Source organism: Bradyrhizobium sp. AUGA SZCCT0176 (assembly GCF_018130145.1).
GTDB lineage: Bacteria > Pseudomonadota > Alphaproteobacteria > Rhizobiales > Xanthobacteraceae > Bradyrhizobium.
Map to the genome: position 1 here is coordinate 1 of NZ_JAFCMB010000030.1, position 56,395 is coordinate 56,395.

Below are 56,395 nucleotides of genomic sequence, written 5' to 3' on the forward strand. Positions count from 1 at the left end.
TTATCCACGCCGTCGTCGAGGCGTAAACCAGCGTCCACCGCAACCCGTCCAACGTCCGTGACGACGGCCGACGCCCTTCTGAGTAGGACGGGATGGCGATAGATGCGCACTGATTTGGGCCGGTCGACAACAGAAATATTTTGATTTACAGAAATTTTCTTCTTGACACGATTTCTGAAACTCAGAATTGATTTGCCCGTCGGGTTGATTTGTCGCACCTTACCTGCCGTAGCGATATGGCACAGCGCGATGAGCGACATTCGAGTGCGAGTTCTCCGACGTCACGCGCTCATATACCGGCACTGGTGCCGTGCGCTGCGCGTGGTCATGAACTTTCAATGTTCAGCGTAGGCCGGATCATCCGGCATGCGACATCTGATCACAATTTGTGAAGCTCGGTCTCGCCCGAAAGGCGATCGCCCGCAATTCCCGTGGCGAGCGGGCCGTCGGCCCATTTGGCCGCCTCCATCCTCAGCGAATCGAGTTTATCGCAGAACACGCATTTCAGTTCGGCCCTGCCGCTCAAGCCGGAGGTGCGGACCATTCTTTTTCCGCAGCGCAAACACCGCGTCACCCGATCCATCTTCTGACTCCTGTTGCACCCGGTAATTCCGCTGGGGAACTTTCGTTCCAATCGGAGGTTCCCTTCTGAGGGGCGTCAGGAGAGTGCCATGCAAACGGCGATTGACCGTGTGATGAAGACCTACGGGATGATGGTCAATCTCACTTCGGAGCAGGAACGGCAGGCCAGGGACGAAGTCGCCAGATTTTTCGAAAGCAAGCGCTTCGATGAACGCACGCTGGCCGTTGAGGGCCTCAAATATCTGAGAGCCCGTTCCTCAAGGCGACGCGAACGGATCTAGTTCAGGACGGCGTCGAGTAACTCGTCTGGCAGATAGGGTTTCATCAAGAAGCGCGTATCCTGCGGAATGTAAGGTGGGCCGCGTCCGGACACCATCACCACGTTCAAAAGAGGGAACTTACGTTTGGCGTACTGCGCCAGTTCGACGCCGGACATATCGCCCGCGAGATTTATGTCCGTTACCAGGGCTCGCAGTTCAGTGCCGGTCGCAACCAGCACGAGTTCGGCAGCCTCCGCGCTCGCGCACTCGACCACTTCGAGGCCTTGCTCTTTCAGCAGGTCAGCCAAAAACGCCCGCTGCAACGGGTCGTCTTCCACAACAAGAGCAATAAAATTCATCATGGCGGCCTCTAGGATTATCCAATCCCGGAAAGCCGTTATTGTTCAACCGGCCCTCGCCTGGCCACCCGACCGGCCGTGATGGTGCTGGCTTAAGGGTTTCCCGATGTATCGCGGTTTTGTTCGACCGCCCTTATCGCCACGTTGGTAAGCCGCATGCGACTGCGCACACCTGCGCGCCAGGCGTCCGCGATGGCGTTTGCGGCCACGGTCTGCGTCTCCCGGAATTCGACGGCCTGGTCGGTGCGAATGAGATAGTCCATCGCGATATTGAGCGCGTCATCCATCACATTGTCGAATTCGCCAAACCGCCAAGGGTACATGGGACGAACCTGAACCGGAGATACCCTCATTCTTGAAGGTCACCACGCGTCTTGCCGGACGCCGGGCTGTCGATTCTCTCCAGCCTTTCGGCGTCGGCGTCGTACTGTTTGGACAAGTCTTTCAGTTTCACGGAGGCCTCAAGGTCGCTGATCGTGAGCGCGAGGCGGCCTGCTCGTCGGGCCTGTTCTCTGAGATCTTCGCTTTGCTTGCTCATCTGAGCTTACCCCGAGAGTCCGGTAACCGACACACGTGTCATTCGTTCCGGGGCGGTCGCATCTTCTGTTTTTGGGGGAGCGAAAACCGGTACCCAAGGAAACGGCCCCAGTGGGAGGCGGCTAATGGCTGGGGCCGTCATTCCGCATCGGACGCAAATCAGCGGTAATCGCCCGATGGATTGAATCAAGTTGCATCGGAAATGTTGGTTCCACATCACGACGGCCTGTTTTGGTTCCGGGAACACTGCCCGTCCCCCTCCTGTTGATTCGCGGGGCAGCAAGATTGATGCTGCCATGTGGACCTCGCTACTGGCGCTCTCCGCCGCCGCCATTGTCCTCGCGGCAATCGTGGTCGTTGGCCTGTTCCGGCTTGTGGCCTTGAAGCGGCCCGTCGACCTGAAGGCCCCGTCCCAAGCAGACGAATGGGCCTTCTCGCACGAACTGCAGACACCTAAATAGGTCAGCCGCCCTGCTGGATTCCATCGACCTTCGGGTTCCATTTACCGCACGGTTTCCCGCGCGCTGTTGCGCCGATGCGACAATTGATTAATCGATCTCATGCTACCTCTCGGACGGCTCGGGCCGCACGTGACGTGCGATTTCTTGGTTTGTGACTCGCAGGGGAGCACCATGGAATGAACCGTTGCTTGCGTTCACTGTCCTGTCTTCTCGCCGCAACCGCGCTCGCGCTGTTCGCACCCGAGGCGACGGCGCGGACCAATCCCAAACAGCAACCCGCCAAGAAAACGCACGATGCGAAGAAGCCGCACGATGCGAAGAAAACGCTCGATGCGAAAAAGGATGCTGGTTCGCAACGCAACGCCGCGGTCGAAAAGCGCCGCCACGCGAAACTTGCGAAGAACGCGAAACATACCGATGCGCAGAAGAAGTCAAAGCGAGTAAAGGACGCCCCTGCTCCCAAGGAAACTGTCAAGGAAACTGTCAAAGAGGCCGCTCCAGCGCTGACCGGCGATCTTGCACTGGTGAAGGAAGCGATCAATCTCGCGCGCAAGGCGAAGACCGACGAGGCGACCGCGACGCGCAACAGGATCGCCGATCCGGCCGCCCAAAAGCTCGTCGAATGGTTCATCCTGCGCCACTCCGAGACCACGGCGAATTTCAGCCGCTATGTCGCCTTCATCGCCGCCAATCCGGAATGGCCGAGCGCGGCGCAGCTGCGCCGGCGGGCGGAAGCGCGGCTGTGGCAGGAGCGCGCCGATGGGGCCAAGCTGCGCGGCTTCACCGGAGAGGCGCCTATCAGCGCCAGGGGCAAACTGGCGCTCGCGCGCGTCAAGCTCAGTGAAGGCGATCGCGACGGCGCGGGCCGGCTGGCGCGCGACGCGTGGCGATCGGACGAATTGTCGGAACGCGTCGAACCCGACGTGCTGGAGCTGTTCGGCGACCTCCTCACCCGCGACGACCACCGCGCGCGCATGAACAAACGCATCGGCGCCAAGGATCTCGCAGGCGCGAAGCGCGCCGCAAAACTCCTTGGCGACGACGACCTGGCGATCGTAAAGGCCTGTGGCGCGGTCAGGGGCAAATCGAACAAGGCCAAGGATGCGCTCGACGACGTCCCGGCCGAGGCGCGCGCCGATCTTGGCTACACGCTGTGCCGGATCCAGTGGATGCTCACCGAGAAGCGCATTGATGACGCGGCCCGCCTGATGCTGGCGGCGCGGCCCGAGACGATGGCGCTGCAGGACACCGATCAATGGTGGCGCGAGCGGCGTTCGCTCGCCCGCAAGCTGCTCGACGAAGGCAAATTCCTGACCGCCTACCAGGTCATCCAGCCCGCGGCCGCGCCTGCCAACGAGTACTACCGGTCCGATTACCACTTCATGTGCGGCTGGATCGCCCTGCGCTATCTCGATGAACCCATCAGCGCGCGCGAGCATTTCGTCCGCATCGACGAGGGCCAGGCCAATCCTACCGTGCTGTCGCGGGCGAATTACTGGCGCGCGCGCGCCGCCGAAACCCTTGGCAACAACGACATGATGCGCGCAAGCTATGAAGCAGCCGCGCGCTACCCGACGGCCTATTACGGCCAGCTCGCGCACGCAAAACTTGGCCGCGACAAGATCGAATTGCGCCCGCCCTCACCGGCTCTCGCGGCGGCCGACGCTTCGAACATCGACGAACGCGTTCGCGCCGCCGACATGCTGTACGAAATCGGCGAGCGCGACGTCGTGCTCTATTTCGTTACCGATCTCGGCGAACAGAGCTCCGACGTCACCCTGCTCGAAGCGCTCGGCGAACTCACCGGCCGCCGCAACGATGCCCGCGCGATGCTGCAGATCGGAAAACCCTCGCTCGGCCGCGGGCTGGCGCTCGACCATTACGCGTTCCCGACCATCGGAATTCCGCCGCACAAGCAGATCGCGCCCGAGATCGAGCACAGCATGATCTATTCGGTGGCGCGCACCGAGAGCGCGTTCGACCAGCGCGACAAGTCTCACGCCAATGCGGTCGGGTTGATGCAGATCACCCCGGAGGCCGGACGCGATACCGCCAAGCGCTTTGGCGTCAAGTATGATTGGGACCGGATGGTTTCCGATCCCGTCTACAACACGCAAATGGGCGCCGGCGAACTCAGCGCGCTGCTCAGCGAGTACAAGGGTTCCCACATCATGACCTTCGCCGGCTACAACGCCGGCCGCGGCCGGGTGCGGGACTGGCTCAAGGCGTATGGCGATCCGCGCGACCCCAAGGTCGATCCGGTCGACTGGGTCGAGCGCATTCCGTTCTCCGAGACGCGAAACTATGTCCAGCGCGTGATCGAGAATCTGGCGGTCTACCGCGTCCGCTTCGACAGCGGCACGGCGATGGCGGCGAAGACCGGCGAGCGCGTCGTGACGCAGGAGACCAATGCGGCACCGCTTCCGGCGGCAGCGGCAAGCGCGGCGCAATAAATCTCACCGTCGTCCCGGACAAGCGAAGCGCGATCCGGGACCCATACGCCGTGGCCGATGTTGTTAGAAAAGGAAGATAGAAAAGGAAGATACGACCAGCACGCAAAACAATTGCTGCCGCGGCGTATGGGTCCCGGCTCAAGGCCGGGACGACAGTGAGCCTCAATCCACCTTCACATTCGCGGCCTTGATCATCGGCCACCATTTTTCGATTTCCGCCTGCTGCCAGGCGCCGAGCGCTTCGGGCGTCAGCTTGTCCTTCGGCGTCATTTGCAGGCCGAGGTTTTCGAGCTGCTTGCGCACCGCCGGATCGTTCAATGCCTCGACGGCGGCGGCATTCAGCCTGGTGACGATTTCCTTCGGCGTACCCTTCGGTACCCACAAGCCCGACCACAGCGTCATGTGAAATCCGCCCAGGCCCGCCTCTTCGGCGGTCGGGATGTCGGAGGCGGATTCCGAGCGCTTGGTATCGGTGACGGCGTAGCCGCGAATGTTTCCGGCGCGCACCTGGTTGATCGAATTGGAGAGCTGATCGACGATCATATCGATCTGACCGGCGACGAGATCGTTCATGGCAGGCCCGGTGCCGCGATACGGCACATATTGCAGCTTGATGCCGGTGACGTTCTCGAAATAGAGCCCGGCGATGTGACTGCCCGATCCGGCGCCGGCGGTGCCGGTCGCCGCCGGCTCAGGCCTCGCCTTGAGCCACGCCAGCAATTCGCTCAGCGATTTCGCGGGCACCGCATTCTTGCTGACGACGATCATGGTGTTGCTCGGCAGCAGCACGACCGGTTCAAGATCGGTGACGAGGTCGTAGCCTAGCTTGTAGATTGCGCCGTTGGCGACGTGGGTGCCGAGATGGCCGAAGCTGATGGTGTAGCCGTCAGGGGCTGACCGTACCGCGCGGCCGACGCCGATCGAGCCGCCGGCGCCGGTGACGTTCTCGATCTGGACGACCTCGCCCAGCGTCGCCTTCATGCGCTCGGCCAGGATTCTCGCCATCACGTCCGACGGGCCGCCGGCGGAGAACGGCACGATGATGGTGATGGGACGCGAGGGGAAATTTTGCGCGACCGCGGTGCCGCCGAACGCCAACACCGCAAGCGCCGCCAGAAATAATCTTCGCATGACAAGGCTCCATCAAAATGGCGCCGCGCGACAATCAGAATTGCGCGTAGTCGATCGGCTGATGACGATCGAGCGTGCGCGTGACCGGCGGCAACGGATACTTAAGCCCTGTCGCGCAATTGAACAGCATCACACGATCATTTTTCGTGACGCGGCCATCGGCAAGGCTTTGCTTGTACGCAGCATAGGTCGCAGCGCCCTCCGGACACAACAAAAAGCCTTCCTCGCGCGCGACTTCGCCCAGCGCAGCAGAAATCTTCTCGTCATCGACCGCAATGGCGAAACCCTTGCTCTCGCGGACCGCGCGCAGGATCAGAAAATCTCCGACCGCCTGCGGCACGCGAATACCCGATGCAATCGTGTGGGCGTCCTCCCAGCGCGGCGCGTGCTCGGTGCCGTTCTCGAAGGCGCGGACCATCGGCGCGCAGCCCGACGCCTGCACCGCCACCATCCGCGGACGTTTTGAGCCGATGAAGCCGATGGCCTCGAGTTCGGCAAACGCCTTCCACATCCCGATCAGGCCGGTGCCGCCGCCGGTCGGATAGAAGATCACGTCGGGCACTTCCCAGCCGAGCTGTTCGGCGAGCTCCAGCCCCATCGTCTTCTTGCCTTCGATCCGGTACGGCTCCTTCAGGGTCGAAGTGTCGAACCAGCCCGCCTTTGTCTTGCCTTCGCCGACGATCTTGCCGCAGTCGTCAATCAGGCCGTTCACCCGATAGACCGTGGCGCCCTGCAGCTCGATCTCGCTGACATTCACCTCCGGCGTATCGGCCGGGCAGAAGATCGTGGTCTTGATGCCGCAGGAGGTGGCGTAGGCGGCGAGCGCAGCACCCGCATTGCCGTTGGTCGGCATCGCCATGTGCTTGATGCCGAGCGCCTTGCCCATCGACACCGCCATCACAAGGCCACGGGCCTTGAACGAACCAGTGGGAAGACGGCCCTCGTCCTTGACGATGATCTCGCCGCCGCCGAGCTTTTTGCCGAGCTTCGGCAGCCGGATCAGCGGCGTCGTGACCTCGCCGAGGCTGACGATATCGCTGACCTTGCGCACCGGCAGCATCTCGCGGTAGCGCCACATGTCCGCCGGCCGCTGCGCCAGCGCGTCCTTGGTCAGCGCTTTCTTCACGCCGGCGAGGTCGTAGCGCACCAGCAGCGGCTTGTTGGCTTTCGAGAGATTGTGGATCTGGTCGGCGGGATAATGATCGCCTTCCATCGCACATTCGAGATGGGTCACGAACGTCGGACGTTCGATGGTCAGGTTGTCGTTATCTTTCACGGATTGATCTCTCGTTTGTTGTTGGACGCGACCGGAAAGATCGTGCCTTACATGTTCAGCACGCGGCCATAGGCGTCCAGCACCGCTTCCTTCATCATTTCAGACAGCGTCGGATGCGGGAAGATCGTGTGCATCAGCTCTTCTTCCGTCGTCTCCAGGTTCATCGCCACGACGTAGCCCTGGATCAGTTCGGTGACCTCGGCGCCGATCATGTGGGCGCCGAGCAATTGTCCGGTCTTCTTGTCGAAGATCACCTTGACCAGGCCCTGGTCCTCGCCGAGCGCGATCGCCTTGCCGTTGCCGACGAACGGAAAACGCCCGACGCGGATCTCGCGGCCGCTCTCTTTCGCCTTCGCTTCGGTGAGGCCGACGGAGGCGACCTGCGGGTGGCAATAGGTGCAGCCGGGAATGAGGTTCTTGTCCATCGCGTGCGGATGCAGGCCCTTGATCGCCTCGATGCAGACCACGCCCTCATGCTCGGCCTTGTGCGCCAGCATCGGGGGCCCGGCGACGTCGCCGATGGCGTAGATGCCGGGCACGTTGGTCTTGCCATAGCCGTCGATCACCACGCAGCCGCGATCGGTTTTGACGCCGAGTTTTTCCAGACCGAGGTTTTCGATATTGCCGACGACGCCGACGGCTGAGATCACCCGGTCGACCTCGACCGTTTGCGTCTTGCCCTTGCCGTCGTCGATGGTGGCGATGACGCTGTCGCTCTTCTTCTCGAGTTTTGTGACTTTGGTATTGGTGAGGAGCTTGATGCCCTGCTTCTCGAACGCCTTGTGGGCGAATTTCGATATTTCGGCGTCTTCCACCGGCAGGATCTGCGGCAGCACTTCGACGACCGTTACTTCGGAGCCCATGGTGCGGAAGAACGAAGCGAATTCCATTCCGATCGCGCCGGAGCCGACCACCAGCAGCGACTTCGGCATCTTGTCCGGTACCATCGCCTCGAAATAGGTCCACACCAGTTTCTTGTCGGGCTCCAGCCCCGGCAGCACGCGCGGCCGCGCGCCGGTCGCAAGGATGATGTGCTTGGCCTGATAGGCGCCCTCGCCCAAGGTACCCTTCGGCGCCTCGACCGCGGATTTCTTCACCGTGACCTTGCCCGGCGCGTCGATCGAGGCGTCGCCCCAGATGATCGAAACCTTGTTCTTCTTCATCAGGAAACCGACGCCGTCATTGAGGCGCTTTGAAACGCCGCGCGAGCGCTGCACCACAGCCTTGGGGTCGTAGGACACTTTTTCCGCCGACAGGCCGTAATCCTTGGCGTGCTGCATGTAGTGGTAGATTTCCGCCGAGCGTAACAGCGCCTTGGTCGGGATGCAGCCCCAGTTCAGGCAGATGCCGCCGAGATAGGATTTTTCCACGATCGCGGTCTTGAAGCCGAGCTGCGCCGCGCGGATCGCCGTGACGTAACCGCCGGGGCCGGAGCCGATGATGATGACGTCAAAGGAAGTGTCGGCCATGCGCTCATTCTCATCATTCAACCGGACTATTGGCTTCCGTCATTGCGAGGAGCACTTGCGACGAAGCAATCCATGTTTCCGGTGGTGAAATGGATTGCTTCGCTGCGCTCGCAATGACGGGTTCACACCATCATCATGACGGGGTTTTCGATCAGCATCTTGAAGGCGCCGATCAGTTCGGCGCCGAGCGCGCCGTCGACGGCGCGGTGATCGCAGGACAGCGTCACGCTCATGATGTGGGCGGCTTCGATCTTGCCGGCCCGCACCACCGCGCGCTCCTCGCTGGTGCCGACCGCGAGGATGGTCGCGTGCGGCGGGTTGATCACGGCGGTGAAATCCTTGATGCCGAACATGCCGAGGTTGGAGACGGCCGTGGTGCCGCCCTGGTATTCGTCGGGCTTCAGCTTGCGCGAGCGGGCGCGCGCGGCGAAATCCTTCATCTCGGCCGAGATGGTCGAGAGCGATTTGGTTTCGGCCTTGCGGATGATCGGCGTGATCAGGCCGCCCGGCATCGCCACGGCAACGCCGATGTCGGAATGCTTGTGCTTGAGCATGCCGCTTTCGGTCCAGCTGACGTTGCAATTCGGAATCCGCTGCAGCGCGATCGCCATCGCCTTGATGACGAAGTCGTTGACCGAGAGCTTGTAGAGCGGCTTCTTCTCTTTGTCCTTGGGCGCCGCGGCATTGATCTCCTCGCGCGCGGCGAGCAGTTTTCCGATGTCGCAGTCCATCGTCAGGTAGAAATGCGGCACGGTCTGCACCGACGCCGTCAGGCGCTGCGCGATGGTGCGGCGCATGCCGTCATGCGGCACGACTTCGTAGGAGCCCTCCTCGAACAGCGCAAGGATCTGCTTGTCCGACATCGACGGCGCGACCGAGGGTCCGACGGCGGGAGCCGCGGCCGGCGCCTTGAGGCCCTTGCCGGACTTGGCGTCCGCGACGTCGCGCGCCACGATGCGGCCATGCGGGCCCGAACCGTTGATGCGCCCGAGTTCGATGCCGGCTTCCTTGGCCAGACGGCGCGCGAGAGGTGAGGAGAACACGCGGGCGTGGCCGTTGGCTTGAGGAGTTGCGGCTTGCGGGGCGGAAGCCGCCGCCGGCGCGGCAGCCTGCGTCGGTCCGGTTGCTGCGGGCTTTGGCGCGGGCGCGGCGGCAGGCGCCGCTGCGGCTGCGGCAGGTGCCGCAGCGGGTGCAGGTGCAGCTTTTGCAGCCGGCGCAGGCGCAGCTCCGGCCGCCTTCACGTCCTCGCCATCGCCGGCCAGGACCGCGATGACATCGTTGACCGGAACGTCCTGCGTGCCTTCAGGCACCAGGATTTTGGCGATCGTGCCCTCATCGACGGCTTCGACTTCCATCGTCGCCTTGTCGGTCTCGATCTCAGCGATCACGTCGCCGGACTTGACCTTGTCGCCCTCTTTCTTGAGCCACTTGGCAAGGTTGCCCTTTTCCATCGTCGGCGACAGCGCGGGCATCAAAATGTTGATCGGCATTGTCAGTGACCCTGTTGCGACCGCAGCGTGGTGTTACCCACGTCAGTCGGCCGATTTATTTCGGCTTCGAACATTTCGACGATACGCGCCAGCGCCTCGTCCTCGGTGTGGCCGCTTTCGCGCGCATAGGCCCTCGCCGCATGGCGCGCGATATCGACCAGCAGCAGGCCCCACATATCCGGCTCCTCGAACGCCCGCTGGAACGCGATCGAGAGCCCGCCATCGACCACGAAGGCGCGCAGCACCTCGATCGCGTCGTCGCGACCGATGACGTCGGGCGGTAAGGGTTGCTCCTTGGGACCGGCCATCGGAGTTTACCGGTATGAAACGGCTTTGGCGGCGGCGACCACCTCGGCGACATTGGGCAATGCGAGCTTTTCCAAATTCGCCGCATAGGGCATCGGCACGTCCTTGCCCGACACCCGCGCCACCGGCGCATCCAGATAGTCGAAGGCGTGCTCCATGATGCGGGCGGCGATCTCGGCGCCGACACCGCTCTGCTGCCAGCCCTCCTCCACCGTGACCGCGCGGCCGGTCTTCTTGACCGAGGCGATGATCGTGTCGGTGTCCATCGGGCGCAGTGTGCGCAGGTCGATCACCTCGGCCTCGATGCCTTCTTTTGCCAACTCGTCGGCGGCCTTCAGCGCGTAGCTCATGCCGTTCGACCAGGAGATCAGCGTGACGTGGCCGCCGGAGCGGACGATGCGCGCCTTGCCGATCGGGATCACGTAGTCGTCAAGTTTCGGGACTTCGCCGGTGTGGCCGTACAGCATCTCGTTTTCGAGGAAGATCACCGGGTTGGGATCGCGGATCGCGGCTTTCAGCAAGCCCTTGTAGTCAGCGGCCGAGAACGGCGCGACCACTTTCAATCCCGGAATCTGCGAGTACCAGGCCGAGTAATCCTGGCTGTGCTGGGCGGCGACGCGGGACGCGGCGCCGTTGGGGCCGCGGAACACGATCGAGCAGCCCATCTGGCCGCCGGACATGTACAGCGTCTTGGCCGCCGAATTGATGATCTGGTCGATCGCCTGCATCGCGAAATTGAACGTCATGAATTCGACGATCGGCTTCAGGCCGGACATCGCGGCCCCGACGCCGACGCCGGCAAATCCATGCTCGGTGATCGGCGTATCGATCACGCGCTTGGCGCCGAATTCCTGCAGCAGGCCCTGGGTCACCTTGTAGGCGCCCTGATATTCGGCAACCTCCTCGCCCATGATGAACACGTCGGGGTCGCGCCGCATCTCTTCGGCCATGGCGTCGCGCAGCGCTTCGCGGATGGTCTGGGAAATCATCTCGGTGCCCTCAGGCACTTCCGGATCGGGCTCGGCCACGGCAGCGGGTGCAGCGGTCGCCTTCGGCGCCGAGATCATCGGCTTGCCTTCGCCGACCGGCGAACGGGACTCTTCGACTTCCTTGGCGACACTGGGCACGGGAGCTGGTGCCGCGGCCTTGCCGAGATCGGCGGCGCTTTCACCATCCGCCAAAATGGTCGCGATCGGCGTGTTGACCGCGACGTCGTTGGTGCCTTCCGGGATCAATATCCTGCCGAGCGTACCCTCATCGGTCGCCTCGACTTCCATCGTCGCCTTGTCGGTTTCGATCTCGGCGATGACATCGCCCGACTTGATCGTCTCGCCTTCCTTCTTCAGCCATTTGGCAAGGTTGCCCTTCTCCATGGTTGGCGAAAGCGCAGGCATCAATACTTGAATGGGCATATCAGCTCCCGGGATCACTCTTTAGTTTTGTTCTGCGCTACTTTGGCGGACGCGTATCAACGATAGACGTCGGTCCAGAGCTCGGACGCATCGGGCTCGGGATCGTGCTGGGCGAAATCCGCCGACTCATTGACGATCTCGCGCACTTCGGCGTCGATGGCCTTCAATTCCTGCTCGGTGACCTTGGCCGCCAGCAAGCGATTGCGCACCTGCTCGATCGGATCCTGGTCGTGGCGGACCTTTTCGACCTCCTCGCGGGTCCGGTACTTCGCCGGATCCGACATCGAATGGCCGCGGTAGCGATAGGTCTGCATTTCCAGGATGAACGGCCCCTTGCCGGCGCGGCAATGGGCCACCGCCTTGTCGCCGGCGGCCTTCACCGCACGCACGTCCATGCCATCGACCTGTTCGCCGGGGATGTTGAAGGAAATGCCGCGCTTGGAGAAATCGGTCTGGGCGGACGAGCGCGTCACCGACGTGCCCATGGCGTAGCGGTTGTTCTCGATGATGTAGATCACCGGCAGCTTCCACAGCTCCGCCATGTTGAAGCTCTCATAGACCTGCCCCTGGTTGGAGGCGCCATCGCCGAAATAAGCGAGGCTGACGAAATCATTGCCGCGGTAGCGGTTGGCGAAAGCCAAACCCGTCCCGAGCGAAACCTGGGCGCCGACGATGCCGTGGCCGCCGTAGAAATTCTGCTCCTTGCTGAACATGTGCATGGAGCCGCCCTTGCCCTTGGAATAGCCACCCTGGCGTCCGGTCAATTCGGCCATCACGCCCTTGGCTTCCATCCCGCAGGCCAGCATATGCCCGTGGTCGCGGTATCCGGTTATGACCTGATCGCCCTTTTTCAGGGCCATCTGCATGCCGACCACGATGGCTTCCTGGCCGATATAGAGATGGCAGAAACCGCCGATCGCGCCCATGCCGTAGAGCTGGCCGGCCTTTTCCTCGAAACGGCGGATCAGCAGCATATCCCGAAGGGCTGCCAGTTCCTGCGCCTTGGTGAATTCCGGTGGGGCGCCGAAGCCCTTCTGTTGACCCTTCTCTTTCCCATTTTCCTGCCCTGCTTCCTTGGTGACGGTTTTTTTGGGTACGGCCATGGCAATTCCGGATGAGAGAGAAGATCAGCCTCTCTAACCCAACTCAAACCGCCGTGAAAGGATTGCGTGCGCTGGAGAAAATATTGCTATGCCGCAGTGCAACGCGGCGCGACATTTTTGTAATCGATATCGCGAGATTTTGAAATTTGCGGAATCCGGTCGGCCGTCATCCCGGCGTAACAGTCGGGGTGCGCGAGCGGACAAGCAGCCTGAAAGTCAGTTCGGCTTGAGGACCTTGATCAGGTCGCGAGGGTTGGCGTAGTCGAGCTGGAAGCGTGCGCGCTCGTCCAGCATGTCGGGGTCGACCCGGTCTGAGCGGAGCAGCGAAACGCGCCGCTCGCCCTGGGCCCGTTCCCGCTTCAGCCGCGCCAGTTCGGACGTCAGCGCGATGATCTCCTGATCGAGCTCTTGCCGCGCGTTCAGCCCGTATTTGCCGGTATAGGCGTTGACGCCGAAATAGCCGACCATCAGCGCCGCCATTGTGTAGAGGGCGAGCCCGGTCAGTATCGATTTCAGTCGGGTGCGGGAGACCATGACGCAAGATGCGACGGTCAGGTTAATGGAATCCTAAGATGGCGAACACGGGGCACAAATCATGCCCCCGTCATTGCCTGCGACAAACGCGCAGCGTTTGCGCAAGGGAGCGACAGCGACGAAGCAATCCATTCTTCCTTTTTGGGGCTATGGATTGCTTCGCTTCGCTCGCAATGACGCTGAGGGTACCGCTTAGCGGTTCTGCTTTTCGATAAAGGCCGCGAATGCATCGATATACTGCTGCAGCGTCTTCTGCAGCGTTTCCTTGGTGAGGGCGCCCTTGTCGTCGAAGGCGTCGCCGACGCCATTCAGGTAGATCTCGGGCTGGCCCAGAATCGGACCGGTGATGCCCGGCAGGATGTTCTGCAGATGCTTGGCCGCGCTGACGCCGCCGAGCGCGCCCGGGGAGTTGCTGACAATGCCGACGGGCTTGCCGATGAACGAGCTCTTGCCATAGGGGCGCGAGCCGACGTCGATGGCGTTCTTCAGGACGCCGGGGATAGAACGGTTATATTCCGGCGTCACGAACAGCACGCCGTTCGACTTCTGCAGTTTTTCGCGGAACGCGAGCCAATCGGCCGGCGGGGCGGCTTCCAGATCCTGGTTGAAGAAGGAAATCCCCTCCAGCGTCGTGACGTCGAGCTTCAGCGAGGCTGGCGCGAGCTTGGCCAGGGCATTGGCGATCTTGAGAGAAAAGCTCTCCTTGCGGAGCGAGCCGACGATGGTGACGATGCTGTGAGCCATTGGAATTCCCTTTTGAAGCTGAAGCGCCGGCGCTCACTTACGCCACATCGACACAAGGATGCAAGTGCATGAAATGCGCAATTTCGGAAACGCATCGTTCGCGTAATTGGGGCTAAGCAAAACAGGCCGCCCATACGGACGGCCTGTTTGTCTCTTTGCTGGCGGGAGCCTTATCAGCCCTTGTTCGGATCAGCCCTTGCTCGGATTGATCAGGAACTTCTCGCCGGTGGCGCGCTTGTTGTAGACGTCGATGTTGGCAAGATCGAGCGTCTCCTGCAACGACACCACCTTGGTGTAGTGGCTCGCAAACGTGGTCTTGAGTTCGGAGGCTACGCGCTGGCGCAATTTGCCGATGTCGGCCGGGCCAATCTTTTGCAGGAACGGCGTGAGCAGCCAGCCGCCGACCGCCCAGGTCAAGCCGAACGCGCGGCTCAACTCAGTCGGAGCGGTGTTGAGGCTGCCGTAGATATAGACCTGCTTAAACACATTCGAGCCGTAGCGGCTGTATTCCTTGGCGGTCTTGTTGGCCGCCGCCTCCATGCAAGTGAGGATCTGGCCCGCAAGCTTGCCGCCGCCGATGGCATCGAACGCGATCGTGGCGCCGGTTTCCACCAACGCGTTGGTGAGATCGTCCATGAAGCCGTCGGCGGTGGAATCGACGACATATTTGGCGCCGATCTTGTGCAGGATATCGGCCTGCTCCTTGCTGCGCACGATGTTGACGAGGCCGATGCCGTCCTTGATGCAGATCTTGTTGAGCATCTGGCCGAGATTCGATGCGGCTGCCGTATGCACCAGCGCCTTGTGATTTTCGCGCCGCATGGTCTCGGTCATGCCGAGCGCGGTCAGCGGATTGACGAACCAGGACGCGCCGTCGGCAGCGGTGGTGCCGGCGGGCAGCTCCATCACGTCCCTCACCTTCATGGTGCGGAATTGCGAATACATCGCGCCGCCGATGATCGAGACCGTCTTGCCCATCAGCGCCTTGGCGGCATCCGATGATCCGCTCCGGATCACGGTGCCCGCGCCCTCGTTGCCGACCGGAAGCGACTGATCGAGCCGCGCCCCCATCATCCGCATCACGGCTTCCGGCATCTTCGCGGTGACAACGGGCTGGTCCTTGGTGCCCGAGACCTTGGCCGTCGACATGTCGGCGGGGCCGATCAGAAGCCCGAGGTCGGACGGATTGATCGGCGAGGCCTCGACGCGAACCACGACTTCATCGTCGGCCGGTTCTGGAGTCGGGACGCTGGCCAGCGATAGCTCGAGTTCGCCGCTCTTCTTCAATAGCGAACGCAGTTGCAGCCCGGTCTTGCCGTCACTCATGCTTACTTCCTCCCTGCCGGCGGTTCAGCAACCTGTTGCCGATCCGCGCTTTGTGTCAGCGATATGGTCGCGGCCAGCGGTGATGTCCACCGGTATCAGCAATTTCAATCAAATTGCGCGGCGAAGGTAGACCCGAACCAGGGTCGGCCGGCGCGTTGCACTCCGGCAACAGTTCCCGGAAACCGTGCTTCAACAGCCGTTTCCGCCCTTGCACGCCCACATTGTGAGCCGAAACATTAGCGGTGTCGCGTGCTTAGCTGTGAACTGACTCGAGCCTTGGAGGCTGGAATCATGAACCCGCGTCGGCTTGCCACCGAAATGTGGCCCACGCTCGTTTTCACGGGCGGACTTGTGGTGTGGTTTGCCGTCGTCGGTTTGACCGGCACCGAGAAGGTCAACGCGGTGCGCGTTGTGGACCGCCTCGCGCCATCTCTTGCCGCCAACGCCGCCCTGGTGGCCGCACCGCGGGCATCCGCGATGGGCCATCCAGCCGTTACGACAGGCAATCCGATCATCAAGAGTGCTGACGTGGCAAAGGCCGCCGAACTTCTGGCGGAGGTGGCGATCGACGCCCCAGTTGCCCCGGAGAAGAAGCAAACCATCGTCGTAGCGGCGCTGGGCGATCCCGCGGAAATTCTGTCGCCGATAGCCCCAACCGTCCAGGGGTCAACCGCAAGCACAGCTAATCCGGAAGTGGCCGTCGCCGCCACAGCCGCCCCGGACAAGCAGCAAACCATCGTCGTAGCCGCGCTGAGCGATCCGGCGGAAATTCTGCCGCCGGTAGTCCCGACCGTCCAGGGGCCAACCGCAAGCACGGCCAACCCGGAAGTGGCCGTCGCAGCCACAGCCGCCCCGGACAAGCAGCAAACCATCGTCGTGGCCGCGCTGAGCGATCCGGCGGAAATTCTGTCGCTGGAAATCCCGACCATCCCGGCGCCAACCGCAGGCACGGCCGCCGCCGCAACAACGCCCGGCCGCGTCGAGCTTGTCGGCGAATGCCAGGTGGCAGAGGCCTGCATCGACCAATTTCTGTGGGCGCTTTACCAGCGGACGCCCAAGGAGGACACCACCAAGGAGCGTGAGCTCAGGAAAGTGACGATCAAGAGGAAGGGCAAACTGGTGACTGTCACCAGAAGCTTTACCAAGCTCGTCGACAACGATTTCACCTGGAAGGATCCCAAGGCGGCGGAACGAGTCGGCATGCCGATGATGGACTACGTGATCGGCGGCATGGATCGCAGCTTCAAGACGAAGCTGTTTCATACGCTTTACGCCGCCGAGGCCGCCGGACTGAAACCCGGTATCACCAGCGCCTTCCGCGACGACTACCGTCAATCGATCGCAAGCGGCCTGAAGGCGGCAGCCAACCGGTCGTTTCACGGCGGCAGTCTCCGCGGCGGCTATGGCCGCGGGCTTGCCGCCGATATCGTAAGCGTCAATGGCGTCAATCGCGCGCAGCGATGGGCGTCAACCGAAACGCTGTGGAAATGGGTCGATGCGAACGGCAAACAGTTCGGGATCGGCCGACCGTATCTCGCCTTCGACCCACCGCATGTCGGCCCGATCGACGGCCCGGAATATGCGTCCCGCCGCGGCGGAACGAAGGTAGCGGCCGCCAATGTGAAGAAGCGGCAGAAAATCGTTCAAGCCAAGTCCGGCACAGCGAAGCGCCAGGTCGCCGCGAAACCGCCGAGCAGCAAGCCGGCCAGCCGGCTTGCCGCAGCGCGCTAGCTTTACGCCAGCGCCTTCAGCGCTGCCCGCCCCGCGTATTTCGCCTGCGCGCCGAGTTGCTGCTCGATGCGCAGCAACTGGTTGTACTTGGCGGTGCGGTCGGAGCGCGCCAAGGATCCGGTTTTGATCTGGCCGCAATTGGTGGCGACCGCGAGGTCGGCGATGGTGGAATCCTCGGTCTCGCCGGAACGGTGCGACATGACAGAGGTGTAGCCGTATTTGTGAGCAAGTTCGACGGCGGCGAGCGTCTCGGTCAGCGTGCCGATCTGGTTGACCTTGATCAGGATCGAGTTGGCGCGGCCGTTCTTGATGCCATCGGCGAGCCTTGTGACGTTGGTGACAAACAGATCGTCGCCGACCAGCTGGCACTTCTTGCCGACGAGGTCGGTCAATTCCTTCCAGCCGTCCATGTCGTCCTCCGACATGCCGTCCTCGATAGTGACGATCGGGTAGCGCGCGACGAGGTCGGCGAGATACTTCGCCTGTTCGGAGCGCGAACGGGTCTTGTTCTCGCCGCCATAGACGTAATTGCCGTCCTTGAAGAACTCGGTCGCGGCGCAATCGAGGCCGAGCATGACGTCGCTGCCCGCGCTGTAGCCGGCCTTGCCGATCGCGCTGACGATGAATTCGAGCGCGGCATCCGCCGACGGCAGGTTGGGCGCGAAACCGCCCTCGTCACCGACATTGGTGTTGTGGCCGGCCTTCTTCAGTTCGCCCTTCAGCGTGTGGAAGATTTCAGCGCCGCAGCGCAGCGCCTCGGCGAAACTCGCCGCACCCACCGGCAGGATCATGAATTCCTGGAAGTCGATCGGGTTGTCGGCGTGCACGCCGCCATTGATGATGTTCATCATCGGCACCGGCAGAGTGCGCGCCGAGGTGCCGCCGACATAGCGATAGAGCGGCATGTCGAAGGATTCCGCGGCCGCCTTGGCGCAGGCCAGGGAAACGCCGAGGATGGCGTTGGCACCCAGCCGGCTCTTGTTGGGCGTGCCGTCGAGATCGATCATGATCTGGTCGATCTGGACCTGTTCCTCGACCGGACGGTCGGCAAGCGCCTCGAAGATTTCGCCGTTGATGGCCTCGACCGCCTTCTGCACACCCTTGCCGAGATAGCGCTTCTTGTCGCCGTCCCGCAGTTCCACCGCCTCATGAGCGCCGGTGGAGGCGCCTGAGGGCACCGCGGCACGGCCGATCGAGCCGTCTTCCAGCACCACATCGACCTCAACGGTGGGATTGCCACGGCTATCGAGGATTTCGCGGCCGATGATGTCGATGATGGCGGTCATGTCTTGCACTTTCCTGGATGGTTCCGGGGCTGGATTTGGGCGCGTCTTACACGGCGCGCAAGCAAATGTGAACGCTTAGTCTGCGTGTTCGCCTGACGGGGCAATGTGGTAAGACTATGCTGTTTCGAGGTTGATCTTCGCGTCCAAACCTTCTCGTTCAAGAACCGGGGTAACGCAATGAATCGCCGCCAGTTTCTCAAGACTTCCGCTGCCGGAATTTTAGCCACGCCTGCGCTTGCGCGCTTTGCGGATGCCCAGGAGAGCCCGTTCCGGGTCAAATATTATCCGGTCGCCGCCGGCATGGGCTCGCGCGACGTCACGCCGGCGCCCGATGGCACGATGTGGTTCTGCGGCCAGCGCAACGGCACGCTGGGGCGGCTCGATCCGCGCGACGGGTCGTACAAGCTGGTCGACCTCGGCAAGGGCGCCGCTCCCCATGGCGTCATCATCGGCCCCGATGGCGCGCCCTGGGTCACCGAAGGCGGGCAGAACGCGATCGCCCGCGTGGATCCCGGCGATCACAAGGTGACGCTGTTTCGCCTGCCCGAGAACGAGGCCTACGCCAACCTCAACACCGCCGTGTTCGACAAGAAGGGCATCTACTGGTTCACCGGCCAGTCCGGCATCTATGGCCGGCTCGACCCGAAATCGGGCGACATGACGGTCTTCAAGTCGCCGCGCGGCCGCGGCACTTACGGCATGACCATCACACCGAAGGGCGACATCTGGTACGCCTCGCTCGCCGGCAATCACATCGCGAAGATCGATCCGGCGACCGGCAATGCCAGCGTGGTGGACCCGCCGACGCCCAATCAGGGCGCGCGCCGGGTGTGGTCGGATTCGAAGGGCCGGATCTGGGTCAGCGAATGGAACAGCGGCAACGTGTCGATGCACGATCCTTCTGATGGCTCCTGGAAGGCCTGGAAGCTGCCCGGCGACAATCCGCGCACCTATGCGGTCTATGTCGACGACAAGGACAAGGTCTGGCTCACCGATTTCGGCGCCAATGCGATCGTGCGCTTCGATCCCGTGACCGAGAAGTTCAACGCGTTCCCGAGCGACAAGACCGGCGCGAATGTGCGACAGCTCGACGGCAAGCCCGGCGAAACCTGGGGCGGCGAGTCCGGCAATAACCGCCTGGTCGTGATCCAGACGGTCGCGCCTGCGTGAAATGGTACGCATTCCTGTTGCTGCTGCCGATGCTGGCTGCTGCCCCCGCCTCGGCGGACGAAAACGGCGCGCGGCTGTTCGCGCCATGCCGGGCCTGCCACAGCCTTGATCCCACTGAGCGCGGCCTGCCCGGCCCCAATCTTGCCGGCGTGGCCGGACGTGTGGTCGCCGGCGATCCGGCGTTCGACTATTCGCCGGTGCTGCGCAAGGCGCGCGATGATGGCTTGCGCTGGGACATGCCGCGTCTGGAAAGCTTCCTGGCCGATCCCGCCGAGATGTTTCCGGGGCTGTGGATGTCGATGCGCGGGATCGAGGATACCGCCGAGCGAAAGGCGCTGGTGCGCTTTCTCTCAGATCCCGCCTCGCGCTGACGGTTGACGGCCACGCCTGATACGTCCATGTCAGCGGTCGCAACAGGACGATCATGATGGCCAAAAAATCACTGCAGCTCGGCCGCGCCGTGGAATGGCCCGACAGCCCGGAAAAAGCGACGCTGGACCGCGTGCCCAATCCGCAAAAGGACACCAATTATCTGGTGCGGTTCACGGCGCCCGAATTCACTTCGCTCTGCCCTGTCACTGGACAGCCGGATTTCGCCCATCTGATGATCGATTACGTGCCGGGCCAATGGCTCTTGGAATCCAAATCGCTAAAACTCTATGTCGCGAGTTTTCGCAATCACGGCGCGTTCCATGAGGATTGCACGGTCTCGATCGGCAAACGCATCGCAGCCGAGATCAAGCCGAAATGGTTGCGCATCGGCGGCTACTGGTATCCGCGCGGCGGCATCCCGATCGACGTGTTCTGGCAGACCGGCAAGCTGCCCAAGGGCGTATGGGTGCCCGACCAGGGCGTCGCGCCCTATCGCGGCCGGGGTTGAACCTAACGGCTGATTATCCCGACAACCGCCCATGCAAAAGCCCCTCGCCGCCTTCATCCGACTTGCCGCCGCGCCGTGCGTCGTTCTGATGCTTTCGAATGCCTCAGCGGCACAGCCCTCGCCCGAGGACCGCTACATCGCGGCCCGCGACGCCGCGATCGCGAAAATCACGAAATTGTACGCGGACAAGAAGGACGACGAGGCCTTCAAGGCTGCGGAAACGCTGCGCGCTGATCTGCTGGCGAAGCTCGCGCCGATTGTCGCCGAATCCGGTCGCAAGGGATTTGGAACGGCCAAGCTTAATCTCGATGCCTTGTCCAAGGGCGACATGGGCTTTGGCCTGCTCGACGGCGTGCGCTTCGACTCCGAGTTGGGCGACAACGGCGAGAAGGCCGGCCAGAATGGCCGCGACGGCCAATATGTCGAGCCGAAATCCCATATCATCGTGACGACGCAATCGATGTTCGAGCGCTGGCTGCGCGCGCACAAGGATTGGTGGGGCAAGAAACTCAAGAACGTGCCGCAACAGATCGGCGCCGCGCTCAAGGACGAAAGCTTCTACACCCAGGCGATCTCGACCGATGCGGCGGTCGTGAACTTCAACGAATTGCCGATCGCCAAACCCGCCTCCGCCACGTCAGCCTTTGCGATGCTGGGCGGGCGAACCCAGGACGCCGTCCCTGAGGCCGCAGACGAGGTGTTCGTTTCAGCGCTTGCCGACGGCAAGGTCTACGTCGCCTATGGATCGATCAAGCCCAAGGTGGAGGTCCCGGCCTGCCTTGCGATCAAGGCTGATTACGACAAGAAGGCCGACAAGGCTGCCGACGATCTGCAGTCCAAGCGGATCGACAGGAAAGCCTACGACAAGCTCGGCGATCTCAGGCAAAAGGGCGAAGACGCCTACAAGAAATGCTTTACCGAGCGCGCGCCGCAGCAGCCGTCATTTGCCGAAGCGACCAGGCAGGCGCAGGCCTTGCTGGCGGAGGCGATGGGAAAATAACGCGAGGCGTCACAGCCAGGGCATGAACCAATTGATCCTGAGCCGTCGCACGTGCACTCCGGCGTGCATTGCACGCTCAAGTCAGACAGCAAGCCATGCACCTTGTGCAACAAGAGACGTTGCCTCGGCACCTATCTCACTCACGTCCATATGATGTAGCCTGCCCGCAGGAAGCGCCGCGCATCTCAGACGCTGGCGCTGTTGAGGAAACGACATCATGAAATATCTATTCCGCGCTCTTGCAGCGTTCGCGCTTCTGCTGAGCTGCGCAGGCGGCGCCTGGGCACAAGGCTGGCCGAACCGGTCGATCCGCATGGTCGTCCCCTACACGCCGGGCGGCTACACCGATCTGATGGCCCGCCTCGTCGGGCAAAAAATCTCCGAGGCGCTCGGCCAGCCCATCGTCTTCGAGAACAAGCCAGGCGCCAACGCCATCATCGGCACCGACGTCGTCGCCAAGGCCGCGCCCGACGGCTACACGTTCGGCACCGTGATCGCGGCGCATGCGGCAAACGCCACGCTCAATCCAAAGCTGCCCTACGACACGCTGAAGGACTTCAACTACGTCTCGCTGATGAGCGTCGCACCGCTGATCATGATTGCGCATCCCTCGGTGCCGGCGAACAATTTGAAGGAGCTGATCGCGCTCGCGAAGGCCAAGCCGGGCGAGCTCAATTTTGCGTCGAGCGGCATCGGCGCTGCGGCACATCTCACCATGGAGATGTTCATGAGCCGCACCGGCATCAAAATGCAGCACATTCCCTACAAGGGCACGGCCGGCGCATTGCAGGATACCGTCGGCGGGCAAATCAACGTGATGTTCGACATCGTTGGTCCGCTGATGCCGCAGGTGCGCTCCGGGAACGCCAAGGCGATCGTCGTCACCGCGAAAGAGCGCATTCCGGCGGCGCCCGACGTGCCGACGATGGCGGAACAGGGCGTGCCGGATTTCGTGTCCGGCACCTGGGCCGGAATCATCGCACCGGCGGGCACGCCGAAGGAGATCGTCGACCGCGTCTCCGCCGAGGCCAAGAAGGCGCTCGCCGACCCCGCATTGCAGGCAAAACTGGTCGAACAGGGCATCGTTCCGATGGGCAGCAGCCCGGAGGAATTCCGTGGCTTCGTCACTGAAGAGATCGCGCGCTGGCGCAAGGTGATCACTGACGCGGGAATCAAGATGGAATAGCGAGGGCTCGATACGAAGCTAGCCCGGCCGCGCATCCGCCGGCCGGGTCTGCTTCAACAGCCGCGCGCAGACAATTCCGAGCGCGACCATGATGGCCGCGGCGGTGAGCAAGGTCGGAACCTTGCCAGCGTGCTGGATGCCGAAGCCGTAGGCGATGGGGCCGAGCGTCTGGCCCATGAAAAAGAAGAACGAATGCAGCGACAGCGCGGTCGCTCGCGCTTCCACCGACAGCTCGCTGGCAAATACCTGCAGGCAGCCGTGGATCATGTAAAAGCCCCAGCCCATGAACAGCAAGCTCAAGGCCTGAAGTTTCCATTGCGGTCCCATCGCGACCGCAACGAGTTGCACCGCGACCAGCGTCGCACCGGCGAGCATCATGCCCTTGACGCCGATCCGGGGCAGGAAACGCGAAATCGTCATGGTGTAGAACAGGCCACCGACCGCAAAGCCGGCGATCACGATGCCGGCGATCGAGAGCGAGGTCTCGCCGAGTTCGAACAGGAAAGCGGCGATGAAGGGAAACAGGCCGAGCACGCAGCAGCCTTCGATGAACACAGCCGAATAGCAGATGCGCGCGTTCGGGTTGGTGAAGATGGTGCGGTAGCCATGTGCGAGTGCCGAGAGGCTTGTCCGCGGCGGATGCTTCAGATCGGCGCCACGAAATCCGGCGGCCACCGCAATCGCCGCCAGCACGACCAGCGCGCCGAGGATCGCCAGCACGCCGCGCCAGCCCATGAAATCGCCGATCAATCCGGAGAACGAGGCCCCGAGCAGGTTTCCGGACATCGAGCCCATCAGCGTGCGGCCGATCGCGAGCTGGCGCTTCTCGGGCCCGACGAGATCGCTGGTCAGGCCGAGCGCGATCGGAAACACCCCGCCCGAGCCGATGCCGGCGAGAATGCGCGTTGCAAACAATTCCGGGAACGACGTCGCCATCGCGCCCAGGATGTTGGCAACGCCGAGCAGCACCAGGCAGACGATCATCAGCCTTGCCTTGCCGAACATGTCGGCAGTGGCGCCGAGCACGGGCTGGATGATTGCGAAGGTGAACGCGAACACCGCGGCAAAGCCGGCGGCGGCCGCGATGCTGACGCTGAAATCCTCGGCGACGTGCGGCAAGACAGGATCGAGCGCGCGGGCCGACAGGCTGGCGGCAAAGGTCGCGAGTGCGATGATGTTGAGGGCCGGCGGCAGGCGGTTGGTTGCTGCGGTCACGGCTCGGCCCGCGCCATCAGCGCGCCGTGCTGTTGGCAGTTAGGTTTTTGGCGAGCGCATCGAACCCCATCAGGGTCTTCACCAGCGCTTCGAACTCGCGCAGCGGCACCATGTTGGGTCCATCGCACGGTGCGTTGTCGGGATCGGGATGGGTCTCGATGAAGACACCGGCAACGCCGACTGCGACCGCGGCGCGCGCCAGGGCTGGGACAAATTCGCGCTCTCCGCCCGATGAGGCGCCCATGCCGCCCGGCTGCTGCACCGAATGGGTGGCATCGAAGATGACGGGCGCGCCTGTCGTGCGGGCCATAATCGGCAGCGCGCGCATATCCGACACCAGCGTATTGTAACCAAAGGAAGCGCCGCGCTCGGTGACCAGCACGTTCGGATTGCCGCCGGCAGTGATCTTGCTGACGACGTTCGCCATGTCCCCCGGCGCCAGGAATTGCCCCTTCTTGACGTTGACGACCTTGCCGGTCGCAGCCGCCGCCAGCAGCAGATCGGTCTGCCGGCACAGGTAAGCCGGGATCTGCAGCACGTCCACCGCCTGCGCCACCTCGGCGCATTGCGCGGACTCGTGCACGTCGGTGAGCACGGGCAGTCCAACCGAAGCGCGTATCTCGGCGAAGATCGGCAAAGCTTGCGCGAGGCCAATGCCTCTCGCAGCGGAGACGCTGGTGCGGTTGGCCTTGTCGAACGAGGTCTTGTAGACGAGTCCGATTCCGAGGCGCCCTGCGATCTCCTTCAGCGCGCTCGCCACTTCAAGGGCATGGCTGCGGCTTTCGAGCTGGCATGGGCCGGCGATGATCGAAATCGGCAAAGCATTGCCGAATTTGACCGGGCCTACCGTCACAATGGGCGCAGCAGAAATGTTCGCGTTCAAGGGCATTTCCTTCTTGCCTGACGTGGACCATGCCGGTCCGCGCCATCAGGATCAACCCGTTTTAACCCCGGAATGTCAGGGTTGCGCCGCTGGTTACTTCACCGAGGAGAACGCCGTCGGCACCAGCAACTGGCTGACGATGTTGTCGATGATCTGGCCGTCCTCTTCGCTCTTGGCGCGGCCGGCGATCCAATCGGGATCGGACTGAAATGCCGTCCATTTCTTTTCGCGGTCCGCGAGCGAGTCCCACGCGACGAAATAGGTCAGTTCCTGGTTCGAGGTCCCGATCAGCGTGGTGTAGAAACCGGCCTGCTTGATGCCGTGCTTGTCCCACAATTTCAGCGTCAGCGTATCGAAGCGCTTCATCAGCGCCGGCAGACGGCCAGGCAGACAGCGGTAGACACGCATTTCCATAATCATCGGAGGCACTCCCTGATTGTTGTTCTTGCAGGTAACGGAAGCGGTTTGTCGCAACAATTGGCGCGTTCGTCAAAGGCGAAGCGAGCAGCTGTAGGGTGGGCAAAGCCACCGGGTCGCGCGAAATGCGCGCCCGATGACAGGCTCCGCGTGCCCACCATTCTGTCTAAATAGGCGGTGAGATGGTGGGCACGCTGCGCTTTGCCCACCCTACGATTCCGGTGCAGGCTTAGACCAACCGGCTCTGCACCACCGCGGCCTGAATGAACGAAGCGAACAAGGGATGCGGCTCGAACGGGCGCGATTTCAGTTCGGGGTGGAATTGCACGCCGATGAACCAGGGATGGTCCTCATATTCGACGATCTCCGGCAGCACGCCGTCGGGCGACAGGCCCGAGAAGCGCAGGCCGTGCTGTTCGAGGCGGTCCTTGTAGGCGGTGTTGACCTCGTAGCGATGACGGTGGCGTTCCGAAATCTCGGTGGCGCCGCCATAGACCGCCGACACCCGGCTGCCGCGATTCAGCGCCGCCGGATAGGCGCCCAGCCGCATGGTGCCGCCGAGATCGCCGGACTTCGTGCGCTTCTCGAGCTCATTGCCGCGCAACCATTCCGTCATCAGGCCGACCAGCGGCTCCCTGGTCGGACCGAACTCGGTGGAATTGGCGTCCTCGATGCCGACGAGATTGCGCGCGGCTTCGATGACGGCCATCTGCATGCCGAAGCAGATACCGAAATACGGCACGCGGCGGACACGCGCGAACTGCGCCGCGCGGATCTTGCCTTCGGCGCCGCGTTGGCCGAAGCCGCCGGGCACCAGGATGCCGTTGACGTGTTCGAGGAACGGCGCCGGATCCTCGTGCTCGAACACCTCGCTCTCGATCCAGTCGAGATTGACCTTCACCTTGTTGGCGATGCCGCCATGCGACAGCGCCTCGATCAGCGATTTATACGCATCCTTCATGCCGGTGTATTTGCCGACGATGGCGATGGTGACCGCGCCTTCGGGGTTGCGCACCCGCTCGTTGATGTCGTTCCAGCTTTGCATCGCGGGCGGGATCTTCGGCGCGATGCCGAACGCGGCCAGCACTTCGTCGTCGAGGCCGGCCTCGTGGTAGGCTTGCGGCACCGCGTAGATGTTGTCGACGTCCCTCGCCTCGATAACAGCGCTTTCGCGCACGTTGCAGAACAGGCCGAGCTTGCGCCGCTCTTCCTTCGGAATCTCGCGGTCGGTGCGGCACAGCAGGATATCCGGCTGGATGCCGATCGAACGCAACTCCTTGACCGAGTGCTGCGTCGGTTTGGTCTTCAACTCGCCGGCGCTCGGGATGAACGGCAGCAGCGTCAGGTGAATGTAAACCGCGTGCTCGCGCGGCAATTCGTTCTTGAGCTGACGGATGGCTTCAAAGAACGGCAACCCCTCGATATCGCCGACGGTGCCGCCGATCTCGACCAGCACGAAATCATATTCGTCGTTGCCGGAGAGGACGAATTCCTTGATCGCGTTGGTGACGTGCGGCACCACCTGGATCGTCGCACCGAGATAATCGCCGCGGCGTTCCTTGGTGATGATGTCCTGATAGATGCGCCCGGTGGTGATGTTGTCGGCCTTGGTGGCCGGACGCCCCGTGAAGCGCTCGTAATGGCCGAGATCGAGATCGGTCTCGGCGCCGTCGTCGGTCACGAACACTTCGCCGTGCTGATACGGCGACATCGTTCCGGGATCGAGGTTGAGATAGGGGTCGAGTTTGCGGAGACGGACCTTGTACCCGCGGGCCTGCAACAGCGCACCGAGTGCCGCTGAAGCCAGACCTTTGCCGAGCGAAGAAACCACGCCGCCGGTGATGAATATGTACCGCGCCATGGGACTCAACCTTTAAGGCCACTGCTCCGATTCGCCAAAACGAATCGCTCGCCAGAGCGAACATTTTGCCGGGCTGTGGGTGACGTGAAATTTAAAGCGATATCAGAGCATTGATGGGAAGTTCTGATGCAGGACGGTAGTCGCCGTCCTGCATAGCCACCCTGCTTTATTGCGAACGCGGAGCTTGCGGGCCCGATGGCGCCGGCGGGCTCTGCTGTTCATCGACCTTCTTCAGCGTATCCAGAACGCCGCCGCTGGTCGGCGGCGCGATCGGCGCCCCTCCGGGCTGGGACGGCGTCGCGGGGCCCGTGAGAATCGAGCTTGGCTTGCGATCGAGGCCCGCGGACCAGGCCAAATACAGGCTGGTGACAAAGAAGCCTGCCGCCAAAATCGCGGTCATCCGCGTCAACAGATTGGAGGTTCCGCGGCTCGACATGAAGCCGGCGCCGCCGCCCATGCCAAGGCCGCCGCCTTCGGATTTCTGCAGCAATACCGCGCCGATCAGCACGGCGACGATCATGAGGTGAACGACAATAACGACGGCCTGCATTTCTAACCTTCCGTCACAAGCGATGAGCGCCGGGCTTCGGCTGCACTATTGAGCTTGCGGGTTTTCCTGAAGTTGCGCGGTGTTACACGATCGGACGGGGCATTGTCACCCCCAACAGCTGCTCCGGAGATAATTGCCGCAGGCTTTCCAACAAGCCGCGAAGCCGCACGAAGTCGCGACATTTCCTACTTGCGAACGCCAGCTCTTTTCTCTTATAATAGACATATGGATACTATAGTAGACGATCTCAGCAACCGGCTGGCGCAGCGCCTGCGTCTCGAGCGCGACAGCCGCGGCTGGTCGCTGGCCGATCTCGCCGAACGATCGGGGGTCTCAAAGGCGACCATCAGCAAGATCGAGCGCGCCGAAGTCAGCCCGACCGCGGTGGTGCTGGTCCGGCTCGCAAGCGCCTTCGACCTCACGCTGGCCGGCCTGATGTTGCGCGCCGAGGGCCAGGGCGAGCGCCTTTCGCGTGCCAGCGAACAGCCGGTCTGGCGCGATCCCGAGACCGGCTATCTGCGCACACAGCTATTCAATCGCCCCGATCATCCGCTCGAAGTCATCAGGGTCGAATTGCCGGCACGACAGCGCGTGACGCTGCCGGCTTCGTCCTATGCGCATATCCGTCAGGTGGTCTGGGTACAGGCAGGCGCACTCGTGATTATCGAGGCCGGCGAACGGTATCTTCTTGGCGCCGGCGATTGCCTCGGCTTCGGCCCCCCCGCGGAGACGACCTTCGCCAATGAGAGCGCCTCACCCTGCACCTATGTCGTGGCGCTGGCCCGGAGCTAGCAACGATGTCGAAGGCAGTTCTCAAAAGCTTCGCGATCGAACAGGCGCTCCCCGACAACGATATTGCGGCCGGCCATAATGGCGGCCCACCACTCGAGGATGCGCACCGGCCGGAATGGGGTGATGGGGGAATCGGAAATTACTTCTACTGGAAGGCTGCGCACCGCAGGGCCTGGCACAACACCTCACCCGGCATCGTCGCCTTTCGCATTCAGAAGGCCGAACGGCTCGGGCTCACTTATGAAGAGTACACGTTGGAAATTCTCGAACGCGGCCGACATCTCCAGATCGAGGATGTCGAGCGGATTGCAGAGATCAAAGAGGCCCGTGCGGCCAGGAAACGAGGCTGAACGAGATGCCTGATATCGAAATCAAACCCTTGAGCCCGTCGCCCGATATTCGCGCGAGCCTCAGCGAGATCCTGATCGAAGCGGTGGCCCATGGCGGTTCGGTCAGCTTCATGCATCCGCTGCATCAGGAGGTCGCAAATGCTTTCTGGGAGAAATCGCTGGCCGCGGCAGCGCGCGGAGAACGGATCGTGCTGGGCGCCTTCGACGGCGATCAGTTGGTCGGAACGGTAACGCTGGTGCTGGACCTTGCGCTCAACCAGCCGCACCGGGCGGAGATCATCAAGATGATGACGCGCGTCAGCCATCGCGGCCGCGGCGTCGCGAAGGCGCTGCTGTACGCCGCCGAACGCGTGGCGATCGATCACGGACGCTGGCTGCTGGTGCTCGACACCGCCGACGACGAAGGCGCTGCCGGATTATACGAGCGCGTCGGCTTCAAATTGGCCGGGATCATTCCGGACTACGCGTACAAACCCCTCGGCGGCATGACCGGCACGATGTTCTACTGGAAGCGGCTAAACGACGCCGCGCCAAGCTGAGCTCAACACCCCGCAGCGATCGCCAAAAAGTCCGCCGCCTTCAAACTGGCGCCGCCGACCAGAGCGCCGTTGACGTTGGCGACCGCCATTAGTTCGGCCGCATTGGATGGCTTGACCGAACCGCCATAGAGAATCCGGATCTTGCCGCCCTCGGCCTTAAATCGGTCGGTGAGAACACCCCGGATAAACGCATGAACTTGCTCGACATCTTTTGCCGTCGGGGTCAGCCCGGTGCCGATCGCCCAGACCGGCTCATAGGCCACCACCAGATTGGCTGACGTCGATCCGTCCGGCAGCGAGCCTTTGAGCTGGCCACCGCAGACGTCCAGCGTCTGCCCGGCGTCGCGCTGGGCCTGGGTCTCGCCGATGCAGACGATGGCGGTCAGCCCCGCCCGCCAGGCGGCTTCCGCCTTCTGCCGGACCAGGGCATCGGTCTCGCCATGGTCGGCACGTCGCTCGGAATGGCCGACAATGATGGCGCTGGCTCCGGCATCGGCCAGCATTTCAGCCGAAAGGTCGCCGGTATGGGCGCCCGACGCCTTCGGGTGGCAATCCTGGGCGCCGACGGCGAGTTTTGAGCCCTTTGCCTTGTCGGCCAAGGTGGCGATCAGGGAGGCCGGCGGGCAGACCAGCAGGTCGGCCTTGGCGGCCACCGCTGCGGCACCTTCGCGCATTGCCTCAAATTCGACCAGGGAAGACTTGAGGCCGTTCATTTTCCAGTTGCCGGCGATCAGGGGCCGAATGGCGTCGGGCATGTCGATTTTCTCTCAAGTATGGGGTCCTCCTCCGCTAGCAGAGGTGCGCCGCCAGTTCCAGATACCGGTTCAAGTGATCTCTGAGCCGTTAACCGCTTCAATTGGCGAGGTTACGGGCACGCAACCGAGGTTGCGAGGGCCCGAACCGAGGTTGCGGGGGGGCGACTGCCACTTTATGATGCGATATCAACTCGGGTAGACGCCCTGTTGCGGTATTCCAATCGGAAACCGCCTTGGGTATGACCCGGTTCCCCTCCTACAAAACAAGTTGGACCCATGCTTCGAGGAATACGCAAAGCCTCATCAAACTGGCTCGGCAAGGCCATCATGAGCGTCGTGATGGGCGTGCTGATTCTCAGCTTTGCTGTCTGGGGCATCGCCGACATCTTCAAGGGCTTTGGGCAGTCGACGCTGGCCAAGATCGGCAAGACCGAGATTTCGACCGAGCAATTCCGCCAGATCTACACCGACAAGCTCCAGCAATTGGGCCGTCAGTTCGGCCGTCCGCTGACCCAGGAGCAGGCCCGCTTGTTTGGGCTTGATCGTCAGGTGCTGCAGCAGACCATCGCGGAAGCCGCCCTCGACGAGGAGGCGCGGCGCATGGGCCTTGCACAGTCGGATGCCGAGGCCATGCGGGTCATCTACAGCGACCCCGCGTTCAAGGGATTGGGCGGCAATTTCGATCCGGCGCGCTTCCAGGCCGCGATCCGCCAGGCCGGTTACACCGAGCAGCGCTACCTCGCCGAGCGGCGGCGCCTGGGCTTGCGGCGCCAGATCGCGGACACCGTCACGGCCGGGCTCGAGCCGCCGAAGCTCATGATCGATGCCTTGACCCGGTACCAGAACGAGCAGCGCTCGGTCGATTACATCAAACTCGACGCCGCGCAGGCCGGCACCATCGACACGCCCTCGCCCGAGACGCTCGCCGCCTATTTCGAAGACCACAAGACCCAGTTCCGCGCACCCGAATTTCGCAAACTGTCGTTCATCGTGGTCAGCCCCGAGGAACTGGGCAAATGGTCCGAGGTCTCCGACGAGGATGCGAAGAAGGTATTCGAGCAGAGCCGTAACCGGATCGGTACGCCCGAGAAGCGCGAAGTGCAGCAGATGGTGTTTCAAAACGCCGAGGAAGCGCTCACCGCGCGCAGCCGCATCACATCCGGAATGTCATTCGACGACGTCGCCAAGGAACACAACGCCAATCTTGTTGACCTCGGCATGACGGCAAAATCCGCCATCATCGATCCGGCCATCGCCGACGCGGCGTTCGCGCTGCCCTCCGGCGAGGTAAGCCAGCCGATCAAAGGCCAGTTCGTCGTGGCGCTGGTCAAGGTCGGCAAGATCGAACCGGCTACGACGCCTTCCTATGAAAGCGTCGCGGCGCAGATAAAAAAGGAAATCGGGACCGAGCGGGCGCGCGGCAAGGTCGCCGAACTCCACAACAAGATGGAAGACGAGCGTGGCGGCGGCGCCAGCGTGGTCGAAGCCGCCCAGAAGCTCGGACTGACCGCAGTTACCATCGAGGCCGTCGACCGCTCGGGCCGCGGCCCTGACGGCCGGCCGGTCGGCAATATTCCGCGCGGTCTCGAAGTGGTCTCGCAAGCCTTCGCAAGCAATGTCGGCGTCGACAACGATCCGATCCAGTTTGCCGGCGGCTATGTCTGGTACGACGTTATCGGCGTTACGCCGTCGCGTGAACGCAATCTCGACGAGGTCCGCGCCCAGGTCGAAACCAAGTGGCGCGAAGACCAGATCTCGAGCAAGCTGCGCGCGAAGGCGACCGAGATGGTCGGCAAGCTCGAGCGTGGCGGCACCTTGGCCGAAGAAGCCGCGTCGATCGGCTCGAAGGTCGAAACCGCAACCGGTTTCCGGCGCGACGCCGCTCCATCCGGCGTGCCCTCGAGCCTCATCACCGCGGCGTTTCGCACCGCCAAGGATGGCGTCGGACAAACCGCCGGCGCCGGGGGCAGCGAGTGGATCGTGTACCGCGTCACCGATGTCAGCATGCCCTCGGTTAACGTCGCTGCCGACGAGGTCAAGAAACTGAAGGAGACATTGCTGCGGGGCCTCACCGACGAACAGGTCGCGCAGTACGTCACGAAGATCGAGTCAGAGATCGGCACGACCATCAACCAGGCGGCCTTCGCACAGGTGACGGGCGCGAACAGCAACTGAGCATGATCCGGGACGTGGGCACCGGTTTTCCCTCGACAAACGCGTAGCGTTTGCTCGAAGGTCATGCTCAAGAGATAAAGACGTCCCAATCCTGAAAGCAACGCGATGGACGACCTCAAATCTATCATCGGAAAAGTCGCCACCGGTGCGACGCTGTCGCGTGAGGAGGCCGCCTCCGCCTTCGACAGCATGATGTCCGGCGAGGCGACGCCCTCGCAGATGGGCGGACTATTGATGGCGCTGCGGGTACGCGGCGAGACGGTCGACGAAATCACCGGCGCGGTGTCCGCGATGCGCGCCAAGATGCTGCGGGTCAAGGCGCCGGCGGAGGCCGTCGACGTGGTCGGCACCGGCGGCGACGGGTCCGGGTCGGTGAACGTGTCCACCTGTGCCTCCTTCATTGTCGCGGGCGCCGGCGTGCCCGTCGCCAAACACGGCAACCGCGCGCTGTCTTCGCGCTCGGGGGCGGCCGACGTATTGGCCTCGCTCGGTGTCAGGATCGATCTTTCGCCCGACCAGGTCGGCCGTTGCGTACAGGAAGCCGGCATCGGATTCATGTTCGCGCCCGCGCACCATCCGGCCATGAAGAACGTCGGCCCGACCCGGGTCGAACTCGCCACGCGCACGATCTTCAACCTGCTCGGACCGCTGTCCAACCCGGCCGGCGTCAAGCGGCAAATGGTCGGCGTATTCTCGAGGCACTGGGTGCTGCCGCTCGCGCAGGTGCTGAAGAACCTCGGCTCCGAGTCAGTCTGGGTGGTGCACGGCTCCGACGGTCTCGACGAAATTACCCTCACCGGCCCGAGTTTTGTCGCAAGCCTCGAGAACGGCAATGTCCGTACCTTCGAGGTGACGCCGGAAGAGGCCGGCCTCGCCCGCGTCGGTGGCGAAGCGTTGAAGGGCGGCGATGCCGACGCCAACGCGGTGGCGCTGCAAAGCGTGCTCAACGGCAAGCCGAGCGCGTATCGCGACGTCGCTCTCCTGAACGCTGCGGCGGCGCTGATCGTCGCCGGCCGCGCCAGGGATTTGAAGGAAGGCGTCGCGCTGGGCACCAAAGCGCTCGACGGCGGTGCTGCCGCTGCAAAACTCAAGCATTTGATCGCGGTGTCCAACGGCTGACCGCGGGAGCGCCTGACATGTCCGACATCCTGAGCAAGATCGAGACTTACAAGCGCGAGGAGATCGCCGCCGCCAAGCGGACGCATCCGCTGGCAAGCCTTGAAGCACTGGCCAAAACCGCGCCGCCGCCGCGCGGCTTTTTGCACGCGATCCGTGAAAAGCTTGATCGCGGTGACTATGCGCTGATCGCGGAGGTGAAGAAGGCTTCGCCCTCCAAAGGGCTGATCCGAGCCGATTTCGATCCGCCGGCATTGGCACAAGCCTATCAAGCCGGCGGGGCGGCGTGTCTGTCGATCCTGACCGATACGCCCTCGTTCCAGGGCCATCTCGATTTCATGGTTGCGGCGCGTGCGGCGACCAATTTGCCGGTGCTGCGCAAGGATTTTCTGTTCGACACCTATCAGGTGGTCGAGGCCCGCGCCCATGGCGCTGACTGCATCCTGATCATCATGGCCGCACTTGATGACGACACGGCCAGAGATCTGGAAGATGCCGCCATCGCGCATGGCATGGACGTGCTGATCGAAATCCACGACCGCGCTGAGCTTGATCGCGCGCTAAAGCTTCGCTCGCCGATGATCGGCGTCAATAACCGAAATTTGCGCACCTTCGAAACCACGCTGGTGACCAGCGAGGCGCTCGCGCCGCTGATCCCTGGGGATCGCCTGACGGTCGGTGAAAGCGGCATCTTTACGCCGGCAGACCTGGCGCGCCTCGCGCGCGTCGGCATGGCGACCTTCCTGGTCGGCGAAAGCCTGATGCGCCAGGCCGACGTCACTGCGGCAACGCGGGCGTTGCTGGCCCGTACCGACGTGCCGCGCGCCACCGGGACGCGCTAGGCGATGGCGCGGAAGGCTTCCAAAGGCGGCGCACTCACCCACATCGATGCATCGGGCGAAGCGCGGATGGTCGACGTGTCGGCCAAACCCGCCACCGAACGCATCGCCGTTGCCGAAGGCCGCGTGGTCATGAGCAAGGCGACGCTCGAACTGATCGTCTCCGGTAACGCCAAAAAGGGCGACGTGCTCGGCACCGCCCGTATTGCCGGCATCATGGCGGCCAAGCGCACCTCGGATTTGATCCCGCTGTGCCATCCGCTGGCGCTATCGAAGGTCACGCTCGACATCACGCCCGACAGGAAATTGCCCGGCTGCGTCGTCCGCGCCACCGTGAAGGTCACCGGGCCGACCGGCGTCGAGATGGAAGCGCTGACGGCGGTGTCGGTTGCGTGCCTGACGATCTACGACATGATCAAGGCAGTCGAGCGCGGTGTGCGGATCGAAGGCATTCATCTGGTCGAGAAAAAGGGCGGCAAGTCCGGACATTACCGCGCCGGGGACTGATCGCAATCGGCGAGAAAACACCGTCCAGTCCGCCGGTCGTGACCGAGTCACAATGATTTATCCGGCGGCGTTGCGTTGTCTCTCGCGATAGCTGCGTGTTTTCATCCGATTCCCGCACAGCGATGACATGCACCAGCGCCGCGTCGATGGTTTCGAGCGGTCGAAAAACACCCGGCGGCATTCGTCAGACGCGCACATTTTCAGCCGATCAAGCGTTCCATTTCTCGAGCCGTCATAGAGTTCTGCGACAATCGGCGACAGTCCTGCGAGCGCATCTTCGCGCGCCGCCCGCAGCACCATGCCGTCATCCCCTGCGGCCACGACCAGCGGAAAATATTTCAGCGCTTTGCTCAGCGCGCGAACTGCATCCTTGTTTCCGCGCCGCTCCAGCGGATCGCACTGCAGATAGTCGCGCACCAACGTCCGCAGTTCGATCGCGGTTGCAAACATCGCCGGCGTGATCTTCGCGCTGGTCGGCGCCAGCCCGCGCTGCGACATCCACCTCGCGAGCTCCCGCGCGCTGATCAGTTCATCGCCTTGCGGATGCGGCACGCCGTGATGCGTGAAGTGCCTGACGTCGAGCGTATTGGCGAAATCATAGAGATTGGCCAGCTCGTCCGGAACGCCGAACTTTTTTGATTCTCGCGACATCGACACCAGTAAAGCAGATTTACCGGTTGACAACAAGAGACACCGGTATAATCAATATACCGGTGTTCTACCCGCAACCGTTTCGAGAGGAACCCGCCATGAGCCAAGACGCAACCTGGCCCCGTACGGGGATTTTCTACGGCTGGTTCGTCGTGGCCGCCGCATTCGCGGTGACCTTTGTCGGCTTCGGCTGCGCCTATACGTTCAGCGCGTTCCTGGAATCGCTGCAGCGCGATTTTGGCGCCTCGCGCGGCTCGGTCTCGCTGGTGTTTTCGCTCGCGGGCTTTCTCTATTTTGCCTTGGGCATCGTCAGTGGCCCCCTCGCCGACCGCTACGGCTCCCGCCGCCTCGCGCTGGCAGGCATGCTGCTGATCGGCCTCGGGCTCGCCGCGGCGGGTGCCGCACGCAATTTGCTCGAGGTCTATGCCGCTTACGGCCTCGGTGTCGGACTTGGCATCGGCTGCGCCTATGTGCCCGCGGTCGGCGCGGTGCAGCGGTGGTTCGTGCGACGGCGCGGCTTTGCCTCCGGTCTTGCCGTGAGCGGCATCGGCGTTGGCACACTGGTGATGCCGCCGCTGGCGACGCTCCTGATCGAGACGCTGGGGTGGCGCGGCGCTTACCTGGCGCTCGGCGCCATCGCCGCTATCGTTGGCGGCGGGATGGCGCTGCTGCTGGAGAACGATCCGCGCGCGCGCGGTCTCAACCCCGACGGCGATGCGGTCCTGCCGGGCGCCATCCCGGCGCAGGCGCAGGGCGCCACGGTCAGCGAGGCGATCCGCTCACCACACTTCGTTGCGCTTTATGCCGCCTGCCTGATCTGCTCGTTCGGCCTGTTCGTGCCGTTCGTGCACCTCGTTCCCTATGCCGGGGATCACGGCGTTGCGGCCTCCTCCGCGGTGCTGCTGCTCGGAATCATCGGCATCGGTTCTACCGCCGGCCGCTTCTTCCTCGGCGGGCTCGCCGACCGGATCGGCCGCCAAACCGCCCTGCTGCTGCTGTTCATCGGCATGGCGCTAGCTCTCGCAATCTGGTTGATCTCGACGAGTTTCTGGCAGCTTGCCGGATTCGCCTTCATCTACGGCATGATCTACGGCGCGTGGGTTGCGGTACTTCCGGCCGTTGTGATGGATCATTTCGGCGGGCGCCATGTCAGCGGCATCATCGGCATCCTCTACACCAGCGTCGCGTTCGGCACCCTGATCGGTCCCAGCACCGCCGGCTACGCATTCGATGTCACGGGCGATTATACGCTGCCGATCCTGGCCGGCGTCGCCGCCAACGTCATCGCCGCCGCCATCGTTGCGATCATGTTCCGCCACCCCACGCACCCCTCCGGAACTAGGCCCTGCCGAGGTTGTCATCGGCAGCATTCGCTACCTGGCTAACGTTTCGTTAACCAGGCTTGCTAACGTCAATTCCATCTCGGCGCGGTAGCAAAGTAACGGGCCGGAAGCACGCAATACTGCTTTCGGGATTATTTCCTGGCAGCGATCTCGTTCAATGGGTTCAATCAACACCGCCTCATTCAAGATCAAGCCCATCTTTCGCGGCGGTCCGATCCGATGGCTGATCCTGGGCGGCGTGCTGCTGATCGCCACGATCGCGATCGGCGCGACCATCATGGCCGGCAATTTCCGCGAACGCGCGCTGCGCAACAGCGAACGCGAGCTGGAAAACACCGTGCTGCTGCTGGCCCGCCATTTCGACCAGCAACTCGAGGATTTGGAGGTGGTCCAGAAGGACCTGATCAGCTTCATCCGATCCAGCTTGATCACGACGACGGAACATTTCCGGCGCCGGATGTCGAGCGAGGAAATCCATCTGATGCTGAAGTCCAAGATCGAGGCGGTGTCCTATGTCGGCGGCGTCAACGTCTTCGACGTCGAGGGCAGACTGATCAATTCGTCGGTGGCCTGGCCCGCCCCGCCCGTCAACGTCGCGGACCGGGCCTATTTCAAGACCTTCAAGTCCGGGCCGGAATCGCCGACCGTGGTGATCGAGCCGGTCTACAGCCGTGTCACCGGCGTCTGGACCACAGTGATCGCGCGCAAGGTCACGGGGCCGAACGGCGAATTCCTCGGCGCCATCGGCCGCGGCATCGAACCCGCCAATTTCGAGAAATTCTTCGCTTCGGTGGCGCTCGGATCGGATGCCGCGATCGCCATGCACCACCGCGACGGCACGCTGCTCGCCCGTTATCCGCATGTCGCCGAGATGATCGGCAAGAACTTCAAGTCCGGCCCGGCCAGCCAGCGGCTTGTGTTCGAGCGCGCCAATACCACCTCCCGTCTGACCAGCCCGCTCGACGGCGAGCACCGGGTGATCTCCTCGCGCGCGCTGAGCAAATTTCCGATCGTGATCGTCGCAGCGACGACCACCGCGGCGGCGCTGGCCGACTGGCGCGCGCAAATCTCCATCCTGATCGCGGTGGCCGGATTGTCCGTGCTGGCGATTGCCGTGCTGTTGTTCCTGGTGGTGCGCAAGCTCTTGCAGCAGCACCGCGCGTCGCGGCAGCGGCTGACGCTTGAAAAACAGCGGCTCGACACCGCCGTCAACAACATGACGCAGGGCCTGCTGCTGTTCGATTCCTCGCAGCGCCTCGTGATCTGCAACCAGCGCTATCTCGACATGTACGGCCTGTCGGCCGAGATCGTGAAGCCGGGCTGCAGTTTCCGCGACGTGATCGCGCATCGAAAACAGACCGGATCGTTCACCGGCGACGTCGACCGGTACGTCGTGCGGGTTCTGCGCGACGTCGGGCAACGCAACGCGATGATCATCACGACGCCCGACGGACGTTCGGTCCAGGTCGTCAACGAACCGCTGGCGGACGGCGGATGGGTGGCCACCCATGAAGACGTTACTGAACAGCGCCAGGCCGAGGAACGCATCACCCACCTCGCCCATTACGACGCGCTGACCGACCTGCCGAACCGCACCCTGTTCCACGAACAACTCAAGCAGGAATTGCCTCACGTCGCGGCCGACCGGCAGCTTGCCGTGCTCTATATCGACATCGACGAGTTCAAGAGCATCAACGACTCGCTCGGACACATGATCGGCGACGAGTTGCTCAAATCCGTCGCGGTCAGCCTGCGTGCTTGCGTGCGCGAGACCGATTTCGTGGCAAGGCTCGGCGGCGACGAATTCGCCATCGTGCAGACCGGGGTGACGGGCGCCGACGATGTCACCGAACTCACCCGCCGCATCTATGATGCGATCCGCGCTCCCTACGAATGCCTCGGCCATCAGGTGACCACCGACGCCTCGATCGGCATCGCGCTGGCGCCGCAGGACGGTTCCGACCTCGACCAGATCCTGAAGAACGCGGATCTGGCGATGTACGCCGCCAAGGCCGCCGGCCGCCGCACCCATCGTTTCTTCCAGCCGGAAATGGACGCCCAGGTGCGCGCCCGCCGCGTGCTGGAAATGGACCTGCGACAGGCCATCGTCGATGGCGGCTTCGAGGTTTACTACCAGCCGTGTCTGGACCTGCGGGACGGCAGGATCACCGGCTGCGAAGCGCTGGTGCGCTGGCGCCATCCGGAGCGCGGCATCATCTCGCCGGCCGACTTCGTGCCGATCGCCGAAGAGACCGGCCTGATCAATCAGCTCGGCGAGTGGGTGCTGACCACGGCGTGCGCCGAGGCAGCGACCTGGCCCGACGATGTCCGTCTTGCGGTCAACGTTTCGCCGGTACAGTTCAAGAGCGGCACGCTGGCGCTGAAGGTGATGGCAGCGCTTGGGGCGTCGGGCCTGGCCGCGGGCCGGCTGGAACTCGAGATCACCGAAGCGGTGCTGATCCGCGACGACGATGCGGCGCTTGCCATCCTGCACCAGCTTCGCGCCATCGGGATCAGGATAGCGCTCGACGATTTCGGGACCGGCTATTCCTCGCTGAGCTATCTGAAGCGCTTCCCGTTCGACAAGATCAAGATCGACCGCTGCTTCGTCACCGATATCGGCGAGCCGGAAGGGTCGGCCAGCATCGTCGAGGCGGTGGTGAACATCGCCGCCGCGCGCCACATGACGACGACCGCGGAAGGAGTCGAGACCGAGCAGCAGCGCGAATTGCTGCGCGCGCTCGGCTGTTCGGAGATGCAGGGCTATCTGTTCAGCCCGCCACGACCGGGCGCCGACATCAAGCCCCTGCTGCTCGCGCACCGGCCGATGCCTGCCGCCGCAAGCCCGGTGCGTTCCCGCAGGCGCAAGCCCGCCGCCTAGAGCGAGCGCGCTAGTTCGGCACCGCCCGCTTCGACGCCGCAACCGCCGGGGCATTGGCGTTGACCGTGACGCCGCGCAGCAGATTGAAGGCGGCACCGAGCGCCTTGTCGTCCTTTTCGGACGGCGGCACGTAGGATTGCGAACCGGTCTGCTCGGCGCCGTCGGCCGCCAGGTGGCCGCGCATCGACGCTTCGCCCTTCAGCTCGGCACGGCTCTTCAACTCGTCCGGCACGTCCTGCAGCACCTCGATGTCAGGCGTGACACCCTGGGCCTGGATCGATTTTCCGGACGGCGTGAAATAGCGCGCGGTCGTCAATGCCAGCGCGCCGTTGGACTTGCCGAGCGGGATAATCGTCTGCACCGAGCCCTTGCCGAACGAACGCGTGCCGATGATGGTGGCGCGCTTGTGGTCGCGCAAGGCGCCGGCCACGATCTCGGACGCCGATGCCGATCCGCCGTTGATCAGCACGACGAGCGGCTTGCCTTTGGTCAGATCGCCGCCGCGCGCGACGAAACGCTGGGTTTCCTCCGGCGTCCGGCCACGGGTCGAGACCACCTCGCCCCGCCCCATGAAGGCGCTCGACACCGACACCGCCTGATCGAGCAAGCCGCCCGGATTGTTGCGCAGATCGATGACGTAGCCGACGAGCTTGTCGGACGGGATCGTCTTTGAGATATCCGCGATCGCCTTGCGCAGGCCGTCGGTGGTCTGCTCGTTGAAGCTGGTAATCCTGACATAGCCGATATCGCCGCCCTCGGTGCGGAAGCGCACCGGCCGCACCCGGATGATTTCGCGGACGATCGCGACCTCGACCGGCGTGTCCGCGCCCTTGCGAACGATCTTCAGGCGGATCTTGCTGTTGGCCGGCCCCTTCATCTTGCTGACGGCCTGGTCGAGCGTCATGCCCTGAATGGAATCATCGTCGATTTGCGTGATCAGGTCGCCCGACATGATGCCGGCCTTGGCGGCGGGCGTGTCGTCGATCGGCGCCACCACCTTGACGAGGCCGTCATCCATCGTGACCTCGATGCCGAGCCCGCCAAATTCGCCATGCGTGGTCTCCTGCATGTCGTTCCAGCCCTTCGCATTCATGTAGCGCGAATGCGGATCGAGCGAGGAGATCATGCCGTTGATGGCGCCCTCCATCAGCTTGGAATCGTCGGGCTTCTCGACATAGCTGGCGCGAATGCGCTCGAACACGTCACCGAACAGATTGAGCTGCGAATAGGTGCCGTCGGTGCGGGCCGCAGCCTTGGCGGCCGCAACCAGATGCGTCCCCTGCGGTCCGGCGACCAGAAAGGTCAAACAGGCGCCGGTGACCGTGCCGAGGAGAAAGGTGAGATTCCTGCGCATTTGCGATCCTTCTCGCTATCATCAGCCAAATTCAGGTGAATCGGCGTCCCGGGCTCCGGCGCGGTCAACCAACAACGGCTTTTTGGTCGGATCAAGGCGGTTTCGGTCCGGGCCATTACGGGTTTGTTAAGTATGGGGTTTTGGCCGGATTGGACTGTTTTTGGGGGCATATGGCACCCTGTGAATCGTCGTCCCGGCGAACGCAGATGCGCAATTGCGCATCGGGGGACCCATACCGCGTGATCTCTCTATGAAACTCGGTAGCAGAGACCTTCCGCAAAACTACTCCCTGGGGTTATGGGTCCCGGCGCAAGGCCGGGACGACGCAGATATAGTTTCGCATTCTCGCGGCGCATTGCGCCCGAGGTTTGCAGGAAATCTTCTCGCCCTCTCAATTCAGAGGGCGCAGGGAATGCCGGATGCGCGCTGCACCCGCGGTCTCATGTGCGATTGTGCATAAGAATGCTGCACATGAGCATACAGGGCAGCGGAGAACATCCGACATTCCCTGCGCAGTGGCTTTACGGCTTATAGCGTGCTCTCCCCGGTGAGACGGCCTCTATTGCCACCGTCACCCCTCGGAAGCGTTAGCTTCTTCAGAGCTTGACGCCGTTACGGGCGCCAGGACCACACGCCTTCACCGTACGCATCAGCCGCGACCGTCAATCGCAACGTCAACGTCCACCGCATCCCCGCCCCTCGTCATGACGACGGCCGACGCCCCTCTGAGTGGGACGGGATGGCTATTGATGTGCAGGTGATTTGGGGTGGAAGGGAAGTGAAATATTTTTGATTTTCGGAAATTTTGGACTTGACGCGATTTCCGCAAACCAGAAGTGATTTGCCCGACGGGCTAGATGTAGTGGGCCCGTAGCCCGGATGAGCGGAGCGATATCCGGGTCCGCCTCGCACGGATCCCGCATATCGCTTCGCTCATGCGGCTACCCGATCACGGCGAATGCGCGCACCTAGGTGCAGCCATCGACAAGCACCAGTTTGCTCGTGGTCGTAGCGTGGCGCACCTCGAACAGGCCCCGAATGTCGGGGTCGCCCAGAAAGGCTTCCGCCTTTGCGCGTTCCGGAAATTCGCGGATGACCATGCGTTCGGCCAATCCCCTTCGACGGTCGTCGGTTGAACCCCTTGAACGAGGTACTTTCCGGAATGCCTCGCGATAAACGCAGGGATTTCCGCTATGTACTTTCTGAAACCACCGAAGTCGTTCACCGAGACATCGAGTACCAAATAGGCTTTCATTTCCGACCTCACACCAACATCAGCAACCCGGCCCGGATGAGCAAGCCAACATCCGGGTTTTGTTTTTCACGGCTCCCGCATATCGCTAAGCTCATGCGGGCTACTCGCTTGCTGCGACATTCGAGCGTTTGACGGGGCTGACAAGCGTTGGATCGAGCACACGCCTGGTATGTTCACTGGTATGATGCGCAAGTGCTGCCCTGCCACCGCACACACCTGCGGACAGCCCGGCGGGTCTGGCGGACGGTCGTCCGTGCCACGCATACGCCGCCGACTCTCGTTCTACCTGGCCCGCAGCCGACGGCAACTCGCGTTACCATATCGTCTACCTGGGGAGGCGGCGCAGGTGTCATGGCTTGTACAGATGTTGCAACGAGCAAGGCGAAGCCGGCCATAGCGATCAATCTGAACATTGTTGTTCTCCCTTAGGTCCATGAATATACCGAGGCGGCTTTGGGCCGCCCCTGCGTTCCGGAAACTCATTGGCAGACGTGCATGAGGCCGTCATCGAGCTTGACCATGGTACCGGGCGTGCAGCTGATCGCGTTGCGGGCTGCGTAGTCAGACCATCCGCTGTAGCCATACCAGGGGCCACCCGCGTAATAGGCGCCCACTGCATAGTGAGGTCGGGGGCTTATTGGGCCGCTCGCGGCGTAGCCGCCCACGTAGGCTGCGCGGGCTCCCCGAACCGTCTCATTGTAATATGGACGGCCCGCGTAGTATCCGGCACCGACCGCTGCTGCGGTACCGACCGCTGCTGCGGTACCGACAGCTGCTGCGGTGCCGACAGCTGCTGCGGTGCCGACAGCTGCAGCAGTGCCGATTGCAGCGCGCCTGTACTGCCGTCGTGCAACGCCGGCAACGCTAACGGGAGTTAGCGGGCGACCGACGCGTGCTTCAGCGCTCTCGATTGATAGCGCGATGCCGCTCTGCGCTGACCAGCCGAGCGAAAACAGCGCCGCGAACGCAAATGCGGGAGCACTAACAGCAATGTTTTTCGCGATCCGTTTCATGGTCTTCTCCATTGTGCATGGAACACGATAGCAAATGCATATCGTTGCGTTTCGGAGCGCCCGATCTTGATTCAGATCAAAGGTATTGGAACGGCAATGACTTCGGATTTTCCGTCAATCAGCGTCAATTGCCCGTGGGGACATTGACCATTGGGACAATAGTCCGGGCGGCGCGTTTGTCGTAAACATGTGACAATGATTTCTCCCTCAGGCAGGGGACCAATGACTGATCAGTTGGAGTTTGACCTGCGCGCTACGCTATGCAGGCGGCTCGCCGAGCGAGAACCGGAACATCGAATTCTTTGGATGGCCGAGGCCGAGAACTGGTCCCGGCTGTCGAAACAGAGAAGCCGCGGCGCTGCCGAAGAACAACCGATCCCCGCATCACGGCGAGTTGGCGGGAGAAGTCGGACCCGACTTCTTGATTCCCGGCGTAGTTGAATCGTGCAATCGGAGATCCCGACGTTCCCGGCGATATCGCACGCCAGTTGTACGATCCTCGCGCACCGCAGTCCGATCGCTACCGAACTGAAGCACGGCGGGGAAATCTTGATCCAGAACACCGCACCCCATCCGGGCTCGTTGCTCGCGGATATCTGACCATCCCTGCCTTGGTGATGTTGGCTGTCATAAGGGTGGCGCGCCGCGCGGATGAACTGGCAACGGCAACGGCGGTGATCTTTGAGGTATTGCGCATGAGCTTGCTGGCGAGCGGCGATGCGGGAGCGCGCGAGAAGCGAGGATGGCCGCAAGTAGCCGCCACACACAACATTCGCACACTTGATCTATATCAAGCCGGCCGAATGGACCGTGGTCAGTCTTGCAGCGGCACTGGCTGCGCCTTGAGAGGGCTGCATCGAAGCTGGTGCGTCAGACTCAGGGAGAACACCATGAAACTCTCGATCACCTTGTCGGCATTGCTGATTGCCGGCCTCATGGCTGCAACGACAAAACCGGCCAGCGCCGTCATATACTGCCAATACGTCGACTATCCAGCAGGCTGCACCGTAAGGGCCGGCGTCGTGCTGCGCCCGCGGCCGGTCGCGCGTGCGGTGGCGACGCCTGGCGTCGGCCGTGTCGGGACACCCACCAACCGCGGCGGCCCGGTGGATCGCGTTGGCCGGCGCTGATCGGACCTTTCCTGCCGCAACAGCACCTCGTTACGTCGCGGATTGCTCGACGCCGAGGTGAAGGCGGCTCTTGCCAGCACACGACCGCACCCGAATCGGCATCGAGCCGGGCGCAGCGCCGTGGCGGAGTAGCTTATGCCCCTGGCGCGATATTTCCTTTATGTCGGCGGAGTATTGCTCACTCTGGTGTTCATTCTGGACGCATGCCTGACCAGACTGCCGGTCATGCAGAGTTCACACATCGACGCGCCCGTTATCCGCATTCATTCCGACCGAAAATGGCCGGAGCGCATCGTCTTCGACACCAGCCTTCCGACGATCGTTCCCGCACAGGCTGCGATAGCGGAACACGGCATCGCCAGTCCTGCGCCGGTCACCGACGTTTCTTTAAAGGAGCGGGAACGCGAGGCATTTGCGTTGATGCAGCCATCCGACGCGAAGCGGATACAACCGTCCGACCCGGGAAAGCGAGAACTGAGGCAGCAACGGCCACGCAAAATCGTGAAGCGGCACGCGCCGCCCCGCTCGCTCCTCGTCGCGCGGCAGCCGCAATTCGGTTGGTTTGGCAACACCACCATCTGGTGACGGCAGCCGCAATCTTGTCGTGGGCTCGTACCTTATCCAGAGCGGTTTCTCGACGAAGGAGGTGCTCATGCGCTGGATCTACCTCGGCATCATTATTCTGTTCGCCGCAGCGACGATCATTTTCGCGCTGCAGAATTTCGAGATCATCACAATGTCGGTGTTTGGCTTCGATGCTCGCGTACCGCTCGCGGTTTTGGTCGCTGTCGTCTACCTTCTGGGCGCAGCGACGGGCGGCAGCCTCTTCGCGCTGCTGCGCCGATCCTACCAAGGTTCAAGACGCAGGGTGGTGGGCGCGCCATAACGACGCTGTCGGTTCACTACCGACCATCCCTGGTCGGGTGCGACACGCTCGGGGCCGGTCGCAACCGTTCCCTTGCTGCGGAGCGGCGGGCTTCTTGCTCGTCGTGAGTGGGTACATACTGGAAGCAGGTTACTTTTCGATCCGAAATCGGACCGTCTTGCTCTTCTTGTCCGCAGATTCTTCGACAATCTCAAAATTCCCTACTGACGCGCGCCTTAGACGTGCCGCACGTGGACGCGCGATCGACGATGAAACGTACCGATACGTTCCGGAAAACGATCCGCCACTCGCTTTGATTTCCCGCAACGGCACGTGTCGAAATGACATTGGGTATGGCCGCGCGGCGCCAACGCACTTAAACTCGATTCCGCTGCACTGAATCGTTTTGTTGCAAGTCGCCTTTACCTCGTTGATTGGCGTATCGTTGTACCCTGGTGGCAGCTGGTACTCCAGGACGCTGTCCAGCGTATCGGTACAGCTTTCGATTGGCTTGAATCGGAAATTGACGGCTACAGTTGTTCCTAGAGGCCCTGGAGCGAATACGGACAAATCGTGCTGGGTGATCGGCAGCACGTAACGCCCTGCCAAGAAGACCGGTTGGGCTATTGAGGACGTGGAGGACACGACAATTGTCAAGGTTGCCCAAACGATCACATGCATTCTAAGCCCCACGGAGAATTCACGCGTACGGTATGCCCACCGGCTCGGTGGAGCAACGGCTGCTTTCGCTCGTTGATCTAGATCAATAAGGCGAACAGGGATTGCATGCGCAATGGGCACTGGCGAGATCGGAGCCGCGCGATGGGGCAGCGAAGGATGATTCTGGATCCTGTCGGCGACTTGCGCCAGTTGCGCAACGAACGGAGTGACTGGCTGCTGACGGTGCTGACTGGAGTGCTCATACTGCTGATATTCGTCTTCGCGCCACTGCAGGCAGTTGGTATTACCACCTTTCATCTATTTGCTGTCGGCCTGTCACTCGCGATCATCGGAAGCATGGTGATCATTTCCAACAGTCCCACAGCGCTCGTTCTGATGTCGGTTGCGCTTGTCGCCAATATCGCCGTATTTTTCCTGCGGCTCTATTACCCCGTTCCCTTCCACCTTCACATACTGGCTGGCGCATGGTTGATCATCGCCTGCACTCTAGGGATCGTGGTCACTCAGGCCGTATTCAGGCGTGGCCGTGTAACATATCACAGAATTATCGGAGCGATCCTTCTGTACCTGCTGATCGCAGTAGCCTTTGCAACGCTCTTTGCTTTCGTCGGCCTGTCGGATCCGGGGGCGATCAAGGGAATAACATTTGACGACGATCAATCACTCGCGAGCGCGGTCTTCTATATGAGCTTTGTTACGCTGACCTCGACAGGTTACGGCGACATCATTCCAGTGCATCCGTTGGCGCGTAGTCTATGCAACATCGAGAGCGTCGTTGGTCAACTTTATCCGGCAACACTCTTGGCAAGGCTTGTTACTCTCGAGATGAGCGATCCCGGCCAGTAAGCAGAGCCACAGAGGCCGACCACGCCTTGGCCGGCTACAAGCTGCGGTTTTGGATGATGGGATAGCGTTTGGAGAGGTTCGCCGAGCCAGGTGATTTGCGTCTATTGATCTATGTCAACGGCAGGAGGTTTGGTGGGCATGGCTAGTTAAAGCCATGGAGGTCGCTATGAAAGAAAGGAATGAAGGCGTTACGATCTCGATACCCACTGCCGCTGCTCGTCAAGCAGATGAGCCGATCCGCCGCTCTTCCTGCGCGCTCATCAGGTACTATGTCGCAAAGTACAGCGTGCCTGCTGCCGAGGCGTGGGCTCGCAGCAGGGGCGCGACTGAGGCAGAAATTCAGACTGCTCGGCGTTGTATTAATCCTCAACAGACCGTCCGTCTTGGCCAGGCGGCCGCATAGCAAACAACGAGGAAAGTCGGTAGCCTCATTGGTCATTTCGTCAGTTTCGGGCCAAATGCACGAGGTGCGGACGCTACAAACATGGCAAATCAATCGTTCAAAGTAGCAGTAGTGTGGCGACGCAGAGGATCAGAATTGCCTGCCAGCCGGCCTTGACGGTTCGATTTGTCTTGCGAGAAGATCCGATACCAATTCTTGCCGGCGGGTGGTTGTCGTTGGCGGGAGGCCTGCCCGCTTGAAGCAGTGCATCAGGAGTCCGAGGCGACCGACACATAGGCATGACGATGTCCTCCCGCGAGCATTCCGCTTTGGAGTCTTGCCGTCAACCAACCCCACGCCGATCCAGGGTGCGGTGATACAAATCAATTGGTAAGCAGCACTGATCAACTGTGTCGGGGTGGTTGTTACCAGGCATGATGAGCCGCCAACCAGTTGTACGGCGGCAACCTCCCGCTTTTTCACTTGGGGAGGCAGACCGTCCTAAGCGTCTCGTCAGAGCTTCGGGCCTTCGCGTACTCTATTAATGCCTGCCGCGCCGCGTCGCACCGTTCTGCGCTGTTAAATTCCTGTGTCGCAACAACGGCGCCGTTCGCAACGCCAAGCCAACTAACGATGATTAGAACCTGGGGCATAATATCCTCCTCACCGGGACAATGGGCTGCCGACGACCGACAGCAGATGGGTTATCCGGGTAGGACGCATCGTTGATGCGTCCGGCGCGTTGATCTGGGTCAAGCGCCGTTAACGGCCTTTTGTGGACCTCGCCAGGCAGCAGCAGCACCCATTCGCACTCAAAAAAAAAGCCCCGGCACGGTGCCGGGGCCAAGGCTTGCTGAAGACAAGCCCCTGATCAGTAGCGGGCCGCGACCGGCGCCCCGTAGCCGCCGAAGCGGTAGTTGATGCGCAGGGTGACCATGTCCACGTCCTGACTGATCCGGTTGAGTGCACCGGCAACAATCGGATTGGCGACCGAGAACGAATTGTTCGCGTCGCCCATGAACAGATGGTTGTACTCGACACCGAACGACCAGTTTGGTGTGAAGCCGTACTCCAGTCCAACACCGATGGTGCCGCCCCAGCGGGTCGCGCTTGCTGAGGCCAGTTCAGCGCCGGTAAGGGTACTGAGGATGCTAAAGCGGTTGCTCGTCACTGCCGCGCCGCCCTTTACGTACAGCAGTGCTGCGTTCCAAGCGTAGCCGATCTGGCCGGTAAAGAGGCCAATACCATCGGTCGAGGTACGAGTGGAGAACAGAGGATTGAGGACGCTCACGCGCTGGTTGCTGAGATCCGCCCAATCGCCCTGAGCTTCCAGGCCAAACACCCACTGATTGGCTTGCCAGCGATAACCGATCTGGCCGCCGATCAGGCCCCCGGAGCGCTCGCGGCAGCCGTCGGCGAAGACGACGCCTGCGACATCAACGAAATCCCAACAATTGCGGCTCTGGCCCCAGCCGCCATTGGCGCCGATGTAAAAGCCGGTCCAGTCGTAAATCGGAACGATGACCGGCGCGGGTGGCCGTGCCTTGACTGCCATATCCGCAGCGGATGCGGGGGCGGCCACGCCGAGTAATGCTACGAGACCAACGGAAGCCAACAGAAAATTCTTCATTTTTTCTCTCTCCATTTCCGTCGGCTTCTAATTTGTCCCCGCCAACGGTGGTTTGCTGCATTGATTCCAACATGCACGTGAATCCTACGTACGTTGGGCCTAAGTGCCCGTGCCATAATGGCAACACTCAAGGGCAATTGGCGCGCGGCACCTGACAGATTTTCGACTGGATTTCGTCGCAATTCATGTCGTGTGTTGATCATCGTGCATACGGCAAACGACATGAGAGTTCTGCTGGAGCTTGCGGTCATTCGATCTTCCCTGACTGCGTGTCAGGGGTTTGCGACGCGTCGCCGCTGCCTTGCTCCCGTCCTTCGTCAAGCCAGGACGGAATGTTTCCCGACGCGATAGCGCGTCTCGGCAAATGGGGAATGATCGTTCCGGCAGTCACGACCAAACCCTCGTCGAACTTGGCACGTGCGAAGCTCTTAGCTTCCATTTCGGTCTCGAATGTCTCCGTCGACCGAGACCGCCGGTTTCGGACCGCTGTACCTTTCCATGGGATTTCGAACGTCACATACCAAGCATGCTTCTTCATCTGGTGATTCCGACGAATCTGCCACCAAGCCTTCTCGAGGACAGCGCTTTTGCCGTCGACCTCGATCTTTCGTTTGCCCTCCTCGACCATGGCCGACGCCCGTCGGCGTTAGAGCGCCTCCCAGGCCACAGCCGTCAGCCCGAATGCGTTCCACGAAGGCGAACAGTTTTCATTGCCGATGATGGAGAGCTCTGACTTTCTTTGCCTGACCAGTTCGTCCGGCAGGCGTTTCGGCGTCCTCACCCCCATGAACCCACTGACCATGGCGGTCGCGCCGTTGGGTATCCTCAGTTGTGCTTGCAGGCGCGTGACCGAGGGTAGAGCGGAGCCGGCATGAGGCCTTGATCTGTATCAAGGCTTCCGCGTTGGGATTCGACGCCATTGCAGGCATCGTCGCTTATTGGTCGTTGCGGCGTTCTACGCCGATCGACGACAGCATATCGTCCCACAGCTTGTGCACCTGCTCGTGGCGGCTCTGGACGGCGGAAGGTGTGACAGCGCCCGAGATACCGTTTCGAGCGTCAGTCGAGGCCGGGACTGCCCGAACAAGATGCATCGCAATCCGTTACGAACGCTGATCATCTTCCGAGTTGCTGCCAAACTCGCTACGAGCAAGTACGCCTCCGAGCGTTTGGCGGCACCTATCACGGGGTCATTGTTTAGCTGGTAAAGTGAACCCAACACCGGATTGAAGCGGGCATCGAGCATTCGCAGTTTGAGGTTTGCTTCTCGCCCATCGGCGCGCGTCGCCCTGTTGATCCAGCACCAGTCCTACCGAGTCAGGCTTGTGGCGGAGAACGAAGCTCAGGAATTTGCTGAGTTGGGTGGGATTAGAAGACATGGCGACGGGATATACCAAGCTGCCCGGATGAGCCAATGGTCGGCGCAGCGACGTTGATCTAGGGCTCCGCGAAATCAGCGCGCCGTTCCCGCATACTGCTGAACGCGCGGACCAATGTCGAACTCATCCGCTATTCGTCGAAGAGAGCTCCGGTACGGTTCTGCCAAATCCCGTCCCGACGGATGGAACGCAGGCAGGCTGGCGCTGACAGCCAAGATGCCGGACGGATGGATCGCCGGGTGCGAGTCTGCGGCTGATCCCTTTGGAGCTAGTCGAGAAACGGGCATTACTGCGGCGCATGAGTCCGGTTGTGGCGGCACCTTGAGACATGCTCGCCTATCCTGCGAATGCCCGTTCACCGCGTAGACCGGAAGTCGCCGTGGTCCGGTCAAACGACGCGAATGACCCATACCGGACCTCGCAACACCTTAGGCGAAGTCGAGCCTGACGATGATCACTCCCAGATTGATCTTGACCCATGTCAAATAGCGGAGTGGGTGGCATCTAATCTGCGACACATGTGCCGTGCCCCGGGCCCCGATTTTCGGCGGATTTTGGAAAATGTCCAGGGGTTAGGCTAGTGCAGCTTATGCTTAACCTTTGTCGGGAGCTTTTCCTTGAGCCAACCGCGCATTTGATTTGGCTCGATAGACCGCTCGGGTTTGCATCTCCTGGCAGAAACGCGATGCCCCTTCCTGTAGAGATCGCCCGCCACCTTCTTAGCATCGTGCTCGTCACGGCATTCAATCGTCAGCCCGCCATACCTTATTACCCACTTAGCCGATGGCTTAGGTGTAGCCGATTGCTCGGGGGCATCGCGGTCACCCCGCCCAATCAATCTCGCAAACTCAGCATCAGCTTCTTCTCGCGACAGCCGAATGAGCTCACGATCATCCCTAGTCGCGGGACCGCGCTTCAGCCGGTCCCACACCATCCAAGTCCCGGCTAAAACGCCCCTTCTTAGGAGGTAACGCTCCATAGCACGCTCTAAAGTGGCCCGTTTATCTCCACGACCCGCGACACCGACTATGACTGGTCCAATCCGCTGATCAGCAAGACGGCCAAAAGCTTTCGGACATAAGCCTTCTTCATCGATGGCACGGGGTGGTCTGGCTGGAAGGTGCGGGCTGCTCCTCCTGCTTCCACCGCGCCGCAAGCTGCTTGATCTGCTCGAAATCGAGGGTCGACTGTGCCAGGGCGCCTTTTCGGACGATTATCGCCGCCGCATCGCGCTCTTCGGGGGGCAACATCATCCCTCGCGCCACTGCGGAACGAAGTTTCATGATGCCGTGATTGGCCAGGGCAACAAGCTCTTCCGGGTCTAAGGCCATTTTCCATGCCTACCCTTAGGCTGGCCGTAAGCCAGCACACGCGCACCGGGTGCTCCAATTTCTAGGGTAGATTAGCGTTGGTTAATCTCAAGCTGCCCATTTGTATGGCACCACAATGGACGTGATCGGCCAGATGTTTGAGCACGCCTGTAAGCTCGGGCTGGCTTTCGCGCGCTGGAACTCTCCACCTTTGCCGTCACGCAGCAGGCCAAGATGCTGCGGGACTTCAAGGTCCTCTACTACAAGCGCCGGCACGACGAGAGGCAGCCGTCATGAAGCGCCGGCGCCGATCGATCAGGAAGCGCAACCGGCGGCGGCTGGCCTCGCACGCGCGAAGGCTCAGACGGTAATGATCTCGTAACGCCTAGGGCAAGGCCGTCGCAAAATCGTCATAGCGCCCGCTTTTTGCCACCAACGTGCCACCAGCTTGGCCAACGAATCGCGCGTGTTTGAATCTCACCTTTTCATTAGCGGGAGATACTGAAGTGGCAATAGGGACAGTGAAGTGGTTTAATGCAACCAAAGGGTACGGGTTTATCCAACCCGACGGCGGCGGCAAGGATGTTTTCGTCCACATTTCAGCTGTTGAGAAAGCCGGCCTGAGCAGCCTCAATGAGGGTGCCAAGGTGAGCTATGAAGAAATGAGCAACCGGGGCAAAACGTCCGCGGAAAATCTAAGAGTCGGGTGAATCAAGCCCGCTGGTTCACAACGGCGGGCTTTGTTCTGGCGAATTTTGCGCAGACCCACGTGATTGACGGCTGCGTGCGCTATGTTCGGTCATTGCTTTCACCGCCTCGTTTTCGTCGGCGCAAAAAGCAATGCTCTGCCTATCCGCAAACACGAGCCATTGATGATGGCCAACTTCCGTGATGACGTATTCGGTCATTCCGGCCCCCATAAGCGAGTAGTTACATCTTAGGACAGCAGCCTTGCTGTTTTGTTAACCAAGATCCATCACGATCCTCGCGACCTTCTGGTGGTCACGCTTGAGTTAAGGCCGTCGCTCAGCCAACCCAGCGGCGGCAGGCGGCCTCCGCCAATACGGCGCATGGAATGCTACTTCAAACCAGCCTTCCGCAGCCCTTCCAGCAACGACGCTGTGGCTTCGAGCAGGGTCTCGGTTTGATACTGGTCGTCCTTATAGTATTCAGTGATCTTGTTAAGGTCGTATTTCTGCTTGCTGAACGACGTCTTCCTGAATGTCTCGAGCGCCTTTTTGGCGTCTGCATCTCTGTTTGTCAGAGCGTAGGCCGCGATCAACCACGCTTGGCTGAACCAAAGGTTCGGCCGCACGTTCACCGATTCTTCGAGCGCCTCGATCGCCCTGGCATAGTCACCAACGACAAAATAGGCGCGCCCCTTGACCCAACGGAAAACCCCGAATGAAGGATCCTTCGGGCTGAGCTGAGCGGCCTGTTCGGAAAGCGGAATGGCTTCAGCAGGCTTTCCGACGAAGACCATCTCATTGGCGGCTTGGGCATAGGCTTTGGCGAGATTTGGGTTGAGCCTGATCGCCTCGTTGAACGAGTCCAGTGACGCCTTGTGATTGCCGCGCAACCGATTGACGAACCCGAGCGCGTAATGCGCGAGTGTGGTATTCGGATCAAGCTTTATCGCCCTATTGGCGGCATCCTCTGCACGATCGACCTCAGGCTTGCCCGCACCATTCCAGGAATTGAGCACGTCCGAAGACAAAACGTTGGCAAGCAGACCCCAGAGTCGCGCGTTGTCCGGGTCAGCCTTGAGGCCTGCCTCCGCATGCTGTCGCGTTTCGAGCGATTTTTGCGGTGTTGGATAACCGGTATTTGCAGCCATTGCCTTCATCCTTTCATCCAGAGGGTTGCCGTCCGCTGCAAGTGTGCCGACCTCGTGTCGAACGCCCTGTTGCACCATCTCGTCATTCAGCGAGGCGGCAATTCGCAACAACATGCTGTCCTGCAGATCAAGCAGGCTACCGGTTTCGCGCTCGAAGCGATTGGCCCAAAGATTGGTGCCGCTTCTGGTGTCGATCAGTTGCGCATTCACTTGGACCATCGGCCCCGCGCGCCGGACACTACCTTCAAGCGCGTAGCGAACCTTGAGCTCCCGACCTATCTGGCGGGGGTCCGTTGACTTGCCCTTGTATGCGAACGCGGTACCGGAGGCGATCACCCAGGCACGCCGCAACCGCGAAAGCTCGGTCGTCAGGTCGTCAGTGATCGCGTCGGCCAAATACTCATCGGCCGTGTTTCCGTCGACGTTCTTGAACGGTAATACAACGATCGTATTGGTACGGCCCGCCGCCTGATTTTGCTCCCGAAACACCAGAAACGAGGCGACGGAAGCGACGGCCAAAGCCACGATGCTGATGGTCGCAATCAACTTAACCCAGTTCGCAACAAGCAACGTAGCAAACGTCTCATGAATCCGTTCGTACGCGACCTGGTAAGCGTGAATTGGATACGGAATGTTCTTCACGTTGCGAGCCCCGCGGTACGCGAAAAAGAACTCGGGCTGAGCGCGTGTCTGGTCATAGATGCTCTGGCTAACGCATACTGTCCCAGGCAAAGCCAGGGCCTCCAGCCGTGCCGCGATATTGACGCTGTTTCCATAGATGTCGCGATGATCGACGAGAACGTCGCCCGTGTTGATTCCGATCCGCAGCTGCATTTTCTCCGCATCGCCAGACTGGCGCTCGGCAAGTCCGCGCTGGATATCGAGGGCGCAACGTACCGCGTCGACCGCGCTCCAAAACTCGACCAATAATCCGTCGCCCATGCTGCGCACGAGACGGCCCCCGTGCTTCTTGACTGTTGGAGCGATCAGTTCGCTAACATAAGTGGAAAAACGCGCATGCGTTTCATCCTCACTGCGGCTCATCATGCGGCTATAGCTGACGACATCGGCCAGCATCACAGCCATCAATCGCCGCTTCTGCCGCGCCGCAACCAGATCGATTCCCATCGGTGCCGTCTCCTTCGATCGGCGAAAGCCTCTCGGGTAGAGCCAGTCCGTTATTCGAAAGCTACCTTCGTAGAGCAGTTAGCCTGACCGCTTTTGTAAATGCACAGCGGATATCACCACGCCGTGCGCTGAAATGGGCATACAAAATAAACATTCCTCAGCTTGCCATCGCAAGGAGATCACACATCGGAAAACCCTGCACCGGGGCTGCCTTCCAACCGCGTCCATATGTATATGCGCATCAATAATGCTGGAACAGTATGAAAGGCGTCACTACTCAGCAGGACAGCATCACTGTCATTTTTTCTCGCGTGAACAGCACAAGCTCGCCACGAATTCTGTGTCAAACCAACAACAGACCATCGTCTTTCATGAGGCGGCGCCAAGATCGAATTCATCTCCCATCGGTCGAAGAGAGCTCCGGCACGGTTCTGCCAAATCCCGTCCCGACGGATGGAACGCAGGCAGGCTGGCGCTGACAGCCAAGATGCCGGACGGATGGATCGCTGCGAACGACGGCGAACACCTCGACAGCATGATCGTAACCCTTGATCAGCTGCTTTCCGATAGAGGCCAGCGGGATGCGATCCCTCACCTGTTCGGTGACAACGGGGTCGACCAGTATCTCGGCGTCGTCAGCCAGACTGCAAAGCCGTGATGCCAGATTGACGACGTTTCCGATCGCCGTGTAGTCGACACGCCCGTGATAGCCGAGGGTACCGACGGTCGCGGGTCCCATCGCGATGCCCACGCCGAAGCCTACGGTGCAACCACCGGCGGACCAGTTGTTGGCAAGGGATTGCACCGCAGTCTGCATGTCGATCGCAAGCCTGATGCCGCAATGCGCCGGGTCCTCGCACCTGACCGGCGCGTTGACCAGAACCATCACGCCGTCACCGGCGAAGCGTATCAGGGTGGCGGCATGGCGTGCGGTGACCGCGCCAATGGCTTCGTAATATTCTCTCAGCACGGCCAGAATTGCCTCGGGCTCGGCACGGGCGGAAAACGCGGTGAAGCCGCGCAGATCGCCGAAAATCGCAACCACGTCACGGCGCTGTCCATCCAGCAGACGCGGATCGGAGTGTTCCACCAGTTCGGCGACCTGTGGGGCAAGGAATTGCTTCAGGCGATTGATGCGCTCGGATTTCTGCTGTGATGCTCCGAGCTCTTCCGCCATCTGGTTGAACCGGACTGCCAATTGCTCCAGTTCGTCGCGGCTTTCGATCGCGATGCGATGATCGAGCTGTCCCATTCCGATCCGTTCAGCGCCCTCCTCGAGCTTGCGGATCGGCACCCACATGCGGGATGCACGCCAATAGGCGAGCACCAGCGCAAAAACGGTTCCGATGGCGATGAACATCAGGGAACGCCACAGCGTCGCGCGCATGGATTCAAACGCCTCCACGATCGGCTGCTGGGCAATCACGGTCCAACCCACATTCGCGGCAGGTACCGACAGCGCGACGAAATCTCTCCCGTCATCGCCTGTGGTGACGACCGCCGACCCATTCGCAGCTGACACAACCGATTTGAGCCGGCTGAACTCGCCTGACCCGGCGCCACTGCGCAGCACCAGGCTGATGTCCGGGTGGGCAATCAGGCGTCCTCCGTCATCGACGACAAGGGCGTGGCCGGTGTTGCCGATCTTGATCGCCGCGATGACATCCCAGATCAGTTTCAAATTGATGTCGGCAACGACAATTCCGGCGGCCGCGCGGTTTCCCGCGACGGCGATCCGCATGTAGGGCTCTGAATCGCGCTGATATCGCACAGGACCGTACCAGACCCGGTTCGCGCGCGCTCCCACCACCGCGGGATCATTAGACATGTCCGTACCTCGACCGGTCCGGTTCAGACTCATCCTGGATACGAACACGCGTTCGGTGCCGGCCGGGTCAACCAGCGACACCGAAACGATCGCCGGCACCTGCTGCAGCAGCCGCAGCCCGTCGACCCTGCGCCGGTCGTCCTCGCCCTGGGTCCAGGGAAACTGCACGAGCCAGCCGAGCTGATCG

The 56,395-nt window shown here is 62.0% G+C and carries 54 protein-coding genes and 1 pseudogene (1 of these 55 cut by a window edge); 23 read left to right on the top strand and 32 right to left on the bottom strand.

The genetic code is table 11. From position 1 onward, the window contains the following. The coding region (locus JQ600_RS34135) for a hypothetical protein (protein WP_212490328.1) at positions 1 to 260 on the bottom strand (260 nt) is incomplete at its 3' end. Positions 261 to 379: 119 nt separating this feature from the next. Further along, positions 380 to 544 carry a hypothetical protein gene (locus tag JQ600_RS34140; protein WP_212490329.1) on the bottom strand — a complete coding sequence of 55 codons (165 nt, stop codon included), beginning with the start codon at positions 542 to 544 and terminating at the stop codon, positions 380 to 382. Positions 545 to 671: 127 nt separating this feature from the next. Between JQ600_RS34140 and JQ600_RS34145 the strand changes: the two genes are divergently transcribed. Then, positions 672 to 863 carry a hypothetical protein gene (locus JQ600_RS34145; RefSeq protein ID WP_212269622.1) on the top strand — a complete coding sequence of 64 codons (192 nt, stop codon included), beginning with the start codon at positions 672 to 674 and terminating at the stop codon, positions 861 to 863. Here JQ600_RS34145 and JQ600_RS34150 read toward each other — a convergent pair. From JQ600_RS34150 to JQ600_RS34160, 3 genes are all read right to left on the bottom strand, one after another. After that, positions 860 to 1,204, bottom strand: coding sequence for a response regulator (locus tag JQ600_RS34150; protein ID WP_212269623.1), 345 nt, complete (start codon positions 1,202 to 1,204; stop codon positions 860 to 862). The genes JQ600_RS34145 and JQ600_RS34150 overlap by 4 nt on opposite strands. 89 nt (positions 1,205 to 1,293) lie before the next feature. Next, positions 1,294 to 1,524 carry a hypothetical protein gene (locus JQ600_RS34155; RefSeq protein WP_212468501.1) on the bottom strand — a complete coding sequence of 77 codons (231 nt, stop codon included), beginning with the start codon at positions 1,522 to 1,524 and terminating at the stop codon, positions 1,294 to 1,296. Between the two features lie 26 nt (positions 1,525 to 1,550). Beyond that, a complete protein-coding gene (locus JQ600_RS34160; protein ID WP_212392228.1) occupies positions 1,551 to 1,739 on the bottom strand; it encodes a hypothetical protein in 189 nt (62 codons plus the stop codon). A gap of 295 nt (positions 1,740 to 2,034) precedes the next feature. Between JQ600_RS34160 and JQ600_RS34165 the strand changes: the two genes are divergently transcribed. Together JQ600_RS34165 and JQ600_RS34170 are read left to right on the top strand one after the other, a co-directional pair. Beyond that, positions 2,035 to 2,199, top strand: a complete 165-nt coding sequence (locus tag JQ600_RS34165) for a hypothetical protein (RefSeq protein WP_212392229.1) — start codon at positions 2,035 to 2,037, stop codon at positions 2,197 to 2,199. 176 nt (positions 2,200 to 2,375) lie between these two features. After that, positions 2,376 to 4,652 (top strand): lytic transglycosylase domain-containing protein, encoded by a 2,277-nt coding sequence (locus tag JQ600_RS34170; protein WP_212392230.1) that lies wholly within the window; start codon positions 2,376 to 2,378, stop codon positions 4,650 to 4,652. A 162-nt stretch (positions 4,653 to 4,814) separates the two neighbouring features. Here the strand turns inward: JQ600_RS34170 and JQ600_RS34175 are convergent, their stop codons facing one another. From JQ600_RS34175 to JQ600_RS34220, 10 genes are all read right to left on the bottom strand, one after another. Next, positions 4,815 to 5,783, bottom strand: coding sequence for a tripartite tricarboxylate transporter substrate binding protein BugD (locus JQ600_RS34175; protein ID WP_212392231.1), 969 nt, complete (start codon positions 5,781 to 5,783; stop codon positions 4,815 to 4,817). A gap of 34 nt (positions 5,784 to 5,817) precedes the next feature. Next, on the bottom strand, positions 5,818 to 7,059 hold the full coding sequence (locus tag JQ600_RS34180) for a threonine synthase (protein ID WP_212269629.1): 1,242 nt from the start codon (positions 7,057 to 7,059) through the stop codon (positions 5,818 to 5,820). 47 nt (positions 7,060 to 7,106) lie between these two features. After that, complete coding sequence (lpdA, locus tag JQ600_RS34185; RefSeq protein WP_212392232.1) at positions 7,107 to 8,528, bottom strand: dihydrolipoyl dehydrogenase; 1,422 nt, start codon at positions 8,526 to 8,528, stop codon at positions 7,107 to 7,109. 122 nt (positions 8,529 to 8,650) lie between these two features. Next, positions 8,651 to 10,018, bottom strand: coding sequence for a pyruvate dehydrogenase complex dihydrolipoamide acetyltransferase (locus tag JQ600_RS34190; protein ID WP_212392233.1), 1,368 nt, complete (start codon positions 10,016 to 10,018; stop codon positions 8,651 to 8,653). Positions 10,019 to 10,020: 2 nt separating this feature from the next. Beyond that, complete coding sequence (locus JQ600_RS34195) at positions 10,021 to 10,326, bottom strand: DUF5076 domain-containing protein (protein WP_192739539.1); 306 nt, start codon at positions 10,324 to 10,326, stop codon at positions 10,021 to 10,023. Between the two features lie 6 nt (positions 10,327 to 10,332). Then, positions 10,333 to 11,736: a pyruvate dehydrogenase complex E1 component subunit beta gene (locus tag JQ600_RS34200; RefSeq protein WP_212392234.1), complete on the bottom strand. Its 1,404-nt coding sequence runs from the start codon at positions 11,734 to 11,736 to the stop codon at positions 10,333 to 10,335. Positions 11,737 to 11,792: 56 nt separating this feature from the next. Then, entirely contained in the window at positions 11,793 to 12,839 is a 1,047-nt protein-coding gene (gene pdhA, locus JQ600_RS34205) for a pyruvate dehydrogenase (acetyl-transferring) E1 component subunit alpha (protein WP_212269634.1), read from the bottom strand. Positions 12,840 to 13,055: 216 nt separating this feature from the next. Beyond that, entirely contained in the window at positions 13,056 to 13,373 is a 318-nt protein-coding gene (locus JQ600_RS34210; RefSeq protein ID WP_212490330.1) for a septum formation initiator family protein, read from the bottom strand. A 192-nt stretch (positions 13,374 to 13,565) separates the two neighbouring features. Further along, positions 13,566 to 14,117, bottom strand: coding sequence for an NADPH-dependent FMN reductase (locus JQ600_RS34215; RefSeq protein WP_212269635.1), 552 nt, complete (start codon positions 14,115 to 14,117; stop codon positions 13,566 to 13,568). 189 nt (positions 14,118 to 14,306) lie between these two features. Continuing rightward, on the bottom strand, positions 14,307 to 15,443 hold the full coding sequence (locus JQ600_RS34220; RefSeq protein WP_212392235.1) for a zinc-binding dehydrogenase: 1,137 nt from the start codon (positions 15,441 to 15,443) through the stop codon (positions 14,307 to 14,309). Positions 15,444 to 16,193: 750 nt separating this feature from the next. Here JQ600_RS34220 and JQ600_RS34225 point away from each other — a divergent pair. Further along, positions 16,194 to 17,174: a hypothetical protein gene (locus JQ600_RS34225; RefSeq protein ID WP_409363354.1), complete on the top strand. Its 981-nt coding sequence runs from the start codon at positions 16,194 to 16,196 to the stop codon at positions 17,172 to 17,174. Positions 17,175 to 17,176: 2 nt separating this feature from the next. On the opposite strand, the gene eno is transcribed toward JQ600_RS34225, so the two are convergent. Continuing rightward, a complete protein-coding gene (gene eno, locus JQ600_RS34230; protein WP_212392236.1) occupies positions 17,177 to 18,460 on the bottom strand; it encodes a phosphopyruvate hydratase in 1,284 nt (427 codons plus the stop codon). Positions 18,461 to 18,637: 177 nt separating this feature from the next. Between eno and JQ600_RS34235 the strand changes: the two genes are divergently transcribed. The 5 genes from JQ600_RS34235 (at position 18,638) to JQ600_RS34255 (ending at position 22,696) form a co-directional block, all read left to right on the top strand. Further along, complete coding sequence (locus tag JQ600_RS34235) at positions 18,638 to 19,630, top strand: lyase (protein WP_212392237.1); 993 nt, start codon at positions 18,638 to 18,640, stop codon at positions 19,628 to 19,630. After that, a complete protein-coding gene (locus tag JQ600_RS34240; RefSeq protein ID WP_212392238.1) occupies positions 19,627 to 20,001 on the top strand; it encodes a c-type cytochrome in 375 nt (124 codons plus the stop codon). The genes JQ600_RS34235 and JQ600_RS34240 overlap by 4 nt, the downstream gene beginning before the upstream one ends. A 56-nt stretch (positions 20,002 to 20,057) precedes the next feature. After that, positions 20,058 to 20,510: a preQ(1) synthase gene (gene queF / locus JQ600_RS34245; protein WP_212392239.1), complete on the top strand. Its 453-nt coding sequence runs from the start codon at positions 20,058 to 20,060 to the stop codon at positions 20,508 to 20,510. Between the two features lie 31 nt (positions 20,511 to 20,541). After that, positions 20,542 to 21,510, top strand: a complete 969-nt coding sequence (locus JQ600_RS34250; protein WP_212392240.1) for a hypothetical protein — start codon at positions 20,542 to 20,544, stop codon at positions 21,508 to 21,510. A 217-nt stretch (positions 21,511 to 21,727) separates the two neighbouring features. After that, positions 21,728 to 22,696, top strand: coding sequence for a tripartite tricarboxylate transporter substrate binding protein (locus tag JQ600_RS34255; protein WP_212392241.1), 969 nt, complete (start codon positions 21,728 to 21,730; stop codon positions 22,694 to 22,696). 18 nt (positions 22,697 to 22,714) lie between these two features. Here JQ600_RS34255 and JQ600_RS34260 read toward each other — a convergent pair whose 3' ends face one another. The 5 genes from JQ600_RS34260 to secG all read right to left on the bottom strand — a co-directional run bounded on the left by JQ600_RS34260 (position 22,715) and on the right by secG (position 27,622). Next, positions 22,715 to 23,911, bottom strand: a complete 1,197-nt coding sequence (locus tag JQ600_RS34260; RefSeq protein WP_212392242.1) for an MFS transporter — start codon at positions 23,909 to 23,911, stop codon at positions 22,715 to 22,717. A 16-nt stretch (positions 23,912 to 23,927) separates the two neighbouring features. Beyond that, positions 23,928 to 24,794, bottom strand: coding sequence for a 3-deoxy-8-phosphooctulonate synthase (kdsA, locus tag JQ600_RS34265; RefSeq protein WP_212392243.1), 867 nt, complete (start codon positions 24,792 to 24,794; stop codon positions 23,928 to 23,930). Positions 24,795 to 24,887: 93 nt separating this feature from the next. Then, positions 24,888 to 25,214, bottom strand: coding sequence for an NIPSNAP family protein (locus JQ600_RS34270; protein WP_192739554.1), 327 nt, complete (start codon positions 25,212 to 25,214; stop codon positions 24,888 to 24,890). Between the two features lie 226 nt (positions 25,215 to 25,440). Continuing rightward, positions 25,441 to 27,072: a CTP synthase gene (locus JQ600_RS34275; RefSeq protein WP_212392244.1), complete on the bottom strand. Its 1,632-nt coding sequence runs from the start codon at positions 27,070 to 27,072 to the stop codon at positions 25,441 to 25,443. 166 nt (positions 27,073 to 27,238) lie between these two features. Further along, complete coding sequence (secG, locus tag JQ600_RS34280; RefSeq protein WP_212038300.1) at positions 27,239 to 27,622, bottom strand: preprotein translocase subunit SecG; 384 nt, start codon at positions 27,620 to 27,622, stop codon at positions 27,239 to 27,241. A gap of 225 nt (positions 27,623 to 27,847) precedes the next feature. Between secG and JQ600_RS34285 the strand changes: the two genes are divergently transcribed. The 3 genes from JQ600_RS34285 to JQ600_RS34295 are packed head-to-tail and all read left to right on the top strand — an operon-like array spanning position 27,848 to position 29,303. Beyond that, positions 27,848 to 28,414, top strand: coding sequence for an XRE family transcriptional regulator (locus JQ600_RS34285; protein WP_212392245.1), 567 nt, complete (start codon positions 27,848 to 27,850; stop codon positions 28,412 to 28,414). A gap of 5 nt (positions 28,415 to 28,419) precedes the next feature. Next, complete coding sequence (locus tag JQ600_RS34290; protein ID WP_249136224.1) at positions 28,420 to 28,764, top strand: hypothetical protein; 345 nt, start codon at positions 28,420 to 28,422, stop codon at positions 28,762 to 28,764. A 5-nt stretch (positions 28,765 to 28,769) separates the two neighbouring features. Continuing rightward, entirely contained in the window at positions 28,770 to 29,303 is a 534-nt protein-coding gene (locus JQ600_RS34295; protein WP_212392246.1) for a GNAT family N-acetyltransferase, read from the top strand. 2 nt (positions 29,304 to 29,305) lie between these two features. Here JQ600_RS34295 and tpiA read toward each other — a convergent pair whose 3' ends face one another. Beyond that, positions 29,306 to 30,058 (bottom strand): triose-phosphate isomerase, encoded by a 753-nt coding sequence (tpiA, locus tag JQ600_RS34300; protein WP_212392247.1) that lies wholly within the window; start codon positions 30,056 to 30,058, stop codon positions 29,306 to 29,308. Between the two features lie 276 nt (positions 30,059 to 30,334). Here tpiA and JQ600_RS34305 point away from each other — a divergent pair, with 276 nt between their 5' ends. The 4 genes from JQ600_RS34305 (at position 30,335) to moaC (ending at position 34,695) form a co-directional block, all read left to right on the top strand. Beyond that, positions 30,335 to 32,233: a peptidylprolyl isomerase gene (locus tag JQ600_RS34305; protein ID WP_212392248.1), complete on the top strand. Its 1,899-nt coding sequence runs from the start codon at positions 30,335 to 30,337 to the stop codon at positions 32,231 to 32,233. Positions 32,234 to 32,338: 105 nt separating this feature from the next. Continuing rightward, positions 32,339 to 33,352, top strand: coding sequence for an anthranilate phosphoribosyltransferase (gene trpD, locus JQ600_RS34310; RefSeq protein WP_212392249.1), 1,014 nt, complete (start codon positions 32,339 to 32,341; stop codon positions 33,350 to 33,352). Between the two features lie 17 nt (positions 33,353 to 33,369). Further along, complete coding sequence (gene trpC, locus JQ600_RS34315) at positions 33,370 to 34,191, top strand: indole-3-glycerol phosphate synthase TrpC (RefSeq protein WP_212392250.1); 822 nt, start codon at positions 33,370 to 33,372, stop codon at positions 34,189 to 34,191. A 3-nt stretch (positions 34,192 to 34,194) separates the two neighbouring features. After that, the gene (gene moaC / locus JQ600_RS34320; RefSeq protein ID WP_212392251.1) at positions 34,195 to 34,695 is read left to right on the top strand and encodes a cyclic pyranopterin monophosphate synthase MoaC; all 501 of its coding nucleotides are present in this window, start codon (positions 34,195 to 34,197) and stop codon (positions 34,693 to 34,695) included. A 57-nt stretch (positions 34,696 to 34,752) separates the two neighbouring features. Here the strand turns inward: moaC and JQ600_RS34325 are convergent, their stop codons facing one another. After that, complete coding sequence (locus JQ600_RS34325) at positions 34,753 to 35,346, bottom strand: CGNR zinc finger domain-containing protein (protein ID WP_212392252.1); 594 nt, start codon at positions 35,344 to 35,346, stop codon at positions 34,753 to 34,755. 98 nt (positions 35,347 to 35,444) lie between these two features. Between JQ600_RS34325 and JQ600_RS34330 the strand changes: the two genes are divergently transcribed. Then, positions 35,445 to 36,731 carry an MCT family MFS transporter gene (locus JQ600_RS34330; protein ID WP_212392253.1) on the top strand — a complete coding sequence of 429 codons (1,287 nt, stop codon included), beginning with the start codon at positions 35,445 to 35,447 and terminating at the stop codon, positions 36,729 to 36,731. A 115-nt stretch (positions 36,732 to 36,846) separates the two neighbouring features. Further along, the gene (locus JQ600_RS34335; protein WP_212490331.1) at positions 36,847 to 39,570 is read left to right on the top strand and encodes an EAL domain-containing protein; all 2,724 of its coding nucleotides are present in this window, start codon (positions 36,847 to 36,849) and stop codon (positions 39,568 to 39,570) included. A 10-nt stretch (positions 39,571 to 39,580) separates the two neighbouring features. Here the strand turns inward: JQ600_RS34335 and JQ600_RS34340 are convergent, their stop codons facing one another. The 3 genes from JQ600_RS34340 to JQ600_RS37680 all read right to left on the bottom strand — a co-directional run bounded on the left by JQ600_RS34340 (position 39,581) and on the right by JQ600_RS37680 (position 43,192). Next, entirely contained in the window at positions 39,581 to 40,924 is a 1,344-nt protein-coding gene (locus JQ600_RS34340; RefSeq protein WP_212392255.1) for a S41 family peptidase, read from the bottom strand. A gap of 949 nt (positions 40,925 to 41,873) precedes the next feature. Then, positions 41,874 to 42,179, bottom strand: a complete 306-nt coding sequence (locus JQ600_RS37675; protein WP_409363293.1) for a DUF1330 domain-containing protein — start codon at positions 42,177 to 42,179, stop codon at positions 41,874 to 41,876. Between the two features lie 479 nt (positions 42,180 to 42,658). Continuing rightward, on the bottom strand, positions 42,659 to 43,192 hold the full coding sequence (locus tag JQ600_RS37680) for a hypothetical protein (RefSeq protein ID WP_409363294.1): 534 nt from the start codon (positions 43,190 to 43,192) through the stop codon (positions 42,659 to 42,661). 890 nt (positions 43,193 to 44,082) lie between these two features. On the opposite strand from JQ600_RS37680, the gene JQ600_RS34360 reads away from it, so the two are divergent. From JQ600_RS34360 to JQ600_RS34375, 4 genes are all read left to right on the top strand, one after another. Then, a complete protein-coding gene (locus tag JQ600_RS34360; RefSeq protein WP_212039292.1) occupies positions 44,083 to 44,322 on the top strand; it encodes a hypothetical protein in 240 nt (79 codons plus the stop codon). A 135-nt stretch (positions 44,323 to 44,457) separates the two neighbouring features. Next, entirely contained in the window at positions 44,458 to 44,907 is a 450-nt protein-coding gene (locus JQ600_RS34365; RefSeq protein WP_212269660.1) for a hypothetical protein, read from the top strand. 67 nt (positions 44,908 to 44,974) lie between these two features. After that, entirely contained in the window at positions 44,975 to 45,208 is a 234-nt protein-coding gene (locus JQ600_RS34370; protein WP_212388501.1) for a hypothetical protein, read from the top strand. An 816-nt stretch (positions 45,209 to 46,024) separates the two neighbouring features. Further along, positions 46,025 to 46,714 (top strand): ion channel, encoded by a 690-nt coding sequence (locus JQ600_RS34375; protein ID WP_249132870.1) that lies wholly within the window; start codon positions 46,025 to 46,027, stop codon positions 46,712 to 46,714. Positions 46,715 to 47,967: 1,253 nt separating this feature from the next. Here the strand turns inward: JQ600_RS34375 and JQ600_RS34380 are convergent. The 3 genes and pseudogenes from JQ600_RS34380 to JQ600_RS34395 form a co-directional block, all read right to left on the bottom strand. After that, positions 47,968 to 48,726 carry an outer membrane protein gene (locus JQ600_RS34380; RefSeq protein ID WP_212269662.1) on the bottom strand — a complete coding sequence of 253 codons (759 nt, stop codon included), beginning with the start codon at positions 48,724 to 48,726 and terminating at the stop codon, positions 47,968 to 47,970. A 565-nt stretch (positions 48,727 to 49,291) separates the two neighbouring features. Further along, a pseudogene (locus tag JQ600_RS34390) lies at positions 49,292 to 49,528 on the bottom strand (CoA-transferase); the annotation flags it as partial. 1,665 nt (positions 49,529 to 51,193) lie between these two features. Then, entirely contained in the window at positions 51,194 to 51,436 is a 243-nt protein-coding gene (locus JQ600_RS34395; RefSeq protein ID WP_212388503.1) for a hypothetical protein, read from the bottom strand. Between the two features lie 485 nt (positions 51,437 to 51,921). Between JQ600_RS34395 and JQ600_RS34400 the strand changes: the two genes are divergently transcribed. Next, on the top strand, positions 51,922 to 52,125 hold the full coding sequence (locus JQ600_RS34400) for a cold-shock protein (protein WP_192738421.1): 204 nt from the start codon (positions 51,922 to 51,924) through the stop codon (positions 52,123 to 52,125). 15 nt (positions 52,126 to 52,140) lie between these two features. On the opposite strand, the gene JQ600_RS34405 is transcribed toward JQ600_RS34400, so the two are convergent. From JQ600_RS34405 to JQ600_RS34415, 3 genes are all read right to left on the bottom strand, one after another. Next, the gene (locus tag JQ600_RS34405; RefSeq protein WP_212388506.1) at positions 52,141 to 52,323 is read right to left on the bottom strand and encodes a hypothetical protein; all 183 of its coding nucleotides are present in this window, start codon (positions 52,321 to 52,323) and stop codon (positions 52,141 to 52,143) included. Positions 52,324 to 52,493: 170 nt separating this feature from the next. Further along, entirely contained in the window at positions 52,494 to 54,380 is a 1,887-nt protein-coding gene (locus JQ600_RS34410) for an adenylate/guanylate cyclase domain-containing protein (protein ID WP_212388509.1), read from the bottom strand. A 394-nt stretch (positions 54,381 to 54,774) separates the two neighbouring features. Continuing rightward, positions 54,775 to 56,395: the 3' portion of an adenylate/guanylate cyclase domain-containing protein gene (locus tag JQ600_RS34415; RefSeq protein ID WP_249136227.1), read on the bottom strand. Its footprint extends 215 nt past the window's final position; 1,621 of the gene's 1,836 nt are visible here — the last part of the coding sequence; its start codon lies beyond the right edge, outside the window; it ends in the stop codon at positions 54,775 to 54,777.

Excerpts from the sequence above, each read along its gene's own strand:
- tpiA (WP_212392247.1), bottom strand. The coding sequence starts at position 30,058 with ATGCCCGACGCCATTCGGCCCCTGATCGCCGGCAACTGGAAAATGAAC.
- JQ600_RS34250 (WP_212392240.1), top strand. The coding sequence starts at position 20,542 with ATGCAAAAGCCCCTCGCCGCCTTCATCCGACTTGCCGCCGCGCCGTGC.
- JQ600_RS34380 (WP_212269662.1), bottom strand. The coding sequence starts at position 48,726 with ATGAAGAATTTTCTGTTGGCTTCCGTTGGTCTCGTAGCATTACTCGGC.
- queF (WP_212392239.1), top strand. The coding sequence starts at position 20,058 with ATGGCCAAAAAATCACTGCAGCTCGGCCGCGCCGTGGAATGGCCCGAC.
- JQ600_RS34275 (WP_212392244.1), bottom strand. The coding sequence starts at position 27,072 with ATGGCGCGGTACATATTCATCACCGGCGGCGTGGTTTCTTCGCTCGGC.
- trpD (WP_212392249.1), top strand. The coding sequence starts at position 32,339 with ATGGACGACCTCAAATCTATCATCGGAAAAGTCGCCACCGGTGCGACG.
- JQ600_RS34375 (WP_249132870.1), top strand. The coding sequence starts at position 46,025 with ATGATTCTGGATCCTGTCGGCGACTTGCGCCAGTTGCGCAACGAACGG.
- JQ600_RS34290 (WP_249136224.1), top strand. The coding sequence starts at position 28,420 with ATGTCGAAGGCAGTTCTCAAAAGCTTCGCGATCGAACAGGCGCTCCCC.
- JQ600_RS34170 (WP_212392230.1), top strand. The coding sequence starts at position 2,376 with ATGAACCGTTGCTTGCGTTCACTGTCCTGTCTTCTCGCCGCAACCGCG.
- JQ600_RS34210 (WP_212490330.1), bottom strand. The coding sequence starts at position 13,373 with ATGGTCTCCCGCACCCGACTGAAATCGATACTGACCGGGCTCGCCCTC.
- lpdA (WP_212392232.1), bottom strand. The coding sequence starts at position 8,528 with ATGGCCGACACTTCCTTTGACGTCATCATCATCGGCTCCGGCCCCGGC.
- JQ600_RS34370 (WP_212388501.1), top strand. The coding sequence starts at position 44,975 with ATGCGCTGGATCTACCTCGGCATCATTATTCTGTTCGCCGCAGCGACG.
- JQ600_RS34360 (WP_212039292.1), top strand. The coding sequence starts at position 44,083 with ATGAAACTCTCGATCACCTTGTCGGCATTGCTGATTGCCGGCCTCATG.
- pdhA (WP_212269634.1), bottom strand. The coding sequence starts at position 12,839 with ATGGCCGTACCCAAAAAAACCGTCACCAAGGAAGCAGGGCAGGAAAAT.
- JQ600_RS34305 (WP_212392248.1), top strand. The coding sequence starts at position 30,335 with ATGCTTCGAGGAATACGCAAAGCCTCATCAAACTGGCTCGGCAAGGCC.
- JQ600_RS34325 (WP_212392252.1), bottom strand. The coding sequence starts at position 35,346 with ATGTCGCGAGAATCAAAAAAGTTCGGCGTTCCGGACGAGCTGGCCAAT.
- JQ600_RS34220 (WP_212392235.1), bottom strand. The coding sequence starts at position 15,443 with ATGAGTGACGGCAAGACCGGGCTGCAACTGCGTTCGCTATTGAAGAAG.
- JQ600_RS34160 (WP_212392228.1), bottom strand. The coding sequence starts at position 1,739 with ATGAGCAAGCAAAGCGAAGATCTCAGAGAACAGGCCCGACGAGCAGGC.
- secG (WP_212038300.1), bottom strand. The coding sequence starts at position 27,622 with ATGCAGGCCGTCGTTATTGTCGTTCACCTCATGATCGTCGCCGTGCTG.
- trpC (WP_212392250.1), top strand. The coding sequence starts at position 33,370 with ATGTCCGACATCCTGAGCAAGATCGAGACTTACAAGCGCGAGGAGATC.
- JQ600_RS34150 (WP_212269623.1), bottom strand. The coding sequence starts at position 1,204 with ATGATGAATTTTATTGCTCTTGTTGTGGAAGACGACCCGTTGCAGCGG.
- JQ600_RS34255 (WP_212392241.1), top strand. The coding sequence starts at position 21,728 with ATGAAATATCTATTCCGCGCTCTTGCAGCGTTCGCGCTTCTGCTGAGC.
- JQ600_RS34215 (WP_212269635.1), bottom strand. The coding sequence starts at position 14,117 with ATGGCTCACAGCATCGTCACCATCGTCGGCTCGCTCCGCAAGGAGAGC.
- JQ600_RS34340 (WP_212392255.1), bottom strand. The coding sequence starts at position 40,924 with ATGCGCAGGAATCTCACCTTTCTCCTCGGCACGGTCACCGGCGCCTGT.
- JQ600_RS34190 (WP_212392233.1), bottom strand. The coding sequence starts at position 10,018 with ATGCCGATCAACATTTTGATGCCCGCGCTGTCGCCGACGATGGAAAAG.
- JQ600_RS34410 (WP_212388509.1), bottom strand. The coding sequence starts at position 54,380 with ATGGGAATCGATCTGGTTGCGGCGCGGCAGAAGCGGCGATTGATGGCT.
- JQ600_RS37675 (WP_409363293.1), bottom strand. The coding sequence starts at position 42,179 with ATGAAAGCCTATTTGGTACTCGATGTCTCGGTGAACGACTTCGGTGGT.
- JQ600_RS34295 (WP_212392246.1), top strand. The coding sequence starts at position 28,770 with ATGCCTGATATCGAAATCAAACCCTTGAGCCCGTCGCCCGATATTCGC.
- moaC (WP_212392251.1), top strand. The coding sequence starts at position 34,195 with ATGGCGCGGAAGGCTTCCAAAGGCGGCGCACTCACCCACATCGATGCA.
- eno (WP_212392236.1), bottom strand. The coding sequence starts at position 18,460 with ATGACCGCCATCATCGACATCATCGGCCGCGAAATCCTCGATAGCCGT.
- JQ600_RS34270 (WP_192739554.1), bottom strand. The coding sequence starts at position 25,214 with ATGATTATGGAAATGCGTGTCTACCGCTGTCTGCCTGGCCGTCTGCCG.
- JQ600_RS34165 (WP_212392229.1), top strand. The coding sequence starts at position 2,035 with ATGTGGACCTCGCTACTGGCGCTCTCCGCCGCCGCCATTGTCCTCGCG.
- JQ600_RS34195 (WP_192739539.1), bottom strand. The coding sequence starts at position 10,326 with ATGGCCGGTCCCAAGGAGCAACCCTTACCGCCCGACGTCATCGGTCGC.
- JQ600_RS34235 (WP_212392237.1), top strand. The coding sequence starts at position 18,638 with ATGAATCGCCGCCAGTTTCTCAAGACTTCCGCTGCCGGAATTTTAGCC.
- JQ600_RS34285 (WP_212392245.1), top strand. The coding sequence starts at position 27,848 with ATGGATACTATAGTAGACGATCTCAGCAACCGGCTGGCGCAGCGCCTG.
- JQ600_RS34200 (WP_212392234.1), bottom strand. The coding sequence starts at position 11,736 with ATGCCCATTCAAGTATTGATGCCTGCGCTTTCGCCAACCATGGAGAAG.
- JQ600_RS34145 (WP_212269622.1), top strand. The coding sequence starts at position 672 with ATGCAAACGGCGATTGACCGTGTGATGAAGACCTACGGGATGATGGTC.
- JQ600_RS34405 (WP_212388506.1), bottom strand. The coding sequence starts at position 52,323 with ATGACCGAATACGTCATCACGGAAGTTGGCCATCATCAATGGCTCGTG.
- JQ600_RS34140 (WP_212490329.1), bottom strand. The coding sequence starts at position 544 with ATGGTCCGCACCTCCGGCTTGAGCGGCAGGGCCGAACTGAAATGCGTG.
- JQ600_RS34365 (WP_212269660.1), top strand. The coding sequence starts at position 44,458 with ATGCCCCTGGCGCGATATTTCCTTTATGTCGGCGGAGTATTGCTCACT.
- JQ600_RS34155 (WP_212468501.1), bottom strand. The coding sequence starts at position 1,524 with ATGTACCCTTGGCGGTTTGGCGAATTCGACAATGTGATGGATGACGCG.
- JQ600_RS34395 (WP_212388503.1), bottom strand. The coding sequence starts at position 51,436 with ATGGCCTTAGACCCGGAAGAGCTTGTTGCCCTGGCCAATCACGGCATC.
- JQ600_RS34330 (WP_212392253.1), top strand. The coding sequence starts at position 35,445 with ATGAGCCAAGACGCAACCTGGCCCCGTACGGGGATTTTCTACGGCTGG.
- JQ600_RS34335 (WP_212490331.1), top strand. The coding sequence starts at position 36,847 with ATGGGTTCAATCAACACCGCCTCATTCAAGATCAAGCCCATCTTTCGC.
- JQ600_RS37680 (WP_409363294.1), bottom strand. The coding sequence starts at position 43,192 with ATGAAACGGATCGCGAAAAACATTGCTGTTAGTGCTCCCGCATTTGCG.
- JQ600_RS34175 (WP_212392231.1), bottom strand. The coding sequence starts at position 5,783 with ATGCGAAGATTATTTCTGGCGGCGCTTGCGGTGTTGGCGTTCGGCGGC.